Origin of the sequence: Gordonia oryzae (genome assembly GCF_003797185.1) — a bacterium.
GTDB lineage: Bacteria > Actinomycetota > Actinomycetes > Mycobacteriales > Mycobacteriaceae > Gordonia > Gordonia oryzae.
Map to the genome: position 1 here is coordinate 57672 of NZ_RKMH01000001.1, position 57271 is coordinate 114942.

Consider the following 57271-nt stretch of genomic DNA (forward strand, 5'->3'; position numbering starts at 1 on the left):
ACGGGAGCGGTAGTCCATCAGCTCATCGGTGTCGAAGGTCGCCACCAGATCGGACTCCAGGCTGTTGCGCAGATGAGCTGCGGCCAGTGCGACCGCGTGGCCTGCGTCGGCAAACCCGTCGAGCGCGTGGATCAGCACCGGGCCCGTGTCATGGCGTCCCATGGCGGGCGCGGGAAAGGCCAGCTCGTACAGCGCGCCGTCACCGCGCGAGGCATCGTCACGTGAGCCGTCGTCGGCGCTCCGCTCGTCCATGTCAGTCCTCCTCGATGTGGCCCGTCGCCCCAGGTGAACGTGGGCGTGAACCACGATTGTCTCGCATCTACGCCGCTGTAGACCAATTTCGCAGCTCGGCGCCGTATCGCACACGGTTCTCGCGTCTCCGCCACTACAACCGTCCTCTTCGGGCGACGATTCCCAGCCGGCGGGTGCGCCACGCGTGAGCCACGAGTGGCACAGTGATTCCATGACGGCGATTCCGATGACGACCTATCGCGGGAACCCATGACACCTCAGCGCCGAGCGCGCCGTGGGCACATCCGTGTGGTCGGTGTTCTGCCTCGGCTCGTGGGTATGTCGGTCTGTGCGGGCGTGTTGTTCACCGGTTGTACGACAGACGGGCAGGCGGTGGGCAATTCGGCCGCGGACCTCTCCGATCGTGCGGTGCTACCGGCCGATTTCCCTGTCTCGGGGGCGACTCGGGTTCCTGGGATGGCGGTGCCTTTCGCCCTGGCCGGAGTGAGCGGTAATGATCCGGCGGTGGCCTATCCCGTCGATTGCGCGCCCCGGGCTCCGTCGTCCGCCGGTGCCGTCGTCACCTCGGTGATCGTGGCCGGGGGAGCCTCGTCGTATACCTCCGCGATTGCACGCGCGCCCGATGGGCTCGCCGAGGTGCTTGCCCAAGCCGGTCGGTGTCCGGAAACCCGTACCGGTGGGCAGCGGGCCGGCAGCATCGTTGCGACCCGAATACAACCGGCTCCGCCCTCACCGGCCGGGGTTGCCACCGCCGCGCTGCAGCGCACCGCGTTCACCGGCGACACCTCCCACTCCGCGGCCACGAGCAGTCTGACGTTGCTCGGACAACGCGGTGACATCCGCGTGTACGCGCAGTACCGATGGGCTGGTGACGGCGGCATCGACCCGGCGGCCGTCCGCAATCTCGACGCGCTGTTCGCCAAAGCGGTGGCTGCTGCCCTCTGACCTCGGTGTGTGCCGACGGTTGTGGACGAGCGGAGGTCGGGGGATCACCGGTCCGGAGCGGTCTCGACCGGCGGGGACCGGACAGCGCCGAGGATCACGATCACAGCATGACGACGCCACAGACACCGCCCTCACCCATCGATGCGACCACCGTGCTCAGTGCCGTTCCCGCGCTGCTCGGATTCATCCCGAGACACTCGCTGATCGTCGTCGTTCTCCAGACCCCGAACAGCGTTCGGGTTGCCATGCGCTACGACCTGTCGCTGACGGCCGACGGGTACGCCGCCGACGATCTGCTCGTCGTCGCCGAGAGCCTCGGCCACATCGTCCGCCGACACGACAGCGGACCGGTCCTCGCGGTGATCGCTGACGATCGGTATTCGCCCGACGACGACCGCTACCGTCAGGTGTTCTCTCTGGCAGATGACTGCCTCGCCGATTCCGGTGGTCTCGCACAGGGTTTCGTCGTCACCGCCTTCGAGCAGCATGCGCCCTGGCAACTGATCTGGAGACGCGGTGCCGGTCCCACGGGAGCCGGGGTGGGCGGCCGACCGGTCGGCGGTACTATGGCCGATCCCTACACCTCACCGACCGCCGTCGCCGAGGCGGTGTTGACAGGTCGACGGATATTGCGCGATCGCGGCGAGATGGCCGCGATGCTGACTTCGTTGCCGCACTGCGACTCCCCGAACTGCGGATTCCCGAGCAGTGATTCCCCAACTCGAGCAGAACACGTTGCAGGTCAATCGATTTCGGCGCGAACCGAGATGCGGTTGGCGCCACGGCGAGGGGAGCGGTCGACCCGTCCGGCTCGGGCTGGTGGTGAACCCTACGGTGGTATCGAACCCCACGAAGGGCGAAACGCCGAGCTGTTGCGCGCCGTTCTGTGCGCGATGCAGGCGCCGGGCGTCCCCGACTGCGCGACGATGACGGTGCTGCACCGCGCGATCACCACACTCCCGGTGCGCGACGCCGCACTGGCCTGCGCGGTCACCGACCTGAGGGCAGGCGCGGAACACTTATGGCGCACACTCACGCGCCGATTGCGAGGTACCGGACGTGCCAGTGCCGCAACACTTCTCGCGCACCTGCACTACATCGGCGGGGAGGGGGCGTTCGCGGGTGTCGCGCTCGACTGCGCGTTGGCGGCCGACCCTGGGTGGAAATTGGCGAACCTGCTCGACCAGGCGTTGCGCGGCGGCGCGGCACCCTCACTACTCTGGGGCATGATCGATGAGTCGTACGGCATCGCCACTGATCTCGGGGTGGTGATCCCCCGCGCAACACTGCGTGCCGTCGGCTAACCGGCCGGGCCGTCGAATCGTGGGACCAACCAGCGTGGCCCGAGCAGCGCTGTGTGCGCGTCGCCGGGGGTCAGGCAATCGCGGTCAGACCTTCTCGACGAAGATCGAATGCGCCATCTCCGCAGAGAGGACCAAACCCTCGTGACCCGGGGTGTCGACCTCGACGCGCTGCGGGGTGCAGGTCACCGTCACCCGGGCGTTCGGGACGACCCCGGCCTCACGCAAGTCGGAGATCAACTCGCGATCGGACTGGGCGTGCTCGGCAACGCGGCGCACGATCACCGCGACCGGGTCGCCCTGCGGGATATCGGAGAGTCGGGTCGCGGTGTCGATGGCGGTCGCGGCCTCGGCGCCGAGTGCCTCGAGGCCGGGAATCGGGTTTCCATAGGGTGAGGTGGTGGGGTTGTCGAGTACCGCCAGCAGGCGTCGTTCGACGTTCTCGCTCATCACGTGCTCCCAGCGACAGGCCTCGTCGTGCACCTGGTCCCATGGCATTCCAATGACGTCGACGAGCAGTCGTTCGGCCAGCCGGTGCTTACGCATGACCGCGATCGCGAGACTGCGACCCTTGCCGGTGAGTTCGAGGTGACGGTCGCCCGCGACCCGCAACAGCCCGTCGCGTTCCATGCGCGCCACCGTCTGTGACACCGTCGGTCCGCTTTGGTCGAGACGCTCGGCGATACGAGCACGCAGCGGAACGATCCCCTCTTCTTCGAGGTCGTAGATCGTCCGCAGGTACATCTCGGTGGTGTCAACAAGATCGTTCACTGTCCGCAGTCCCTTCGTCGTCACCAAGGGTACCTTGAGCAGCACGGGCATCGGCGATGTCGTCGAGGGCCCGGAACATCCCCGTGGCGCCGTCGGCTGTGGGTGTGAGTGTCCTGGGTGTGAGCGTCGTCGCCCCCGTGCCGATCCGCATCGGGCAGGCCTCGGACCCACTAGCCTGACATTCGTGCCGAGTCTGTGGAGTTCTCGATGAGTGCAGCGGTGATCTGGAGTGAGGACTTCCTGGCCTACCGGTGGGCGCACTCCCATCCGATGAACCCCGTGCGTCTGGCGTTGACGATGTCGTTGGCGCGCAGTCTGGGGGTGCTTGACGACGTCGAGCTCGCCGATCCGTTGCAGATCGACGATGACGCACTGATCCCGGTGCACTCCCGCGACTACCTCAATGCGGTGCGGGCCGTCGGATCGGGCACCGCGTCGTTGTCCGGGCCGTTGCTGGCGCGACTGTTCGGACTCGGCGACGCCGACAATCCCGTCTTCGGCGGGATGCACGAAGCCGCCCGGCTGCTCGTCGGCGGAACGCTCGCCGCCGCGCAGGCCGTCGCATCGGGATCGGTGCGACGGGCGGTCAACATCGGCGGCGGCATGCACCATGCCCTGCGATCGCGGGCTGCGGGGTTCTGTATCTACAACGATTGTTCGGTCGCCATCCGATGGTTGCTCGACCACGGCTACGACCGCATCGCCTACGTCGACATCGACGCCCATCACGGTGACGGGGTGCAGGCCGAGTTCGTCGCAGACCCGCGTGTCATGACCATCTCGCTGCATCAGCATCCGGCCACCCTGTGGCCCGGTTCCGGTTGGCCGACCGAGATCGGGGAGGGGGACGCACACGGCACCGCGGTGAATCTCCCGTTCATGCCGAATACTCCGGATCGGTTGTGGCTGAGAGGATTTCATGCGGTGGTGCCCTCAATGATCGCCGAGTTCGCACCACAGATCCTGATCAGCCAATGTGGCGCGGACAGTCACCGCGCCGACCCGCTGACCGATCTGTCACTGACCGTCGACGGACAACGCGCGGCGATGATCGCCATGCGTGACCTCGCCGAAAAGTACTGTGAGGGAAGGTGGATCGCGGTCGGTGGCGGGGGCTACGGCGTGGTCAATGTGGTACCCCGCAGTTGGACACACCTGCTCGGCGTGGTCCTCGACCGCGACATCCCCGTCGAGACCACGATCGGTGAGCAGTGGTGTCAGACCGCCACTGAGGTCGCAGACACCATCTACCCGGAGTATTCGGCGGCACCGGTCGGCACCATGAGCGACGACGGCGACGTCGGCTACGTCGCCTGGGACGGTGATACCGGCCAGCAAGCACCGCCCGGTATCGACGAGTCGGCGTTGCGACAGACCGATCGCGCCATCATGGCCACCCGCAAGGCGGTATTCCCGCTGCACGGACTCGACCCGGAGGATCCGCGTGACTGAGAAACCTGCCTCGGACGGCTCAGGACAGGTGGACGTCGATGCCGACATCACCACCGGCGCGCGCACGGTGGAGGGGGCGGTCGCGCGCGGGCCCTGGGATTACCCGCGTCACTGGATCGCCGACGTCCTGGCCTCCGATGGTGGTGTGGTTCATCTGCGGCCGATCGTCCCCGACGACGCCGATCGCGTCGTCCGGTTCCATGCCGGGCTCAGCGAACGCACCCGCTACATGCGGTACTTCGGCCCCACCCCGACGCTGCCGCCGCGCGAGGTGGTGCGGACGACCACCGTCGACCACCAGCAACGGGTGGCGCTGGTCGCGGTGCTCGGTGGTGAATTCATCGCGATCGGCATCTACGAGGGCCTCGCCGCCGACGGCAAACCCGAATCGGCCGAGGTCGCCTTCGTCGTCGCCGACGCGCATCAGGGACGTGGGTTGGGGCCGATCCTTCTCGAACACCTCGCCGGCGCCGCAGCCGAGAACGGATTCACCCGATTCGAGGCGGAAGTGCTCAGCGAGAACCCGAACATGGTCGCGGTGTTCCGCGATGCGGGATACCAGATCTCGCGCGCCTTCGACGGTGCGACGGTGCACGTCGAGTTCACCATCGACCCGACCGAGGCGTTGCTGTCGGTGCGCAACGCCCGCGAACGTGCGTCCGAGGCGCGCAGCGTCGCCAATCTGCTGCGACCCATGTCGGTGGCGGTGATCGGTGCATCGGCCGACCCGAAGAAGGTCGGCAACGCCCTGTTGGCCAACATCATCGCCGGCGGATTCGCCGGACCGGTGTTCCCGGTCAATGGGCCCGGCCACCGCGGTGATGACACCGGCGAGCAGGCACACGGCGGAGCCGCGGCCGGTCACCACGCGGTGGGACGTCGGGTGGCGCATGGCAATCCGCGACTGAGAGACCGCCAGCGGCCGCCGTCGGTGCGGGGTATCCGTGCCTACGAGACGGTGCGCGACATCCCGGATCCCGTGGATCTCGCGGTCGTGGCCGTGCCCGCCGCAGTCGTCGGCGACGTCCTCGATGACTGCCTCGTCAAGGGCGTACGCACTCTGGTCATCGTGTCGTCGGGGTTCGGTGAGGCCGGTGAGGAAGGTTTGGCGAGTGAGCGCCGCCTGCTGGAGCAGGTTCGCGAACACGGCATGCGTCTGGTCGGACCCAACGCTCTCGGCGTCGCCAACAACGACCCACAAGTCGCACTCAACGCGACATTGGCACCCCGTATCCCCGCGGCCGGCCGGGTCGGCTTCTTCTGTCAGTCCGGTGCGCTGGGTATCGCCATCCTCGACACCGCCGCGCGCCGTCAGATCGGTTTGTCGACCTTCGTCTCGGCGGGTAACCGCGCCGACGTCTCCGGCAACGATCTGTTGCAGTACTGGGACACCGACAGCGCGACCGATGTGGTACTGCTCTATCTGGAGAGTTTCGGTAACCCGCGGAAGTTCTCGCGCATCGCGCGCCGCGTCTCGCGAACGAAGCCGATCGTGGCGGTCAAATCCGGCAAGGGGGCGCTGACCGCGGTGCGTGCCGCCCGATCGGCCGCAGCCACCCTCGACGACCGCATCGCGCAGATGGTGCTCGAGCAGGCCGGCGTGATCCAGGTCGATACCATCCCGGAGTTGTTCGACTGCGCAACGATATTCGCCTATCAGCCGCTGCCGCGCGGGCCGCGCACCCGGATCATCGGCAACTCCTCGGTACTCGGCAGCCTCGCCGCGGACACCGCCCGCAACGGTGGTCTGGACGTGATCGGCACCGTCGACATCGGGGCCGGTGCCTCAGAGGAGGAGTTCGAGTCGGCGGTGGCCGCGGCGATGGCCGACGAGCAGGTCGACGCGATCATCGTGGTGTTCGTGCCGCCGGTGGCGGTCGACGCCGACTGGCACGCGCGCGCACTGATGGCCGCGGCCAACACGCCCGACGCCGATGCGGCCAAGCCCATCGTGACGACGTTCCTGGCGGTCGAGGGCATTCCGCCCGGACTCATGCGTCCCGGCCCGAACGGCCTGCCGGAGCGGGGGTCGATACCGTCCTACGGCAGCCCCGAACGCGCGGCGTCCGCGCTCGCCAATGCGTGGCAGTACGCCCGCTGGCGCGCCCGGCCCGAGTCGACCGTCATCCGGCCTGCCGACGTCGATCCCGAAGCCGCCCGCATGTTCGTCCGGGAGGAAATGGCGGGCCTCGAGGCCACCGATGGGGAACGCACCTCACCTGACGAAGACACCCCCGATGCCGAGCCGACCGGTCGACTGCTGAACGAGGTGGCCGCGGCCCGGCTGCTGACCTGGTACGGCATCGATGTCGTGGCATTCGGTGAGGTACGGACGATGCACGAGGCCAGTGCGGCCGCCCGCGAGCTGGGTTTTCCGGTGGCGGTCAAGGCCACCTCGCCGGGTTGGCGGGGTCGTCTCGACCGCGAGGGTGTGCGGCTGGATCTGCCCGATCCCACCGCGGTGGTGACGGCGTTCGCCGAACTGACCGAACTCACCGGCGATCGCGTCCTGCACGTGCAGAAGATGGCGCCCAAGGGGGTGGGGACCGTCATCGCCATGCGCGATGACCCGTCATTCGGGCCGCTGATCTCCTTCGGCTTGTCCGGCAGCACCTTTGAACTCCTGGGTGATCGTGCGTACCGGGCGGTGCCGCTGTCGGATCGAGACGCTGCCGATCTCATCGATGCGCCTCGCTCGGCGCCGCTGCTCGACGGATTTCGCGGTGAGCGCCCCGCGGACAAATCCGCTCTCGTCGACATCCTGCAACGCATCTCGACCCTCGTCGAGGACATCCCGGAGATCCGCGAGGTCACCTGTGATCCGATCCTGGTCTCACCCGACGGCGCCGCGATTCTCAATGCCCGGATACGCATCGGTCCGGTGCCCTCGAGGAGGGACACCGGACCGAGGAGGCTCAGCTAGGCCAAATGAAGTGGGGGCAGCCCCGGGTCAGCTGGCGTAGGCGCGCAGGCGTTCGGCGCGATCGCCCTGACGCAGCTTGCCCATCACCTCGCGCTCGATCTGCCGGACACGCTCGCGGGAGAGTCCGAACATACGGCCGATCTGGTCGAGCGTACGCGGTTGACCGTCGTCGAGGCCGTAGCGCATGCGGATGACCTGCTGTTCACGCTCGTCGAGCGTAGCGAGAACGGCGCGCACGTCCGAATGCAACAGGCCCGCGATGACTGCGTTCTCGGCTGAGGTGGCCTCGGCATCCTCGATGAAGTCGCCCAACGGGGCCTCTTCGTCGCTGCCGACCGGCATGTCCAGACTCACCGGATCGCGGCTGTGGTCGAGGAGGTCGGCGATCTTGTCGGCGGGAATGCCCGACTCGTTGGCCAGCTCGTCGTCGGTCGCCTCGCGGCCGAGCTGCTGATGCAGCTCGCGCTTGATGCGGGCGATCTTGTTGACCTGCTCCACGAGATGGACGGGCAGCCGGATGGTGCGGCTCTGATCGGCCATACCGCGGGTGATGGCCTGACGAATCCACCAGGTGGCATACGTCGAGAACTTGAATCCCTTGGCGTAGTCGAACTTCTCCATGGCGCGGATCAGTCCGAGGTTGCCCTCTTGGATGAGGTCGAGCAGCGGCATACCACGACCGGTGTAGCGCTTGGCGAGCGAGACCACCAGACGCAGGTTGGCCTCCAGGAGATGGGCACGCGCTGCCTCCCCCTCGCGGATGACGGTGTTGAGGTCGCGCTTCTTGACGGCACTCAAACGCTTACGGGTCGCCAGGACATGCTTGGCGTATAGGCCCGCCTCGATCTTCTTGGCGAGCTCGACTTCTTGTTCGGCATTGAGCAACGCTGTGCGGCCGATGCCGTTGAGATAGACCCGGACGAGGTCGGCGGCCGGCGATTGGGCGTCGAGATCCTGCTCTGTCATGGCAGGACGAGTGGAGGTGGTGGGCTCGGCGGAGAAATCGGTGGTGGGGGTGGTGGAGCGAGCAACGGTGGAGCGTGACATTCCGGCCTCCTGACTTGAGTGCATTCTGCAAAGGTCCAACGCCGCTGCGACGCCGATAGTTCCCGCCGCCGGACTTCCTTACCTTTCGGTCACCACGCTGACCTGCTGATATCCCTATCTCGCCGGCCGTGGTTCTGAGAAGTTGCTGAGATCAGTGAATCCGTGGAAGACGATTCAGGTCTGGGGCGGTGTCTCCGAGGAGGTCGAATCGATCGTCCGGGCAGTGGTTCCGAGGGGAGCCGGGCCGACGACTGAGTGATCGGACCCGTGCAGGTACTGCGGAACCTCCCCGCGTTTGCGCGGCGGCCGGTCGTTGGCGATCAGCACCGCCACCCACGGCAGCGGGATCGATGCGGCGATGATGGCCAGTGCCCACCAGCCCGAACCGGTCGACGAGTACACGATGCCCGCGATGATCAGAGCCGGGACACGGAACGCCATCAGTGTCAGGTATTTGCGGACACGGGCGCGATGCTGCTCGTCATACGGTGTCGGGGCGCCGGTGATGAGGAACGCATCTGCCTTCGATCGATCCGTCCCGGACCGCTCGCCGTTGTCGTTCCGTTCACCCATCACCCCACTGTCCCACTTTCCCCGAACGGTCGCACTGTCGGCTATGTCCGGGTATCCGGTTCTGATGCGTTCCCGAGTGTCTTTGCCTGGCAGGGGTGACCCGGTCCAGCCCGGGTGGCGCACAATGGTGGGTATGCCCACCGAAACCATTGAGCGGCCCGACATCGACGAACGCATCGACACCGATGTGCGGACCGACACCACCACCGAGGAACGGTCCGATACCGACGCCACCGATCGCGGTGACGACGACCGGCCGAAGTTCTTTCACTACGTGAAGAAGGACAAGATTGCCGAGAGCGCGGTCATGGGTACGCATGTCGTGGCCCTCTGCGGGGAGACCTTCCCGGTGACGCGATCGGCCAAGCCGGGCTCACCGGTCTGCCCGAAGTGCAAGAAGATCTACAAGCGGATGCGCAAGGAGTGATCGCCGACGGCGACGATGTACCGAAATTTCAGAGATCGGGCGTGATCTCACGAATCGTCGGGTGAATGACCGCGTGGCCGGCTGCGTCGACTGATCGGGCCGGTCGACAGGCGCTCGGGCAGCGTTTTGAGCTGCCCGGTGACCTCGGCGGTCTGGTGCTGAACCCAGTCGCGGACCTGAGCGGTCACCGCCGGCCTCGCAGGCCACAGGGACTGGACCGCGGCGTTGAACTCGGCGCCGACCACGATCGCGAACCCGAGGAAGAACGTGAAAAGCAGGAACGCGATCGGGGTGGCCAGAGCGCCGTAGGTGTAACCGGCCCGGGTGATCGCCGCCAGGTAGAGCCGCAGGAAGTAGCTGGCCACCCAGAACACGATGCCCGCGACGATCGCGCCACCCACCAGGCGATGCCAGGGCAGCGGATTGGGCAGTGCCAGGTGATACAGCGTGGTCAGCACCAGCATCAGCAGCAACGCCACGAACGGGAAGTACCCGAAATCGATCGCATTGGTGACGATGGGATCCCAGGATTCGGGGACGATCTCCCGGAGATAGTTGGGACCCAGGGCGACCAGGGGGAGTAGTGGGACCGCAACGGTGAGAAAGCCGAGATAAAGCAGCAGGGCGAAGATGCGCTGCCACACCGGGTTTCGGACCTCGTGCTGGTCGTGGGCGCGCACGATCGAGGCGACGAAGCACGACACCGCCGACGAGCCGGCCCACAACGACAGGATGAAGCCGACCGAGATGACCCCGACCCGTCCGCGGCCCAGGACATTGTCGACGGTCGGCTTGATCAGGTCGGTGACCACATTGGGTGAGAAGGTGCGGTTCGCGAACGCCAGGATGCGTTCGGAGATCACATCGACGGTGTCGGGACCGAACCAGCCCGAGAGATAGCCGACGCTGCCGAGGAGTCCGAGGAGTAGGGGAGGTAGCGACAGCGCCTGCCAGAATGCGGCTTGCGCGGCCCAGCCCACGATCCCGTCGTCCCAGGACTTCACGATCGTCCGCCAGATCAGGGTCGGGATGTCGCGTACCACCCGACGTCGCGGCCGCTCTGGCGGTTCGACCGTCGGGTCGTCGCGCCCGAGCTCCTGGTCCGTCCGCGTGCCGGCGTCCGGTGGGCGTGAGCCGCGGCGGGTGGTCCCGGGGAGCCCGGAGTCCGCGATCGCCCGATGGTTGGGGTCGGGTGCGTCGAGTTCGACCGAGGCCGGTGCCGGGCGGCGCTCCGCGTGCAGCGGTGCGGTAAGGAACTCACCGCGGTCGGGGTGTGGTGCGCGAGGGGGTCGGGGGAGAGTGTCGGTTGCCTCATCTCCGCACGATCGCCCGGCCGACTCGGGGACCGGGTCACGACGTGCTCCCGACGACGTGACGTCGTCGGGAGTCATCGGAGCGGGGTTGCGTCGTCGGGTGCTGATGGTTACAGCATCCACGATCGGCGAAGGTGATGCGCGCCACCATCGCCCCGAGGTGCCCAGTGCAACGTGTTCGCGCGTGGACTCCTCGGCGTGTTCGGCGCACCCCGGACGCAGCGGAGCCGCGCATCGACACCGCAATCTAGCTCGCGCCTCGACGCCCACGTGTGCCCCACACCGTGTCGCCCACGCGTCGGAATCGCTCGGTAGCATGGGCCCGTCCGTGCGGTGTGCCGGCCGATCGCCCGGCATACTGTGTCGCCCGGGTTCGACCGGGAACACCGACGGATTCCCCGTCCACCGACCCCCGGAGTCAGCTGCCCGTGACCGCTGCCGAAGACATTGCCGCCGCCATTTCGGGCCCCCCGCTCCGCGCCTGGCAGCGGCGTGCGCTGACCCGATACCTCGCGCGAGGACCGAAGGACTTCCTGGCGGTGGCCACCCCGGGTGCGGGTAAGACCACCTTCGGTCTGCGCGTGGCGCGGGAACTCCTCGACGACCGGACGGTGGAGCAGATCACCGTGGTCACGCCGACCGAGCACCTCAAACATCAGTGGGCCCAGGCCGCCGCTCGTGTGGGCATCGCGCTCGACTCCCGGTTTCGCAATGCGACCGGTCAGACCAGCTCCGACTTTCACGGTGTTGCGTTGACCTATGCGCAGGTCGCCGCGCACCCGTCCCGCCACCGGGTGCGCACCGAGAACCGGCGCACGCTGGTGATTCTCGATGAGATCCACCACGGCGGCGATGCGAAGTCGTGGGGTGAGGCGATCCGCGAGGCTTTCGACGACGCCGAGCGTCGACTGGCGCTGACGGGTACGCCGTTCCGATCCGACGACTCGCCGATCCCGTTCGTCACCTATGAACCCGAAGAGGGTGGGGTGCTGCGCTCCCGCGCCGACCACACCTACGGCTACTCCGACGCCCTCGCCGACGGCGTCGTGCGACCGGTGGTGTTCCTGGCCTATTCGGGTCAGGCGAGTTGGCGCACGAGTGCGGGCGAGGAATTCACCGCACGGTTGGGCGAGCCGCTGTCGGCTGAGCACACCGCACGCGCGTGGCGGACGGCCCTGGATCCGCACGGGGACTGGATTCCCTCGGTGCTGCAGGCGGCCCACACCCGGCTGGGACAGATTCGCGCGGGCGGCATGCCCGATGCTGGTGGCCTGGTCATCGCCACCGATCAGACCGTTGCCCGCGACTACGCCGAACTGTTGCAGGCGATCACCGGAAGGATGCCGTCGGTTGTGCTCTCCGACGACCCGAAGGCGTCGTCGCGGATCGCGGAATTCGCCGAGTCCGACGACGAGTGGATGGTGGCGGTCCGGATGGTCTCCGAGGGAGTGGACGTTCCGCGGCTGGCCGTCGGCGTCTATGCGACGAGTTCGTCGACGCCGTTGTTCTTCGCCCAGGCCATCGGCCGATTCGTCCGGTCCCGGCGCCCAGGTGAGACCGCGAGCGTGTTCCTGCCGTCGGTGCCGGTGTTGCTGAATCTCGCCAGCCAGATGGAGGCCGAGCGCGATCACGTGCTCGGCAAGCCGCATCGGGACAGCGATGGCCTCGACGACGCCCTGCTGACCGACGCCAACAAGCAGAAGGACGAGCCGGGCGAGGAGGAGAAGGGTTTTCAATCCCTCCACGCCGACGCCGAACTCGATCAAGTGATCTTCGACGGCTCCTCATTCGGCACGGCGACTTTCTCCGGCAGCGATGAGGAGTCGGACTACCTGGGTCTACCCGGCCTGCTCGACGCCGATCAGGTGCGCGCGCTCCTGCGTCAGCGGCAGGCCGAGCAGGTCCAGACGCGTTCGGTCGCCCCGGCCGCCGACGCGGTCAAGCCCGCCGGCGCGAATTTGCACGCCTTGCGCAAGGAACTGAACACGCTCGTCGCGATGCACCACCATCGCACCGGGAAACCGCACGGGGTCGTGCACAGCGAACTGCGCAGCAAACTCGGCGGACCACCGACCGCGATGGCCTCGGCGGATCAACTGCGCGAGCGGATCGCCGCCCTGCGTGAATGGCGCTGATCTCCCGCAGATGACGAGAGGGGCCCGGCAGGAACATTCCCGCCGGGCCCTCTCGTGGTGTGGGTCGATCAGACGAGCTCGGCGGCCGACTGATCCACGGTGGCCTGCATTTCCACGAGGCGAGCCTCGTGCTCGTTGAAGTGGTGCCGGCAGAAGAGGAGTTCGCCGCCGTTGGGGAGTACGGCGCGCACCTTGGCTGCGGCGCCACAGCGATCGCAGCGATCCGATGCGGTCAGTGGCAGGAAGATCGGGGGTGTGGTCGCGATGTCTGGCATTGTTTCCTCCGTCCCGGTCCGGCACCTCTCGTGCCATTCCTTCGTGAGCCGGCACATCCGGGCGATGCGCCAACCTCACTGTGTCAGACGTTTTCGGCTTTCGTATTGTTCCGAAGCCCCGGCGAGTTGTGTCGTCACTCACCCGTTACACCGGTGGCGGCGCCCGCAACATGGGATCCACAGACTGTTACCCGCAGTGCGACGCGGCTCACATCGTGGAGCAGGTGCGGACCCAGAGCCCCGGTATCGGCCTGCCGGAGTCGCCGCCGGCCCCCTCACGAGTCGCGTTCGGCATTCCTCGCGCAGGGAGCTGACGGCATCGGCGGACTCCACCTCGGCGTCGCGTAGCGTGTAGACGAACGCCGCGACCCGCGCGAAGCTGATGCCCCGCGATCCCAGACCGACCAGGGAACCGAGGCTCGCAGCGACGAGGAGTAAGCGGTGCCCAGCGGCTGGCCAAGGTGCTGCCGGGGAATGCCACTGACGGTGAACCGCACGCGCCTGGTGTATCTGGAATTGCGATGTGACGCACCACCTTTGAGTCGGCATTGCCAAATCGCCAAGGAGGGATGCCCAAGACCAGGGTGGTCTCGAGTCGGGGCAGAATCAGGGTCGCTGCTCTATCAGATCTGCGTCGCATCAGGCGGCGGCGATCCCGACCGGACACTGCATCGACGCGCCCCGCACAGGTCGATGACACGGCGTCGCATCGGGGGTGTTCGGGGTATATCGCGCGAAAGAGGCGTGTCCGACATCGTAGGGGCGCTGCCCCTCCCAGCCGCGAATCCGTCCGATTGGCGGTCTCACAGCCCTTGACAGAGCTGGGGAATCGGCTCGCATACGCCGATTGCCCCGGCTAGCGTGCCGGGACAATCGGGTGGATCAAGAGGGGGCCGGTCAGTCCAGGTAGTCGCGCAGGACCTGGGAGCGGCTGGGGTGGCGCAGTTTCGACATCGTCTTCGACTCGATCTGGCGGATGCGTTCGCGTGTGACGCCGTACACCTGGCCGATCTCATCGAGAGTGCGCGGCTGGCCGTCGGTCAATCCGAAACGCAGGCGCACCACGCCGGCCTCGCGCTCCGAGAGCGTCTCGAGGACCGATTGCAGCTGGTCCTGCAACAGGGTGAAGCTCACCGCATCGACGGCGACGACGGCCTCGGAGTCCTCGATGAAGTCGCCGAGCTGTGAGTCACCTTCATCGCCGATGGTCTGATCCAGCGAGATCGGCTCACGCGCGTACTGCTGGATCTCCAGAACCTTCTCCGGCGTGATGTCCATTTCCTTGGCGAGTTCCTCCGGCGTGGGCTCACGGCCAAGGTCCTGGAGTAACTCTCGCTGGATGCGACCGAGTTTGTTGATGACCTCGACCATGTGCACCGGGATGCGGATGGTGCGGGCCTGATCGGCCATGGCTCGGGTGATCGCCTGACGGATCCACCAGGTGGCGTAGGTCGAGAACTTGTAACCCTTGGTGTAGTCGAACTTCTCGACGGCACGGATGAGGCCCAGGTTGCCTTCCTGGATCAGGTCGAGGAAGGCCATGCCGCGACCGGTGTAGCGCTTGGCCAGTGACACGACCAGACGCAAGTTCGCCTCGAGGAGGTGATTCTTCGCGCGGTTGCCGTCGCGGGAGATCCAGTTGAGATCGCGCTTCTGCGCGGTGCTGATCTTCTCGCCGGACTCCATGACCCGGCGCAGTCGCTCGGTCGCGAACAGGCCGGCCTCGATGCGCTTGGCGAGTTCGACCTCCTCCTCGGCGTTGAGTAGGGCGACCTTGCCGATCTGCTTGAGGTAGGCGCGCACCGAGTCGGCGGACGCGGTAAGTTCGGCGTCCTTGCGGGCCTGGCGCAGGGCCTCGGATTCCTCCTCATCCCAGACGAAGTCGCCGGCGGTCTTGCTGTCGTCGGAGGACTTGGCGGCCGCGGCGGTGGCTGGAGTGCCCGCCGCAGGAGCGGCGGGGGTGTCTTCGGACTCCTCGTCGTCCTCGTCGTCCTCGGCGTCGGTGGAGCCCTCGGTGTCGTCTTCGTCGTCGGTGAGATCGTTGTCGTCGATCTCGACGTCGTCGAGTACGGCGTCGGGGCCATCGAGCTCCTCGATCGAGGTGGGCTCGGTATCGGTGTCGTCGGGGGAGTCCGCGTCACCGGCCGCCTTCGGCGGGGCGACCTTCTTCGCGGCGGTCTTACGGGCCGGAGCCTTCTTGGCGGTCTTGCGAGCGGTGGCCTTCTTGACCGCCTTCTTGGCGGTCTTCTTCGCGGGCGCCTTGTCAGCCGATAGAGCGGTCGACGTCGTCGGGTCGGAGACCGTGGTCGGGTCGGAGACCTCCGCGTCGTTCTGGCGGGTCTGGGTGGCTGCCACGTACAACCTTTCGGATGCGAATCTTTACTGTCCTCGCGGCAGCGTCGGCCGTCGCGGATGAGGGCTTGGTGCGGCGCACATGGCACCGATGCGGACCATTGTAACGACACCACCCCCACCGATGTGACAAAGGCCAGGTCAACGTCGGTGTTGGAAGGTCACGAACTACACGCGGAGGCCCTGATCGACGGCCATGGCCGCCCCGACGATGCCCGCCGTGTTGAGCAGGGCCGCGGCCTCGACGGGGGTGGAGTTGGTCAGCAGCGGAATCCATTTGGCCGACTTGCGACTGATCCCCCCGCCGACGATGAACAGTCGCGGCCAGAACAGCGCCTCATAGGTCTTGAGGACCTCGGAGACCTTCTCGGTCCACTTCTCATACGACCATCCCTTGTCTTCCTTGACCTTCGACGACGCCTGGTGCTCGGCTTCTTTCTTACCCACCTGGAGGTGGCCGAGTTCGGTGTTGGGCACTAGTTTTCCGTCGTTGAGGATCGCCGATCCGATACCCGTTCCGAAGGTCAGCAGCATCACGACGCCATCGACGCCCCTGCCCGCCCCATAGGCGTCTTCGGCCATACCGGCGGCGTCGGCGTCGTTGAGGACCGAGACCTTCCGGCCGTCGAGACGTTTGCTGAACAGTTCATAGACGTCGGTGCCGATCCAGCCCTTGTCGATGTTGGCCGCGGTGCGCATGATGCCGCCGGTGATGACCCCCGGCAGGGTGATGCCGACCGGTCCGTGCCAGTCGAAGTGCGCGACGACCTCGGCGACCCCGCCGGCGACCGCGTCGGGGGTCGCCGGTTGCGGGGTGAGCACCTTGTACCGTTCACCTATCAGGGCACCCGTGTCGAGATCGACGATGCCGCCCTTGATGCCGGAGCCGCCGACGTCCACGCCGAAGGCGAGATTGGTTGCCGCTGAGATCTTTTCGTCCGTGTTCCGCTCTCCTTCGGGTGCGGAGACGGTGGGGGAGCCGGGCGTGCCAGACTCGGTCATGGCGGGTCCTCTCGGTACGGATCGATGCTGATCGGGTATCACGCGTCTTTAGGCTATCCAGGCGAGCATCGTGGTGCAGCGAGGATGGGCAATCCATCACGGGACGTGTCGGGCGTCCGGTGAGCCCCGTCTCACCGGACGCCCGAACGTCCGCTCCCGGCGCCGGATGTGCTCACATGGACAGGTGGAGCAACGAGGCAGTGATCCTGTCGGCCGGAACGTCGCATCCGATGACGTGCCGTTGGCGAATGTGACAGTCGAGAGTCCTGCCGCACTGGCCGAGCTCGCCGTCGACATCGCGGAGGCCGCGGCCGACCATGTTCGTCACCGACGTCGGGAACTCTTCGGCGGGCCGGGTCGACGGGCCGCCGCCGACATCATTGACGCGGTGACCACCAAGTCGACGCCGACCGACCCGGTCACCTTGGCGGACACCGAAACCGAGCAACTGATCCGGGATCGTCTCCGCGCGGCCCGGCCGGCCGACGAGATCCTGGGCGAGGAGTCCGGCGGCGCCGTCGATGTGCCGACCGGGGTACGCTGGGTCGTCGATCCCATCGACGGGACCGTCAACTTCATGTACGGCATCCCGGCCTATGCGGTGTCGGTGGCCGCGCAGGTCGACGGTCGTTCGGTAGCGGGCGCGGTGGTCGACGTCGCGCGGGCGGTTACCTATCACGCGGCTGAGGGCGGCGGCGCGTTCTTGCGCGCCGGTGGTCACACGGTGCCGTTGCGCTGCAACGACATCGAGCGAGTCGAGCTCGCCCTCGTCGCCACCGGATTCGGATACGACGCGGAGCGCCGGTGGGAGCAGGGGGCGATCGTGGCGCAATTGCTGCCCCGGGTACGCGACCTCCGTCGCATCGGCGCGGCGGCACTCGATCTGTGCATGGTGGCCAGTGGGGCGGTCGATGCCCACATCGAACACGGGCTGAGTCCCTGGGATTGGGCGGCCGGCGGATTGATCGCCGCTGAGGCCGGAGCGGTCGTTCATTTGCCACCGGCCGATTCGCGGTCCAGCGACGGCCACGCGACGATCGCGGTGGCTCCCGGGATCGCCAATGCCTTTGTTGCGCTGCTCGACGATCTCGGTGCGCGACGGGCGCTTCCGGCTCGCGACTGACGCTTCCCGCGGACCGCGGGCGTCGCTCAGCAGGGTTGGGCGTGAACCGCTTTCACCAGACCCGGATCGACTCCGGCCTGCGGGTTCTTGGGGTCGGCCGAACGCAGCGCCTCGAGTGCGGCTTGCGCGTCCTGTGACTGCTCGCGCGGCTTGTAATACTCACCGAGTGCCACGTCGACGTCGGTACCTCGACGGCCGTCGTTGATCAGTTGGGCGCACGGGATCGCCAGCCACACCGACGCGGCGGCGGCCTGTCCGGCGGGTCCGAACCGGATCTGGGCGACGCAGTCCAGATCGTGATTCGGGTAGATCGGGTCGTCGCCGAATGCGGTGTCGCTGGCCGGGGTGAATCCCTGGGCGGTGAGGTCGTTGGACACCGATTGGGCCTGGCCACGTTGGGTGGATGCGTTGAGGACGCGCACCTGGAAGGTCGACAGCGCGGCCGGTGCAACCGACAGCATCTGATCCCGGTTCGATACGGTGCGGGATGGGGTTGCGCCCGTGGGCGCGGGGGGCTGTGCGGCGGCGGTGGTGGTCGCCGAGGCCGAAGTACTCGCGGGCGACGGCTCGTTGCAGGCGGTGGGGGTGGTATCGGAACCCGAACCGGCCAGGGCGACCGACCACGCGATGATGCCGAGAATCACCAGGACGGCCAAGAGGATGAGGATCGCGCGCGCGTTCCGACGCTTGTAGGGCCGACCGTTGTGGTCGGTGGGATAGCCGGTCGTAATCTGCGAGACCACCGTGAACTGCGCTCCTTCACCAGGGAAGGGTCGAGCGCGCCGGCGATGAATGCCGGGCTCGACCGCCGATTCTGGCCCAACTGTAGAGGGTGGCCGCCGCGACGGAGCGCAGGCTGCGCCGAGGAGGGGATGGTCGTCGGCGACGCTTCATGCGCCGGTGTCATTCGGGTGCACACACTGTTGACTCTGAGGTGGTCATGCACTAGGCTTCGGGCGCCCGCACTCCAGAGTCCGCTGGAGTTCTGGCAAGGATTTGTGATCAACATCACAACTGTCTGGTCGATGATCGGCAACGAATCGCACCGGTCATGACGTTGTAGTGACGCCGGCAAGACAATCCCGGCGACTTAGCGCCCCAGCGGTCCAGGTCACGAGCCGACGACCCAAAGGTCGCGCTCCTTCAACCAGGTAAGGCACACAATGGCTACTGATTACGACGCCCCACGGCGCACGGAGTCCGAGGACCTGAACGAGGACTCGCTCGAGGAGCTGAAGGCACGGCGCAGTGAGGCGCAGTCGGCTGCTGTCGACGTCGACGAAAGCGATACCGCCGAGTCTTTCGAACTGCCCGGCGCTGACCTCTCCGGAGAAGAGCTCTCGGTTCGGGTCATCCCGAAGCAGGCTGACGAATTCACGTGCACCAGCTGTTTCCTCGTCTACCACCGCAGTCGTCTGGCCCGTGAGAGCGGCGCGAGCATGATCTGCGTGGACTGCGCCTGATCGACCCCACCGCGCGGATCCGCCCTCAGGGCGGATCGTGGTGGGGCCCAGGCGTCACCACGTCACCGGCGGTTGCTCGTCGGATGTTCACCCGTTGTCGGCGGCCGCGTCGGCAACACCCAACGCGCTCAACAGCTCGGTCGGCCTTCGCGTCGAGACCAACCAGTACGGAGTCGGATCGTCCGGGTCGTCCAGCACGAGCAACACCATCGTCTTCACCCATGCGTGATGGATGAGGAATGCCGCGGGGTCGAGCTGCCGGCCCAGGGCGGCACTCTTCGCAGATGCCGGCACCGATGCCCCGCGTGCGATGACCGACCGTGGCAGTCGCGCCTTCCCGGCGTGCAGCTCACCGTCTGCGGTCACCCGAATTCGGGTGTGTCCCAGCGACACCAGAACCAACGCACACACGATCGCCGCGCCGAGGTAACCGAGCAGACCCCACGGCGAATCATGCGCCGACAGCTGGATCTCATGACCCACCACGCCTGTCACCACCACGGCGGCCAGCCACCACCACCACGGCACCGATAACCGCTCGGTGTACCGATCGCCGTCACCGTTGCTGCCGTCACCGCGAGGATCGGTCCCCGACACCGAGTTCGTCGAGACCACGGAGTGGGACTCATCGACAGCCTCCGTGTGGGAGACGTCCGTGCGGGGTTCGTGGCTGCTGGGGTCGGTGGCGCTGCGGGATTCGGTGGCGCTGCGGGATTCGGTGGCACTGCGGGGTTCCGGGTCGCTCACACCCCCAGCGTAGTCTTCCCCCGTGGCCTCAGAATTCCCCCCTGTGACCGGGTCCGACCCGTCCGATGTGATCCCACCGGTCCGGATTCGACGACTCGACCCCGACATCGCACTGCCCGCGCGCGCCCATCCCGGTGATGCTGGGGTCGATCTGTGTTCCACCATCGATCTCGAACTCGGGGCCGGGCGTCGGCATCTCGTGGGCACGGGCATCGCGATCGCACTGCCATACGGCACCGTCGGCCTGGTCCATCCCAGGTCCGGACTCGCCGCGCGCGCCGGGCTGTCGATCGTCAATGCACCCGGCACGATCGACGCCGGGTACCGCGGTGAGATCAAGGTGTGTCTGATCAACCTCGATCCGACCGAGACCATCCACATCTCGCGCGGTGACCGCATCGCGCAGTTGGTGATCCAACGAGTCGAACTTCCCGGGTTCATCGAGGTCGCCGAACTCGACGCGACGAGCCGTGGTTCGGGCGGATACGGGTCCAGCGGCGGTCACGCAATCCTGTGAGGCGTGCGCCCGGTCCTGGACTACCCTGCAGTGGCGAGGGTGACGCGGTGCCAACCGTGAAAACGGCGAGGGGAGATACCAACTGATGGCTAACGAGGAGCGGGGGGCAGGGGACTCGCGCGACGGGGAGTTGCGGGTCGGCCAGGCCCGCGGGCCGTACGACATCGAACTGCTTGACACCCCGCCCGAGGAACTGGCCAATTCGCACCTGGATCTCGGGTCGGTGCTGGTCCCGGTCGTCGAGGGCGGACAGGTCACCGTCGAGATGTCGGCCAACCACCAACCCGAAGCCGTGTATCTGGTGACCCCGCACGGCCGCATCAGCGTGACCGCCTTCGCCGCGCCGCGCTCTCCGGGATTGTGGCGCGAAGTCGTCCGGGAACTCGCAGCGTCTCTGCGGGACGAAGGTGCGACCACCAGCGTCGAGGACGGGCACTGGGGACGCGAGGTACTCGCCGAGGTACCCGGTGGAGCACACCGATTCATCGGGGTCGACGGTTCACGATGGATGGTGCGATGTGTCGCCAGTGGCCCGGCTGAATCCGCGGGTCCACTCGCGCAACTTGCGCGTGCCGTCCTCGCCGAGTCGGTGGTTCGGCGCGGCAAGGATCCATTGCCGCCCCGAGAAATGCTGCCGATCGTCCTGCCACCCGTCCTCGCCGAGCAGGTCGCCGCCGCCCAGCAGCAGATGTTCGCCGACGACTCGGCTGCCGGGGTACCGAACGATTCCGGCGGCAACTCCGACGACAACCTCGTCGCCCCGAACGCCCCGAACGCGACGAGCGAAACCACCGCCCCCGCACAGCTCCCCGAGCAGCCGACCGCCGAGACCGAACACATCTCCGGCGGTGCGCTCGACCAGATCGAGCAGGCGACCGTCATCCGCGAGGTGCCGACCGCAGTCGACAGTGGGGCACGGGAGGGCGCACCCGACGCCGACGACGCGCCCCCGCCGTCGGCGGGTTCGGCGATGCAACGCTTCCGCCGTCGCCGCGGCAAGCGCTGACCACCGGCTCGCCCCGTACCGAGCGTGCTCACTGTTCTGTTGGTGCGGCATCCTCATCGAGAAGGTACTGCCATCCGGTCGCGCACGCGCGCCCCAACACCGCCGGATCGGTACCCCACTGCGCCAGGCCAACCCGCTGTAGTCGCGCCCGTGGTGCTGCGCGGCACCACGACTGCGCGACGGCCCACGGATGGAGCGGATCGTCGTCGGCGGCCACCACCGCCAGCGGCACGGACAGCGTGGCGATCCGGTCGAGGTCGGGGGCGCGATATGCCGCCGCCCGTTCGAGCTGGGTAACGAGTCCGGGATATAGGGCCCGCCACGACCGGGCGAGCTCATTGGCCAACCATGTCGGACTCGTCGACGACATCGCATCGATCGTCGCGTCCAGGCCGTCGGTACGTAGGGCTGTCGCGGTCATCGCCGCGCCGGTCGCGGCAAGTGCAGTACTCGGCTCTCCACTCCACGCCGGCATCGCCGCCCACACCCCGACGCAACGATGCCCGCCCGGACCGAGTGCCCACTCCAGCGCCAGGGCGGCACCGATGGAGAACCCGCCCACCAACACCCGGGCGTGGTCGGCAGTGAACCGCCGCAGCGCGTCGCGGTGTCCGCCGATGAGATTGTCGGTCGGCTCCAGGGCGATCAGGTCGACGCCGATTTCGCGGGCCGCGGGACCGAACGCTCGGCGGACGAAGTCGGCGTCCGAACCCGTCCCCGGCATCACGATGAGGATGTCCGCCGGAAAAGATTCGGCCGGCTCGCTATCGCTCCCGGCGCCGGTACATTCGGCCCGCTCGCCATCGCTCCCGGCGCCGGTACATTCGGCCCGCTCGCCATCGCTCCCGGCGCCGCGACATTCGGCCCGCTCGCCATCGCTCCCGGCGCCGGTACATTCGGCCGGCTCGCCATCGCTCCCGGCGCCGGTCAACCTGCGGGTGTGGATCCGGTAGTCATTCGCGGGCATGCACAGATCATGCCGCGCGTTGTACGCGATGAGGACATGGGTCTACGCTGAGTCGAAAGTACCCGCGTCGGAAGAGACGAGAAGGCCGAGAACCACAGCCCAGCAGGCTCGTGCCCTCCGCGCGGAAACGAAGTCTCTTCTGGAGGTTGTGATGCCGACGGCCGGTTATCTCAAGCGGCTGACCAAACGGTTGACCGAAGATCTCGGCAATGCTGATGCCGAGCAGATCGCCGCCGAGTCCGAGGCAACGGGAGCACAGCGCGCCGTCGAATGTAGTCGCGGCGACGAGGTCACCATGCACGGCGAGTTGCGTGCGGTGGAGACGTGCTCGCGTGCCGCCAAGAGTGGAGTCAAGGCCGAGTTCTTCGACGGGACCGACACGGTCATCCTGAAGTGGCTGGGACGCAACCGCATTCCCGGCATCGAGCCGGGCCGCAAACTCACCGTGCGTGGCCGCCTTGCCGAGCACGATGGATTCAAGGTGGTCTACAACCCATACTACGAGCTGTACGGCTCGGACGAAGGGTAGCTCCTCCACTCCGATCCGCCCGCCGCAGCGGTCACTGCGGGACCCGCATCGCCTCGTGTAATGCCGGTTCGATTTCGGCAGGCGCGATGAACACCAGTTCGTCGCCACCTTCGATCGGATCGTCACGCTCGGGCACGATCACCCGACCACCCCGCAGGATAGCCACCAGAGCAGCATCGCGCGGCAGGCTCAGCTTGTGGACTGGCCGGCCGGCCAGCGGTGTGTTGGCGGGCAGCGTCAACTCCACGAGATTTGCCTGACCCTGCCGGAATGTCATGAGCCGCACCAGATCTCCGACCGACACGGCCTCCTCGACGAGAGACGCGAGCAGTCGTGGCGTCGAGACGGCGACGTCGACACCCCATTCCTCGCCGAACAGCCATTCGTTGCGGGGGTCATTCACCCGTGCGACCACACGATTGACCGCGAACTCGGTCTTCGCGAGCAAACTGACGACGAGATTGGCCTTGTCGTCGCCGGTGGCAGCGATCATGACGTCGAAGGACTGCAGCTCCGCCGACTCGAGGTTCGACAACTCGCACGCGTCGGCGAGCAGCCACTGCGCACCGGGCACCGCGTTGGTGTCGATGTGCTCGGCCTTGCGCTCGAAGAGAGTGACCTCGTGGGAGTTGACGAGGAGTTCGCGGGCGATGGAACGGCCGACTGCACCGGCCCCGGCGATGGCGACTTTCATTCTTGATACTCCTCAGTCGGCGTCGATCGGCGACGCGGCAATCGTACGGGTGACGGCGAGGCGCTCGAGCAGCACTGCGGCGAACACCACGTCGTCCTGCTGCAAGACCGTCTTCGCTTCAGGCAGAACAGGATTGCCGACCCGATTGATGAATGAGATGCGTGCTCCGGTGAGTTCCTGGAACTTCACCACGGTCGTCCCGATCCACGACTCGTCGATCTCGAGTTGGGCGATCGCGAGCGTGCCCGACGGGTCGCGCCACTCGGTCGTGGTGGAAACCTCGCCGAGCGCGGAGACGAACCGCTCAGTCGTCCACGGCACGGTGGCCACCGTCGGAATGCCCAGCCGCTCATAGACCGCGGCACGTTTCGCGTCGTAGATGCGCGCGACCACTCGCCCCACGTCGAAGGTCTCCCGGGCCACGCGCGCGGCGATGATGTTGGAGTTGTCGCCGGAAGACACCGCGGCGAAGGCGTCGGCCTGCTCGATCCCGGCCTTGATCAACACATCACGATCGAATCCGACCCCGACGATGCACTGACCGGTGAACTCGTCGCCGAGTCGGGTGAACGCCGAGGGGTTGCGGTCGATGATCGCGACCTCGTGGCCGCGTTTGACCATCGCGCGAGCCAACGACGAGCCCACGCGGCCGCAGCCCATGATGACTACCCGCAAGAAAATCGATCCTTCCTTCCCTGCGCATGCCGCCGGGAGACGACGCGTCGCCGGAGAGCCGGCACTGGACCGGTGTCGGTCCGCGCAAAGATGAACCTACCCGTAGCAGGCGTGTCGTGACGCGGGTCCTGGTGGCCTTCGTTTGACCCAGGTCTTAATGTTGCGTGGTGCCCACCGTGTCAAAGGTGTCCGTTGCGACAAAGCGACTGCTTCTGGGACGACCGTTTCGCAGCGACAGTCTCGGCCACACGCTGTTACCCAAACGCATCGCGCTCCCCGTATTCGCCTCCGACGCGATGTCCTCGGTCGCCTACGCGCCGCAGGAGATATTTCTGGTGCTCTCCGTTGCCGGGCTCTCGGCGTTGGCCTACACCCCATGGATCGCGATTGCAGTCGCGATCGTCATGGCGGTGGTCGTCGCCAGCTACCGGCAGAATGTGCACGCCTATCCCTCCGGCGGCGGCGACTACGAGGTCGCCACGGTCAACCTCGGGCCCACGGCGGGGCTGACCGTCGGTAGTGCGCTGCTGGTCGACTACGTGCTGACCGTCGCAGTGTCGATCTCGTCGGCAGCAGAGAACATCGGATCGGCGATCCCGTTCGTGTCCGAACATCGCGTGTCGTTCTGTGTGGCCGCCATCATCATCCTGGCCGCAGTAAACCTGCGTGGACTCAAGGAATCGGGCAGCGTACTGGCCATTCCGACCTATGCGTTCATCGTCGGTGTGCTCGGCATGCTGATCTGGGGATTCACCGAGATCTTCATCCTCGGACGAGAGATTCGTTCGGAGACCGCGGGATTCGAGATCCGGGCCGAACACACCCACCTGATGGGCATTGCCTTCGTCTTCCTGATCGCGCGGGCCTTCTCCTCGGGATGCGCGGCACTGACCGGGGTCGAAGCCATCAGCAACGGTGTGCCTGCGTTTCGGAAGCCCAAGTCCCGAAACGCGGCGACCACTCTGCTGCTGCTCGGGTTGATCGCGGTTGTCTTGCTGTTGGGCATCGTCTTCCTTGCAGAGCGGATCGGCGCCAAATACGTGATGAACCCGGCGGAGGACCTCATCGGGGCGCCCCCGGGCTACCAGCAGAAGGCAATGATCGCCCAACTCGCCCACGCAGTGTTCGACACTTTCCCGGCCGGGTTCTACTTCGTCGCGACCGTCACTGCACTGATCCTGATGCTGGCCGCCAACACTGCGTTCAACGGATTCCCGGTGCTCGGTTCGGTACTCGCCCAGGATCGCTACCTGCCCCGGCAGCTGCACACCCGTGGCGACCGGCTGGCGTTCAGCAACGGCATCCTGTTCCTGGCAGTCGCCGCGATCGCATTCGTGGTCGCCTTCGGCGGTGAGGTGACCTCACTGATCCAGCTCTACATCGTGGGCGTGTTCGTGTCGTTCACGCTGAGCCAGACCGGCATGGTGCGTCACTGGACCCGATTGTTGCGTACCGAGACCGACCCGAAGGCGCGCCGCCGGATGATGCAGTCGCGGGTCATCAATACCGTCGGCCTGGTGATGACGGCAACCGTGCTGGTGGTTGTGCTCATCACCAAGTTCACCGCCGGTGCCTGGATCGCCATCCTGGCGATGGTCATCCTGTTCGTGCTGATGAAGGCGATCCACCACCACTACGCGAGCGTGCAGCGCGAACTCGAGCGCACCCCCGCCGACGACGAGGCAGTGCTCCCGAGCCGTACCCACTCGATCGTGTTGGTCTCGACGCTGCACCTGGCCACCAAACGCGCGTTGCTGTTCGCGCGGGCCACCCGACCCGATGTACTCGAGGCGGTCACGGTGAATGTCGACGACCGTGACACCCGCCGACTGGTCTCGGAATGGGAAGACAGCGATCTGCGGGTGCCGCTCAAGGTGATCGCGTCGCCCTACCGCGAGATCACGCGCCCGATCATCGACTACGTGCGGCGTGTCCGCCGAGAATCGCCGCGCGACGTGATCACCGTGTTCATTCCCGAATACGTGGTGGGTCACTGGTGGGAACAGATCCTGCACAACCAGTCGGCGTTGCGGTTGAAGACACGTCTGCTGTTCGAACCCGGCGTGATGGTGACCTCGGTGCCCTGGCAGCTCACGTCGTCCGATCGCCGCAAGGCCGACCTCGACTACCACGCCCCTGGTGACACCCGCCGGGCACTGGGTGGCGGGCCCACGTGACGAGTGCTCCCTCCTTTGGCGCGCTGACGCTGCGGGTACGCCGACCCGCCAACGGTGGGTCGGCCATCGCGCATGCCGACGACGGCCGGGTCGTTTTCGTGCGCGGCGCGATCCCGGGTGAGCTGGTCACCGCGACCGTCGTCGAGGACAGGTCCGGATTCCTCGTCGCCGAGGTGACCGAGGTACTTGAGCCGTCGACACATCGACGCGACCCGCTCTGCTCGGCCGCCGCGCACGGCGCCGGCTGCTGTGATCTCGCGTATGTCGCCGTCGAGCACGCCCGCACCCTGAAGAGCGAGATCCTCACCGACGTCCTGCGGCGGATCGGCGGGTTCACCGACGACGCCCTGGCCGCACTCGATGGCGGGCCGCCGACGGTTGCCGCGCTCGATGACGCCGGAACCGGCTGGCGAATTCGGACACGCATGGGCGTCGACGCACACGGCCGCGCCGGTCTGCACCGGCGCGGCGCTGCCGGCCTCGTCGTCGGCCACCCCTGCGCCCAACCCGATTCGCGCCTGACCGACCTCACGGCGTTCGACGGCCGGTTCACCCCGGACGCCGACCTCGCGCTCGTACTCGACGACGACGGCGCGCGGCACCTCATAGAGATCGCGCCCGCCGACGACGCGGCCAAGGAGGGTCGCGGCGGTCGTCGATCCGATGGCGGTCGTCGTGCCGCACAGCGGCGTCGTCGGCGCCACGAGCGGGCGCGCAGGACACGAGTGGTCGAGGGACTTCCCGCTGCGCGCCACCAGGTGGGCAAGCGGACCTGGGACATCCCGGTGACCGGATTCTGGCAGGGCCACCGGGCCGCCGCGGGCGTGTATGCGCAGACCGTTGCCGACCTCGTCGCGCGCCACACCGACTCAATAGGGACGTGCTGGGACCTCTACGGCGGCGCCGGGATCTTCGCCGCCACCCTGACCGACACCCTGCATGCGCAGGCGGTGCACATCGTCGATTCCGACGCCGGGGCACTGGCCGCCGCCGAGGCGACCTTCGCAGACGACGACGGCATCGAGGTGCACCGAGAAGAGGTCGCCGCCGCCATCGGCGGACTCCCCGCCGCTGGGGTCGTCGTACTCGATCCTCCGCGGACGGGGGCCGGTGCACAGGTGATCGGACAACTCGCCGCGGCCGGTCCGGACGTGGTGGTGCACGTCGGTTGCGATGTCGCGAGATTCGCCCGCGACCTCGCATTGCTTGCCGAGAACGGGTATCAGACCCGCGAGATCCGCGGGTTCGACGCATTTCCGCTGACCCATCACATCGAGGCGATCGCCGTGCTCGTGCGGTCGAATTCACGCCCGTCGTCGCGCTCGGCGGACCGGGGTGCGTCACCGGCGACCGTAGACTGACACACATGCTCCCGCATGCACCTATCGGTCTGGGTAGCACGCCGGGTACGTACCACGTCGCCTGGGAGCGAGACGATCAGTGATGGAGGATCAGATGGGCCTGCTGGAGCGCATCAACTCACCAGCCGACCTGCGGGTGCTGTCAGCCGCAGAGGTTACCGCGCTGGCGGGCGAGATCCGTGAGTTCCTGATCGAGAAGGTGTCGGCGGTAGGCGGTCACCTCGGGCCCAATCTCGGTGTCGTCGAGCTGACGCTGGCCATTCATCGTGTGTTTGATTCACCGATCGATCCAGTGATCTTCGACACAGGCCACCAGTGTTATGTCCATAAGATCGTCACCGGGCGACGCGAGGGCTTCGATACGCTCCGGCAGCGCGGCGGATTGACTGGCTATCAGGAGCGGTCCGAGAGCCCGCACGACTGGGTGGAGTCCTCACACGCCTCGGCGGCACTGTCCTACGCCGACGGGCTTGCGAAATCGTTCGCGCTGACCGGTCAGGACGACCGGACGGTCGTCGCGGTGGTCGGCGACGGGGCGTTGACCGGCGGAATGTGCTGGGAGGCGATCAACAACATCGCCGCCGCGGATCGTCGCGTGGTGATCGTGGTCAACGACAACGGCCGGTCCTATGCGCCGACGATCGGCGGGCTGGCCCGGCACCTGTCCGGGCTGCGGCTGCAACCCGGTTACGAGCGGGTCCTCGACGAAGGTCGGCGCGTGGTCAAACGATTGCCGGTGGTCGGCAACCCGGCCTACGCCGTACTGCACGGGGTCAAGAGCGGTCTGAAAGACCTTCTCGCGCCGCAGGAGATGTTCACCGACCTCGGGCTCAAGTACGTCGGCCCGGTTGACGGCCACGACGTCGAGGCGCTCGAATCGGCGTTCACGCAGGCACGCTCGTTCGGTGGGCCGGTCATCGTGCACACCGTCACGCGCAAGGGCATGGGCTACGCGCACGCCGAGAACCATGAGGCCGACCAGATGCATTCCACCGGCGTCATAGATCCGGTGACCGGCCGGGCGAAGTCCGTGGCACCGCAGGACTGGACGTCGGTGTTCTCCGCGGCACTCGTCGAGGCGGGGGCCGCCCGCGAGGATGTCGTGGCGATTACCGCCGCGATGCCCGGTCCAACAGGACTGACACCGTTCGCTGACAAGTATCCCGACCGGATGTTCGACGTCGGGATCGCCGAGCAACATGCCATGACCTCGGCGGCCGGGCTGGCGCTCGGCGGTCTGCATCCGGTGCTCGCGATCTACTCGACGTTCCTCAACCGTGCATTCGATCAGCTACTCATGGACATCGCGCTGCTCGAACTCCCGGTCACACTGGTCCTCGACCGATCGGGGATCACCGGTCCCGATGGGCCGAGTCATCACGGGATGTGGGATCTCTCGCTGCTCGCGATGGTCCCGGGGATGCGGGTTGCATCCCCCCGCGACGCGGTGCGGCTCCGCGAAGAACTCGACGAGGCGCTCGCCGTCGACGATGGGCCCACTGCACTGCGATTCTCCAAAGGTGCTGTACCCGAAGATATCCGCGCTGTAGTGCGTCTGGAAGACGGGGTCGATGTGTTGCGTCGGGGCACCCCGTCGGCCGAACCGATCGGAGGGGACGTACTCATCGTCGCGGTCGGGGCGTTCTGCTCGCTGGCCCTCGATACCGCCGAACGGCTGCGTAGTCAGGGCATCGAGGCCACCGTCGTTGATCCGCGGTGGGTGCTCCCGATTCCGGCGTCGATCACTGAGATCGCCGGCCGGCACCGGTTGGTGGTCACCCTCGAGGACAGTGGTGTCCACGGAGGGGTGGGGTCGGCGGTGACGACGGCGCTCGGTATCGCCGAGGTTGGCGTTCCGGTGCAGAACCGCGGTATCCCACAGCGATTCATCGCACACGCCTCACGCGCGGAGATCCTCGCCGAGTTGGGATTGACCGCGCAGGATCTGGCGCGCTCGATCACCGCGACCGTCTCGGGGATGCACGTGACCCCGGGGCTCGACCGTCACGAGTTCGTCGACACCGGACTCGACGCGTCGCCTGCGGATCGTTCGCCGCGTGAGGTCGACGGCCCCGACCCGGAGTAGACGGCACCGGAGTCATTCGACCAGCGGTGGTTCGGGACCGCCTGCGCTGCGGAGACAAGCACTGTCGCGTGGTTTCTTTCGGCGCGAAATAGTCTCGGGTGATCAGCCCGGGTCGGGCGACGGCGAGGTACTCGACGTGGCCTCGTTCAGCGCTGCGGTGATCGGACCGACCGTGAGTGCACGCTGCCACTCGCGGGCGCCGCCGGCCGCCAGTCGGGCGTCGACAGCCTCCTCGGTGATCGGGAGATCGATTCCCTCCCAACACAATTGGCGCACCAGGTCGGGTGCCAGCAGGTTTTCCGGCGGTAGTGTGTGTTTCTCGGCGATGTGTTTGGCCAGCGGCCGGACCATGCTCGCGCGTGCCGCGGCCTCCGGGTTGCGTTGATCCCATCGGCTGATCGGTGGGGGGCCGGTGGCCGGAGTCTTGCGTGGCGGGAGTTCGGCATCGGGCAGATCGCGTGCGCGCAGCAGGGCCGAGAGCCAGATTCCGGCCTGTCGGCGTTGTCGTGGCCCGCCGAAGACCGGCAGGCGGGTGAGCTCGTCGGTGGTCGACGGTGCCGCGGCGGCGGCGGTGATAATCGCCGAGTCCGGCAGCACCCGCCCGGGAGCGACGTCACGTCGCTGCGCGATCTCCTCACGCGCCGACCACAATTCACGGACCGCGGCCAGGCCCCGGGCGGTCTTGACGGTGTGGATGTTGGTGGTGCGTCGCCAGCGATCCGTGCGCGGCGGCGGCGGCCGACGGCGTAGCACATACGCGAATTCCTCGGCCGCCCAGTCGCTTTTGCCCGCGTCGCGCAGTGCCGCATCCATCGCGTCGCGCAACTCGATGAGTACCTCGACGTCGAGTGCGGCGTAGTTGAGCCAATCCGCGGGCAGTGGTCGCTTCGACCAGTCGGCGGCCCCGTGAGCCTTCTGTAACCCGAGTCCGAGGAACTGCTCGACCATTGCGGCAAGATTGACCTTGGTCAGCCCGAGCAGTCGGCCGGCGAGTTCGGTGTCGAAGAGAGTGGTGGCATCGAATCCGAGTTCGCGAAGGCAGGGTAGATCCTGGTCGGCGGCATGCAGAATCCATTCGGGTGCGGCGAGCGCGTCGATCACCGGCCGTAGTGCCTCGGGTTCTTCGATCGGGTCGAGCAAGAAGCTGCCCGCACCGGTGCGACGGATCTGGATCAGATAGGCGCGTTGCGAGTAGCGGTAGCCCGATGCCCGCTCGGTGTCGAGCGCGACCGGGCCGGTGCCCGCCGCCAGTCGTTGTGCCGCATCGGCGAAGTGGGCGGCCGACGACAGGATCGGCGGCACCCCCTCACGCGGAGTCAACAGGGGGGTGACGGGCGGGGAGGCCGACTCGGGCTCGCCGGCGGCCCCGGACGGGTCTGCGTCGCTCACGTTGAGCCGAGTTCGGTGACCCCGACCGGCGGCAGACCCGCGGCCGACGACAACACCTCGCAGAACCCTTCGAGGTGACCGCCGAGTCCGTCGGAGGTCGGCGCGGTCCAGGAGGCGCGCAACTCAAGTTGATGAGCACGTGGGGGGCCGGCGATGTCGCCGTAGCGGACCGATGACGTCGAGGTGACGGTGCCGCCCAGCGCGGTCACCTCCACCCGGCCGCCGGAACTCGCGAGCACACTGCCGTCCGAGGCGGTCTGGCCGACCGGGACGCCGAGCGCATCGGACAACCAGCTCCACGCGACCTCGGGAAGTAACGGGTCCATCGCGAGCGCCGCCTCGACCTCGGCCTGGATGTAGGCGACGAGTCGCATCGTCCCGTTCCAGGCGTCCTGGCCGTCGGGATCGTAGAGCAGGATCAGCCGTCCGAAGGCGCTGCCCTGGCCATCGGCGTCGATGTCGAGGTCGGGAGAGTCCGGTGTGCGCACCTCGGCGCCGACGGCGTAGCTGTAGGGGGCGAGACGCTGCGGCGGACGGATCGGCCCGACCTCGATCTCGCGCCGGATGCGCGCGGAATGCAGCGACTCGACCGCGGTGCGGAAGTCAGCAGGCTCCATCGGAGCTCCGGAGGAGGTCACGCCACCGACGGTATGACGGAGACCACGGTGGGCGTCGGAGGCGCGCCGTGGTGATGGTGACCACCGGGCGCCCGGCGAGCACGCCCGACCGGGCGATGCCGATAGGCCCCCGCATGGCAGAGTGAGCGGTGATGTCGCACGCACCTGGTACCCGCCGCAATCACTCCCGTATGCCGCTCGTCGCCGCCGCACGCGGGCAGTCGCCCGCCCGACGGCCGGTGTGGTTCATGCGGCAGGCCGGGCGATCGCTGCCCGAGTACCGGGCGATCCGCGCCGAGATCGGAATGCTCGAGTCGTGCTTCGACGCCGATCTCGTCTGCGAGATCACCCTGCAGCCGGTCCGCCGCCATGACGTCGACGCGGCGATCCTGTTCTCCGACATCGTGGTGCCGCTGAAGGCGGCGGGGGTCGATCTCGACATCGTCGCCGGTACCGGCCCGGTCATCGCAGCGCCGATCCGCAGCACCGCCGACGTCGAGGCGTTGCCGCGTCTGGATCCATCCGCGGTGGGTGCGGTCGCGCGCGCGGTCACGAAGATCCTCGATCAGCTCGACGAGGCCACCGCGCTGATCGGTTTTGCCGGTGCCCCGTTCACCCTGGCCTCCTACCTCATCGAGGGTGGTCCGAGTCGCAATTACGTCCACACCAAGGCGCTCATGCGCTCCGATCCCGACACCTGGCATGCGCTGATGGCCCGGCTCGCCGACATCACGATCACCTTCCTGCAGGTGCAACTCGACGCCGGGGTCGACGCCGTCCAGGTCTTCGACTCGTGGGCCGGTGCGCTCTCGGAGGCCGACTACCGCACCTTGGTGGCGCCGCACGTCGATCGTGTCTTCGCCGAGCTCGCCGAATATGGGGTGCCCCGAATCCACTTCGGTGTCGGTACCGGTGAGTTGCTCGCGGCGATGGCCGAGCCCGCCGATGTCATCGGTGTCGACTGGCGGGTTCCGTTGGAGGAGGCGGTACACCGCGTCGGGCCGGGTAAGGCGGTGCAGGGCAATCTCGATCCCACCGTGCTGTTCGCCGGCCCCGCCGTCGTCGAACAGGAAATCCGACGCGTACTCGACGACGGCCGTCGGGCCGTGGCGGCCGGCGCGACCGGCCACATCGTGAACCTCGGTCACGGTGTGCTCCCCGACACCGATCCCGACGTGCTCACCCGCGCCGTCGAGTTGATCCACACCCTCTGATGCCGGTGCGGGTCGCGATCGTCGGCGGGGGAGTCTCCGGCCTGGTCGCGGCCTATCGGTTGCGTCGCGCACTCGGCGACGACGCCACGATCGACCTGTATGAGCGGCGCGAACGGCTCGGTGGCGTGCTGCACACCGTCGACGTCGCCGGGCAGGCCACCGACGTCGGAGCGGAAGCGTTCCTCGTGCGCCGGCCGGAGGCTGTTGCGCTGGTTGACGAGCTCGGTCTGGCCGATCGGCTCGTCTCGCCGACGTCGCGCCGCCCGGCGATCTGGTCCGGCGGGCGGCTGCATCCGATGCCCGCCCCCGCCCTGATGGGTATCCCGGCCACGACAGAGGTGATGGCGGGTCTGGCCGTTCCCGCCGACCTCGCTCGCATCGCCGCCGAACCCGACCGTGCCCTGACCTGGCGGCCCGGCGACGACGTGGCTGTTGGTGATCTGGTGGCCGACCGGTTTGGCGCATCGGTCGTCGCGCGCAGCGTCGATCCCATGCTCGGTGGCGTGTACTCGTCTCTGGCCGCCGACATCGGTGTGCGCGAAGCGATCCCGGCGCTGGCCGCGCGACTCGACGCGGGCGCGCCGAATCTGTCGGCGGCCGTCGGTGGGCTAGTCAATCCGGTCGGTACCGGTGGCCCGGTGTTCGGAACACTCGTCGGTGGCTATCGGGTGCTCGTCGACGCGCTCACCGCTGCCGCGCGGCCGGCCTCGCGCACCGATCGACAGGTCGTCGCCGTCCACACCGACGGCGATCGGTGGCGGGTGGGCACCGAGTCCGGAACCGATGCAGACTACGACGGTCTGGTTCTCGCTGTGCCCGCATGGACGGCGGCCCGACTCCTCGCCGGGATCGGCGATGAGTTCGTCGCGACCCTGGCGGCGGTCGAGTCGGCATCGTCGGTGGTGGTCTCGATCGCGTTGGCGCCGGGCACGACGCTGCCCGACCACTCCGGCGTGTTGGTGGCGACCGGAGAAGATCTGCGGCCCAAGGCATTCACGTTGTCCTCCCAGAAGTGGCCGCACGTGGGCGGTGATGGTGCGCCGGTGTCGGTGCGCGCCTCCTTCGGTCGCTACGGCGACCCGGTGGCCGACCCCGCCGACGATCCCCATATCGATGAGTCCCTGCGGTCGTGGGCGCTGACCGATCTGGATCGGATCTGTGCCGACGCCGGGGTGGCCGCCCCCTCGGCGCACGTGCTCGAGGTCCGCGTCCAGCGATGGGACGGCGGGCTGCCCCGTTACGCGCCCGGACATCTGGCCCGGATGGCCGGGGTGCTCGACGCACTGCCGCCGCGACTGGCGCTGGCCGGCTCCTCGTATGCCGGGGTCGGCGTGCCGGCGTGTATCGCGACGGCCGGTCGAGCCGCCGAGGTGATCCTCGCCGCTGTCGACTGAGGGCCCGGATGGGCCTTCCGGCCTGGGTGTCGACGGTCCGGCCTGCGGTGGCACCATGGGGTGCATGAGCCGCTTGGACTATGCCGCACTGAATTCGACGATCCGCTATCTGATGTTCTCGGTGTTCGCCGTGCGCGCGGGTGAGCTCGGCGACGACCGCGACTCGATCAAGTCCGAGGTGACCGGCTTCTTCAAGTCTCTCGACGACTCCGGCGTCGTTGTGCGCGGTATGTACGACGTGTCGGGGATGCGCGCCGACGCCGACTACATGATCTGGTGGCACGCGGAGAAGCTCGAGGAGCTGCAGGCCGCCTACAACCGATTCCGACGCGACACGCCGCTGGGCCGGGCGAGTGATCCGGTGTGGAGCAATGTCGCATTGCACCGCCCGGCCGAGTTCAACAAGAGTCACGTCCCGGCCTTCCTGGCCGGTGAGGAACCGGGCAACTACATCTGCGTCTACCCGTTCGTCCGGTCCTACGAGTGGTATCTGCTGCCCGACGAGGAACGCCGCAAGATGCTCGCCGACCACGGCATGGCCGCCCGCGGCTACAAGGATGTTCGCGCCAACACCGTCGCGTCGTTCGCGCTCGGCGACTACGAATGGCTGCTCGCCTTCGAGGCACCGGAGTTGCACCGCATCGTCGACTTGATGCGCGATCTGCGCGCCACCGAGGCCCGCATGCACGTGCGTGAGGAGACGCCGTTCTTCACCGGGCCCCGCGTCGAGCCGGGAGCCCTCGTCGACGCGCTGCCCTGAGCGCGAACGCACCGCGCCGAGGGGGTAGTCCGGGGTAGTCCCGGTTTCGCGTTCGCCGACGAGCAGATCGCCGAGATTCTCGACGCTGCGCGGACTGGCCCAGCTCGTGTCGGTGGGTGCCTCCGGTCTCGTCGTGACGCCGCTGCCGCTGATCTACGACCGGCCCAACGCCCGACTGCTCGGGTAAATCGCCAAGGCCGACCCGCATTGGCGTGGGGCGACCACACAGACAGAGTCTGTGGCGATCGTCCCGACCTCCGACGGCTACTTCTCACCGTCGCCGTATGCCACCAAGGCCGAGACCGGCCGGGTGGTGCGGACCTGGATCAGAGACCGTGCATGTGCGCGGACGGCTCCGATTCCACACCGAGCACGACTGGCTGCATCCGTTAAGCCCCGCTGTCCTCCGGTTCGAGGGTCAGGCTGATGGAGTTGATGCAGTAACGCAGGTCGGTGGGGGTGTCATAGCCTTCGCCGGCGAACACGTGGCCGAGGTGGCTGCCGCAATTGGCGCAGAGCACCTCGGTGCGGCGCATGCCCAGCGAGTCGTCGGGACGTTCGATGATCGCGTCACCGGCCAGCGGTGAGAAGAATGACGGCCAGCCGCAGTGTGACTCGAATTTCTGCTCGCTGCGGAACAATTCGTGTCCGCAGGCGCGGCAGCGGTAGACCCCGATGCTCGTGGTGTCGGTGTATTCGCCGGCGAACGGCGCCTCGGTACCTGCCTGGCGCAGCACCCGGTACTCGGCGGGGCTGAGGCGTTCGCGCCACTGGTCATCGGTGAGATCGGCCAGTTCGGCCGGGTCCTGCACATGCTTGCGGGCGGGGGTGTCGGTCATCATTCCACCGTACGAGCTGTGACCATCGCCCGCCAGCACGGTCGGCTGGATGGTCTATCGGGTCGCTGATGGGGTCGGGTTACCGACCGGTTCGCGCTGATCGTCGGCAGGCGGCTGCGGCGCCGAGAAGTCTCGCCAGCTACCGGCCACGCCGTCGCGACGCATGTCCAGATATCGGAAGAGCAGCGAGCAGAACACCGCGATCATCAGAAGCGACCACCCCCAGGTGACCTTGTTGTATTCGATCTGCCTGCCGAAGGCATCCCAGCGCACCGAATAGAACGCGTCGAAGGTGAAGCAGCCGTATACACCGAGCCACGCCGGCCAGTTGCGCATCGGTGAGCCAGGGATGAACACGGTCATCAGCAGCGGGAACAACAGCATCGAGTAGTAGCCCTGCCCGAGTGAGCTCACCAGAAAGGTGGTGCACAGCAACACCCCGGAAGAGGTGGCGAGCCACAGTAACTCGTTGGTGCGACGGTAGTAGCGGTAGAGGAACCACAACGCGAACACGGCCATCACCGTGAATGCGATGCGCAGGAGCAGCACGAGCCAATCGGCGACACCGAAGTACGCGCCGTTTCCGCCGATCGAACTGTTGTAATAGTCGCGGGTCTCGCCGAGGTACGGCACCGTGCGCGTGAGGAACGACGTGGGATCGGCCGACACCGGCCACGCCACCAGATTCAGCACCACCGGAATCCCGATGGCGGTCACCAGAATTCGCCATCGACCCACCACTAGTGGCAGCAACAGCAGAGGAGCGAGTACCGGTTTGACCGCCAGTGTCAGCCCGATGGGTACGCCGGCCCACCAGTCTTGTCGGCGCAACATCAGCATCAGGAAGCCGAGGAGGCCCAGCAGGACGAAGGCGTTGAAGTTGGTGAAGATCAGCGTGTGCGCCACGGTTTCGGTGCTGAAGAAGAACAACATCACGGTGGGCATCACCCACGTGCGGGCGCCGAAGCCGAACAGTCGGGTGATGAGGTAGGCGCACACGATCAGCACGACAACGCTGACCGCGATGAACAGCCACCGTGAGCGTTCCGGGTCGATGACCGCCAGCGGGGACATGAGTAGGGTGCCCGACGGCGGATATAGGTAGTGCGGACTGACCGTGTCGAGGTTCTCGCCGTAGACCGCCCGGCGGTTCAGAAATGCCAGGGCGGCGTTGTAGACCGGCTTGAAGTCGTCTGTGCGGTCACCGTTGACCCCGAGGATCACCGACCGCTGGACGATCATCATCAGGGAGATCGGCCACAGCACCATCGGGATGATGCGCTGAGCCGGCATCTGCGGGTAGAGATACCTGTCGAGAATGGCCACCCGCGAACCGTACTACGTGCATGGTGCTGGTCTCGACCGGCCGGTGGTGGTGTCGGTTCCGCCGCGTGCGGGCCGACGGCCGCATCAGCTCGGGCAACCCCGTTCCGCCGGGCCGCCCAGTGTCGCTGAGGCGACGTAGTCGGCAACGGTGTCGGCGACGCAGCTGCTGCGGGCGAGTGCGGAATAGCCCAAACCGTTCCAACTGACCTTGACCGGTGAGGCGGATGCACGAGTGAACAGTGCGCCGAGGGCGTCGGCGCCGGTTCCTCCGTTGATCGGGTCGCCGGGATTGTCGATGATCAGCGGTGAGACCGGGAAACTGCTCGGCGGGGTCACCGCCTCGCCGGCGGACCAGCCGCTACAGCGCATGAGCGACAGCGCGGCGTCGGTTCCGGTGAGCGGATTGTCTTTGGACCAGGTGGTGATCAGGCTGCCGATCTCGTTCCGGCTGACCGGTCCGGTCACATCGTTGCAGCCGCCGACGATCTGGCCGTCGGTCAGGCGCAGCGACTGTGCCTGACCGACGAGGTTGGACAGTGCGCCGGTATCGCCGCGATCAGCGGCGGCGATCGCCGAGGCAACGCCGCCGATGCCGTCGGGTGAATTCGCGGCGAGTGCGAGGCCGGTGGTGATCCCGGCGAGCGCCTGGGTGTCCGAGAGCGTCCCGAGATCGCCGTTGCGTCCCTTGTTCAGGACGTCGGCGATGGTCGAGACCCCGCCCGAGCCCAGGGCGCACGCGCTGCCCAGAGCGGCGCAGCGTTGGGTGAAGGTGGCGAGCGCGGCCTGGACGCCGGTCGCGGCGGCGGCGGCGGCGTCGCGGGCGTTGGCGCCGAACGGGGTGGGGGTGTCGAGAACGATGCGCCCCGACCGGCCGCCGTAGAGCGAGGTGTAGCCGATGACGACGTCGGAGCCCTCGCCGATCCCGATCAGACCGAGCTGGGGAACGCCCCATCGCTTGCGCAGGGTTTCCAGGTCGGAGGCGGCCGCCCCGACACCGAACGCCAGTTGGTTGGGGGCCAGGGTCTCGGTGCACGAGTCGGCGGCGTCGGAGGCCGCAGACGCGAGCTCGCCGATGCGCCGATCGTCGGACGCTCCCCGAATCAGGCCGTTGTCGGCGTAGGTGGCGCGGGCGGCGCGGGTCAGACAGTCCAATGGTGTGCTCTGCGGGATTCCGCGCCGGTCCACGGCCACCACCGGATGTGTGTCGAGCAGGCTGCGTCCGGCGCCGGAGGCCAGCAGCAGCAGTGCACGCGAGGAGGGCATGTCGGTCCCGGAGGTGAGGACCAGGGGTGCCGCGTCGGCGGGCGTCGTGGGCGAGGTGATGCGGGTCAGGGCGAGCGAGAGCGTCGTCTGCGACCGGTCCGCGTCGACCGGGGAGGCCAGCGTGGCGCATTGCACGGCCAGCCCGGTCGGTGGGCGTGTGCCGTACTCGTCGGAGACCTTGGCCGCACAGTCCTGCCACGGCAGGTCGGTGGCCGGGGCACGCAGCTCCGGTGCCTTCGTCGGGGCACTCGACGACGCGGGCGCGGTCTGACCACCGCTGCCGCCACCGCCCGGCACGAGGGCCGGACCGGGATCGGGGCCGATGGCGCACGCGGAGATGCCGAGGGCTACCGCGGCCAGGAGAGCCGCGACGGAGACGCCGTACCGTCGCCAGGCCCGGCCGCAGCGTCCCGTTCGCGCTCGCGCCGGTGCGGTGTGCGACCGTCCCCGGAACACCGGGCCACGTCTTGCCAAGGCCATGTCGGCGAGCGTAGCCAATCGCTCAGCTCGCGCGGGTCCAGCGGGTGTAGACGTACCCGTCGTCGTCGGAGAGGAGATGGCCTGGGCGCATCTGCGCCAGCTCGGGCAGCGCAGCGGCAGTCACGATGCGCGCGGTATTGCCGGCGACGATCGTCGGACTCGTCGTCAGGCATAGTTCGTCGAGCAAGTTCTCGGCGACGACCGCCCCGAGGAGGCTGGGTCCGCCCTCACAGAGCACGCGCGGCAGCCCGAGCGCGGCAAGGTGATCGAGCACCCGACCGATGCGGACGGCTTCGCTACCACAGTCGACCACCGTCGCCCCGCGATCGGTCAATGCGCGACGGCGCTGCTCCGGCGCGTCGGAGCAGGTGAGCACCACGGTCGCGGGATCGGCCAACGGCGGATAGTCGGGGTCGATCGACAGTGAAGTGCTGATCAGGGCCAGCGTCGGGGCGGGCGGTTGGCCCCGGTCAGCGCGCATCGCGCCGAACGCCTCATCACGCCTGGGTTGCCGATAGCCCTCGGTCAGCGCGGTGCGGGCGCCGACCACCACGACGTCGGCGAGCCCGCGCAGGAGGCGGAAGATTGCGCGGTCGCCCGGGCCGCCCAGGCCGCCCGAACGGCCCTGCACCGAGGAGGCGCCGTCGACGGAGGCGACCATGTTGGCCCGCACGAACGGACGGTCGAGCGTGTCGGGGTAGGGGTAGAAGCGCGCGAGTTCGCGCAGATTCTGGGTCTCGTCGGGCGCTCCGGATGTGACCTGAGTCGCTTTATGCTGGTAGAGCATCATTCCTCATGGTCGGCAGTGACTAGGCTGCCCACCATGGTGGCACGTCTATCCGACCGGAATCCGGTGGTCTCTCCCGAGCAGCTGATCGAGGAGATGGTCCCGCCGTCCACCTTCGACTCCGTGAGCTTCGATTCCTACATTCCCGACCCCAATGAACCGTCGCAGGCCGAGGCGGTTGCCAGGGCCCGTGACTTCGTCGAGCGAGCCAAGAAGTCGCGCAGCGGCAAGAAGGGGTTGTTCTCCCGCAAGCAGACCTCGCAAGGGGTGGGCCTCTACCTCGACGGTGGGTTCGGCGTCGGCAAGACCCACCTGCTGGCGTCGATTTATCACGCCATGCCCGCTCCGAAATCGTTCGCCACGTTCGTCGAACTCACCCACCTCGTCGGAGCCCTGGGCTTCATGAATGCCGTCGAGCGACTCTCGGAGCAGAACGTCTTGTGCATCGACGAGTTCGAGCTCGACGATCCCGGCGACACGATGATCGTCTCGCGGCTGCTCACCGAACTCACCGCCAAGGGCGTCTCGATCGCCGCGACGTCGAACACGTTGCCGGGTCAGCTCGGCGAGGGCAGGTTCGCAGCGCAGGACTTCCTGCGCGAGATCAAGAAGCTGTCCGCGATCTTCGAGACCATCCGCGTCGACGGCCCCGATTACCGCCATCGTGACCTGCCGCCGGCACCGGAGCCACGCTCTAGCGAGGATGTTGCCGCACTCGCCGAAGCCACCGAGGGGGCGACCTTCGACGATTTCGATGAGCTCTGCGCGCACCTGGCCAAGCTGCATCCGTCGAAGTACAAGGAACTCGTCGACGGCGTCTCGCTGGTGTGTATCAGCGGGGTGCATCCGGCCAAGGATCAGTCGGTGGCGTTGCGGATCGTGGTGCTCGCTGACCGCCTTTACGATGCGAACATCCCGGTGACGGTGTCCGGCGCCAAGCTCGACGAGATCTTCACCGACGAAATGCTGGCCGGTGGTTACCGCAAGAAGTACCTGCGGGCGACGTCACGTCTGTTGGCGCTGTCGCGATTCGCCGAGTCGGCGGTGTGACATAAGCGGTTGACACAGGCCGTAAGGGGAATCAGATCGGAACATTTCTCCGGAATTGTTCCAGTGTGTCGTTGACCACACCCCGTCGACGTGGCTAGCATGGCATCAGCCTGGGTCCACCGACGGGGAAGAGGTCGAAGGCGTTGCAGAACAAGGATTTCGAGCACGCCGAGGCCGTAGAAGCCGTGACCGGTGGCTCGTCAGTGGCAGCGTTGTCCGCTGACGACTTCTACGACCTGCCCACCATGACCGAGCTCCTCGAGTCGGTGCGGGAGTTTTTGCACGGACAGGTGATGGCCGAAACCTCCGGTAGTACCCGCTTCCATGCTCGTGTCGCCGGCAATGTTGTGGCCATCGTCGAACGTCAACTCGCGGCCGGTGCCGGGCCGGCGCAGCGCTTTCACGCCGACCTCGCCACCTTCGGCTGTGCCGACGCCACCGAACTCGTCGCAGGGTTACGCGAAGGACGATTCGCACCCGAGGATGCGAGGATTTCCGCAGTGCTGCGCGCGGCGGTAAAAGCCAAACTGCGCGTGGACAATCCCTCTCTGATCGGAGATGCATGACCTTCGAAGTGCCCGCGCGCGTGCGGCCGCTGCGCGATGCGGTGTACGAGTTCATGGTCGAACTCGTCGAGCCGCGCGAGCCCGAACTCGACGCCGGCGGCCCCGATGCCGACGCGATCATGGCCGAGCTCCGTGCCGAGGCCACACGCCGAAACCTCTGGGCGCTGGGGCATCCGGCCGAGATCGGTGGTGGTGGTCTACCGTTCCTCGACTACGTTTACGTCAACGAGGTCCAAGGCCGCAGCGAGTACGGGCAACTGGCGCTGGGGACCTGGACCCTGCAGGACTCGATCATGCTCAACCGCCACGCGTCCGCCCGGTGGCGTGATTGCTACCTCGAACCGCTTGTGCGGGGCGAGATCTCGCCGAGCTTCGGGATGACCGAACCCGACGTCGCCGGATCGGACCCGACCGGACTGCGCACCACCGCGGTCCTCGACGGCGACGAATGGGTCATCAACGGCCGCAAGTGGTTCACCACCGGCGCCGCCCAGGCCGCCTACACCACCGTGATGTGCCGTACCGAGCCCGACGCCCCCGGCCATCGGGCGTTCTCCATGATCATCGTCCCCACCGATCACCCGCGATACCGGATCGTGCGTGACACACCGGTTCTCGGTTTCGCCGGGCACCACTTCGAGGTCGACTACGACGACGTGCGGGTGCCCGCGGAGAATCTGCTCGGCGAGCGTGGTAATGGTTTCGTCATCGCGCAGGAAAGGCTTGGGCCGGGACGCATTTTCCATGCGATGCGCTGGCTCGGTCAGGCACAACGGGCCTTCGACCTCATGTGCCACAGGCTGATCGGACGCAGCGCCTTCGGCGAACCACTCGCCGACAAACAACTGATGCAGAAGCATGTGTTCGACTCCTACACCGAGATCCAGGCCAGCCGTTTGCTGACGCTCAAGGCGGCCGAGCAGATCGATCGCGGGGAGCAGGCACGCGTGGACATCGGGGCGGTCAAGGTGTTCGGTGCGCACATGCTGCACAACGTGATCGACCGCGCAGTGCAGGTGTACGGGGCCGCGGGCGTCACCGACGACACCCCGCTGGGCAAGATGTATCGCAACGCCCGCTTCGCGCGGATCTACGACGGCGCCGACGAGGTGCACATCTCCACCGTGGGGCGGCGCATCCTCGCCGAGTACCGCAACGGCGGGAATTGGGAGTTCGGGCTGCGTTGAGGGGACTTGCCTTTCGCCTCATCCGATGAGCGACAACAGTTCCCACTCGTTCTCCGACACCCGGCGGCCGATAGCGGCCAGTTCTACCGAGCGGCTGGTGCCCGTGCGGTGCCGTTGGGTCTGGTGCAGGCAGATGATGCCCCAGCGCAGCGTGCCGTAGACCTGCCACCAGAACAGCGCGTCCCGGTCGACGAGGGCTCCGCCGGCGGCCTCGTAGGCGCCGATGAACTCGTCGAGCCCGCCGAGCCCGCCGACCATCCCGGCGCCGCCGAATCGCCAGGCTTTCACGCACATCCAGGCGAGGTCCTCGAGCGGGTCTCCGATGTGGGCGAGTTCCCAATCCAGCACCGCGGCAAGTCCATTGCGGTCGACGATCACATTGCCGATACGGAAGTCGCCATGGGTGACGGTGCGTCCGGCGGTCGGGGGTCGGTGGCGTTCGAGCCAGGACAGTGCGAACTCGAAGGTTGGGAAGACCCGGTCGGCGGCGTCGAGTTCGGGACGCCAGGAGGCCAGTGGATCGTCCTCGGGCAGCCCGCGAACCGCGTCGATGTCGATCGAGTGCACGGCCGCCAGCGCTGCCCCGAGCTGGCCGGTGAGCGCGGCGCGTGCATCAGAAAATTCGTAGTCGCGCAGGATCTTTCGTGGAATGGTTGCGCCGTCGATGTGATTCATGATGACAAAATCACCGCCGATGTCGGCGTGGTCGGTGCCCTCGGCGATCACCGTGGGCGATGGCACCCCGACGGCACCCGCAGCGCGCATGAGCCCAGCCTCGCGCGGCAGCGACGACGCCTCGCGTCTCCCCGGCGGATCCAGCCGCAGGACCAGCGCCCGTGATTTGCCGTCGATCGTCGCGACGAACGACCACGTCTGCCGGGAGGCCCCGGCCGGAATGCGCACGAGATCACCGATCTCGATCGATTCCGCGCCGGTGGTCTCCCGCAGAACGTCGGCCAGGCCCGCGGCGACCCGGTCATCGGCGTGACCCGGTCCGGGGTCGGGAGTCGTTGCGGCAGAGGAGGACATTGGTTGATTCTAGAGTCCGGTGCGGCCCTGACGGCGGTTATCGGGGGATCAGTGCGTTGGCCTTGTTCGGCTCATCTGTCCAGCAGTCGGCTCCGCACGGGTCGGCTCAGCACGTAATCGAGTTCGACGCTGCCGTTGAGGTCAAAGGTCTTCACCCCGACACGGGTGAATCCCATCTTGGTGTAGAACCGTTGCGCCCGAGCGTTTTCCTGATTGACGCCCAGCCAGATCGACGCCGCGCCGCGAGCCCGGGCACGTTCGACCGCCGTCTCCATCAACAACCTCGACGGCGACTGCGTGCGTCCACGCGCATGATGATCGGGCAGCACATAGATCTTGGAGACCTCCGAGGATGGTCGGTCGGTGATGACTGCGGCGACGTCGGCGTCGGTGGGTTCGCGGTGATGCACAAGGGCATAGCCGACCGGAATGTCGTCGTCGGTTCGCGTGAGCAGCACGTCGGACTCGGGCGCGTCGATGTACCTGGCGAAGTCGGCGGGGGCGAGGTTGTCTCGGATGAATGCGTCGATGTTCGCCGGCGCTGAGTGCGGGGGACAGGCCAGGGGAAAGGTCGCGGCAGCGACGGCTGCCACCTCGGCGGCGAACCGTGGATCGGTGATCACCTGAACGGTCACCATCATGGGCTCAGGTTGGGCAGACACCGGCTAACCACTCCTTTCGGGCGCCACGATGGACTGTACGCGACCGGGTCCGGGCAACGGGCAACCCCTTGCGCGGGTTCTCCGCGCAAGGGTCGACTTGCTCAGGCTACTTCGTTCCGCAGGTGCAGTTCTCGCCGCACTTGCAGTCCGGGCCGCAGGTGCAATCGGGGTTGTCGCAGGCGGGGGCGCTTATATTGCTCATCATGCATACAACTCTAGACCGCGGTACGACCTGAGACTAGCGGACCTAGGTCGGGCGGAACGGCCACCACGAGGTGTACCTCCGGAAACCGGTGTCCGGGCCCTGGGCGGGAAACGGTGCGCCACAACTCGACGAAACCGGCGGCGACGAGGATGCCGGCCAGTGTGTCGGGGTGCCAGCGCCAGGCTCGTGCCACCGCGTGGTCGAACTCGTGTGTTCCTTGCTCATCGGAGCTTTGCGCCGCGACCAGGACGAGTGCGTCCGGTGGGAGTCGACGTCGCCAGGAGGCGAGGACCTCACCGACCTCGTCGGGGGAGAGGTGGATCAGGCTGAAACGCGCTACCAGTGCGTCGACCTGCGATAGGTCGATGTCGGCGAGGAGTGCATCACCCTGCCAGAAGTCGATGTGCGGGTGGATCTCCCGAGCGATCTGAAGCATCGCCGAACTGGGGTCGACGGCGCTGACCACACAACCTGAGGCTGCGAGATATGCTGCCACGTGGCCGATTCCACATCCGACGTCGATGACCCCCGGATACTCGGCGCGGGTGCGCGCGGTGTGGATGAAGGCGTCGGCGACCTGCTTTTCCAGTGCAGTGGTGAAGGCCGTGGGGAACGCCGTCGCATACAGCGATGCCAGTGCGTCGTAGCCGGGTTGTGCGGTCACTGTGCGGTTCAGTTCTTGACGAGCGCGCCGTCGACGATCGGGTTCTGCCCGGTCACCGCACGTGTCCATGGTGAGCGGAAGAAGAGCACCGCGTCGGCGAACTCGCGAGGTGTGGTCACCGACCGCCGCGGAGTGGAAGCGACGATCGCGTCGGTGGTGCACAGCAGGCCGCCGGGGACCATGGTGACCGAGATGCCGGCGGCGGCGGAGAGCGTGCGCGTGAGGGCAGGCAGTGCCGCCTTGGCGGCGGTGTAATCGTGGTAGGGGACCACCGGGTTCTGCACCAGATTGGTTCCGATGGTCACGATGCGACCCGCCCCGCACGCACGCAACCCGGGTAGAGAGGCTTGCACGGTGGTGAGCGCGCCGCCGACGATGCCGCACAACTGTGCATCGAGCTCGGCCACGGTGAGGTCGTCGGCGTGGGATCGCGCGTCGCCGTTGAACGAGTAGTCGGGCAGCGCGTTGGTGACCACCGCCGTGATCGGATGATCGAAATGGTCTGTGGCCGAATCGATCATGGAGTCGACGGCAGCTCTGTCGGTGATGTCGGCGGCGATCACCACCGCCTGGTCACCGATCTCGTCTGCCAGGGTCCGCGCGGCGTCGGCGCTGTTGCGGTAACCGATGACGACCCGTGTGACCTGGCCGGCGGCCGCGCGGACCATCTCGGCACTGAGACCGCGAGCACCGCCGGTCACCACGACCACGTGATCGGAGATCAGAAGTGCGCCAGACATGACCATCCCTTCGCCAGTGCGAACTAGAGCAGGTTCGACGGGTCTGATCTCAGCCGGCGGGGCTGTCGGCGCCGGTGTCCGAGAGCCATCGGAGCGAATGTGCGATCGTAGGGCAAGAATCGGGGCCGTCGACGGCCCGCGGCGGGTGGACATCAAACGACCAGCTGTGCAGCGGGTCGTTCCGGCGGGCTTTGCGTGGTGCGCGATACAAGGATTGAACTTGTGACCTCTTCCGTGTCAGGGAAGCGCTCTCCCACTGAGCTAATCGCGCGGGATATGAAATTGGTGGTGGAGGTGGCGACGGGAATCGAACCCGTGTGCACGGCTTTGCAGGCCGTTGCCTCACCACTCGGCCACGCCACCCTATGCGAGTTGCCCCGCGCCGAGCGGATGACGGGATTCGAACCCGCGACCCTCACCTTGGCAAGGTGATGCGCTACCAGCTGCGCTACATCCGCACGCTCGTCGCAGTGGACCAGGCCACTCGCAACGTGCTGCGCAACCATATTCGATCGTTCACCGATACACCAAATGCGCAGGCAAAAAGAGTCGCGACGAACAAAAAGCCCGCCGGGGTTCCGGCGGGTTTCTCGTGGTGCGCGATACAAGGATTGAACTTGTGACCTCTTCCGTGTCAGGGAAGCGCTCTCCCACTGAGCTAATCGCGCGGGATATGAAATTGGTGGTGGAGGTGGCGACGGGAATCGAACCCGTGTGCACGGCTTTGCAGGCCGTTGCCTCACCACTCGGCCACGCCACCAGAGGCGAGTCGGCTCGCGCCGAGCGGATGACGGGATTCGAACCCGCGACCCTCACCTTGGCAAGGTGATGCGCTACCAGCTGCGCTACATCCGCATGCTTCGCGAGCGATCTTGTGGACCGTTGTGCTCGCGATGCGGGACAGAACACTATCCGAACGTTACGGAGTTACCAAATCGCCTGGTCGGGGGGATCTGTGGGTGTCGTCGTCGCCAGACGCGGGGTGGGGGATCGGTCCGGTGAGCGAGGATGACACGAGTGCACTGTGCGATTTTGGCAACGGGGTGACCGGCGTGTAATCTTCTGCCTCGTGCACCGGCGTCCCGAGCGCCGGAAACACGGTCCCGTGGCTCAGTGGAAGAGCGTCCCGTTCACACCGGGGAGGTCGCTGGTTCGATCCCAGCCGGGACCACCAGGTCACAGCGTTACCTCGCCAGGCCCGGGCCGTAGTCGGCACTCTCGAGGTCGGGTTGCCCCGTGCATACCGCTTCACACTTGCGGTGTAGATGCGCGAGTGGACACTTGGCTCTGGGCGACTCCGATGGCCGCCGCTTCGAGCTGTTCCCAGCCTTCTACGCATGTGACCTCGTCAGCAGCATAGTTCATAGCGTCGACTCGATTGTGGGCTTACCTCTCGGATTCCGGTCTCTGCGTCGCCGTAAGGATATTGCGCGTGGACTCGATCGCTGCGATCCGCAGCAGGTTCTGTTCACCGAGCCTGTTGCCCGATATGTGTGGTTTGCGGTCCGGTGAGTCAATGATGGTGGTCGGTTTCCGGCGCGTCATCCGACATTTCCGGGTACGCGACATAAGCCCTCAGAGCCGAACGGGTGTTCAGACCGGGGTCGGCGCGATGCGTGGAGGGCGATCATCGGTTGTATGGACATCTCCGTCGTCCACACCGAAAGGATAAGGTCAGCGCATGCTCATCAGTGAAAACCTGTGGCAGGATCTGCCCAACGAGGTGGCTGCGGCGGTGTTCGCGCCGTGGCCGAATGTTGTTAGCCGGGGGCGTCGTCGGGCTCAAGAAGCCGATGAGCCCGCAACCATCGACGAAGGCTGGGACCGGTTCGCCTACATCGTCACGTGTCTCGCCCAGGGCAGCCGGTCCATGAGCGCGAACATCCGAGTTGACGGTGGATGGACGCGCCCCGATGTCGAACTACCGCAGGTCGTCGACGATGTCATCGACGAGGCACACGCAGGCATCGACGCGGAGAACTTCCCGGCCGCGATTATCGTGTGCGCGGACAGGACGACAGGAACCGCTCGCCGCACCGTCGTGACTGGACCCGCCGTCTGGCGATGGTCTGTCGGGATGCGTGGTGAACTCGACGCGTACCTGGCGGATCTGTTCGGAGAGGTTGTTGCGCAACCTGATTCCGAGTGGGAGCCATTGAGCGTCGAGCACGTGGTGCGGCCCGGTGTGCTGGCGCGATTGCGTGCGTCCGCGCTGACCGCGGAGGGAATCGAGGTCACGGTTCCCTCGAGCGTCACACCGTGGGGTGACAACCGGTACCTGATTCTTGACGACGGTCCGGGTGTCGCCGGCGACATCCGGATCTGGCCCGAAGGGGCCAGCAACGACGTCCAACCGGTACGTGTGCGCGTCGAGTGTCTGGAAGCGCAGGATGTGTATCCGCCTTCGCGCAGCACTGGCAAGTCGACGCAGGATCTTGTCGGTGGATGGCGCCTGCAAACCGTCGAGGCACTCGAACTCGACTGGAGCGAGGACCTTGCCGAGGACGCGAACGATCGATGGCTCGACGGACAACCCGATCTCGCGGGCGCGGTGCGCAGTTCCACAGCTCCCATCGAGGCGCCGTTCGCCGTCGAGCTGACGATTCGGCCCGACGGTTCGTTTTACGAACTCGCCGACGACACCGACGACGAGATCCCCTTCTGGTCCGGAGAGGCGGCACTCGAAGGACTGGGCTACACCTTCAATGGCTTCCTCGGAACGCAAGATGGCCGCGACTACGTGTTGGACTACGAAGAACTCGGGTACCCGCCGACGGTCCGCCGATGCGATGACATCGAGATCGTCGAAGAACTTGTTCGCGAGGGCACCACTTTGAACCGCATCCAGAACGTGATCGTCGATGGCATATATCGGTATCGGGTGATCTTGCGGTACTTACTTGCTTCGTGACGGTTATCTGCGGCCGGTGTGGAACTCAGCGCCGAGGATGCCGACTGTATCCGTATAGCGCTGCGCGATAACCACGTTCGTAGCTTTGGGTGATCTGAGGGATCTCGCCGTCGGCCAATGCTGCCGACGCGTGGTTGGCGGCCCAAGCCCGCGGCAAGGACGCGAGGTAGTCCGATGCCTCGTCGTATCCGCGCTGGAATTCCGCCTCGTCGAGAGTCGGGTCGCTGATCGCCGATTCCGGCGGAATGGCGGTCGGGAAGGCGAGTACGCGGGAGTTGCTGGTGGTCATCTGGTGGTCCTCTTCTCGGCGAGAGTTCGGTACAGGGTGGCGCGGCTGACCCCGAGGGTCGTGGCAATCATCGGAACGGGATTCCCGTTGTCCCGCATGCGTTGTGCAAGTTCGACCTGGTCGTCGGTCAGCACCCGGGGGCGTCCGAGCGGGGAGCTGCCGCTGTGTCCGGACGGCCGGGGTGGGGTCCGTTGGCGGGTCCGGGCGGCCTCGTCGTTCACCACGGCCAGCGAGGCGAGGACGCCGACGAGCGTCGCTCCGACGTCGTCGTCGGTACGCAATCGCTCGCGAATCGAGCGGACACCGATACCGCGGTCGTCGAGTGTGCGCACGGTCGCGAGTAATTCGGCAGTGCTGCGTCCGAGTCGGTCCATCCCGACAACCACGATGGTGTCACCGGGGCGGGCGTAGCCGAGCAGCGCGTCGAGCCCCGGGCGGTGTGCGGTGGGGGAGTCGTGGCGCGAATGGTCGGAGTACACGCGCTCCGGACTGACGCCGTTGTCGATGAGCAGATCGATCTGCTCATCGAGTGCAGGGGAGTCCGAACTCTCCCGCGCGTAACCGAGGAGCATCCCGGGGTGCGCTCCCGGATCGGTGGTGGGCATGCCGACGAGGGTATCTCAAAAGTATTGCTACTGAGATGAGGCGCGCGGTGAGATATGAGACTGCCTCAGCCGATGGCAGCTGTCTGTTGGACAAATTTCGTCCAAACGAAGGATTTCGAGGTCACGGGACCGTGCCGAAGGCCCAACCGGTTATGAGACGAGCAAGATTCGAGACGCAGATTTATGAGACGGGCGCGACGGAGATTGTCTGCCACATGGAGTGGGTGGCACCAGCGTCAATCTGGATGACATCAGGACCGGCATTGGCTATCTCGACACACACGAACTCGCGCCAGTGTGGACCGACGTCGGCCATGCCCTGGGCGACCTCCGCGCCGGGATTCCAGACGACCGCCGTGCGCGCCTGGCGTCCCTGGATCTCGATCACCCGATCGAAGCCGGGGTCGATGATCCGGTAGGTGCCGCCCGCGCCCGGGTACAGTCGGTCGCTGCGTGCGGGGGAATCCGGCAACGTCCATTCGCCGTGCTGCGGATGGATCGCGCCGCCGTCGAACTTGTCGGCATAGGTCAGCCCGGCCAACCCCTCGACGCGGACATCAGCGACGTCGGAGACGCGAAAGTAGTTGTGCAGCGCCTCGGTGAGCCGCGCAGTCGTCGCACCCGGGTTGTGGGTGTGGATGCCCTGCTCCAACGTTGCGCCGACCCGCACGGTCATCGACAGGCGCAGGCCGAGGTGATCGAGTCCTTCGGGCGCCAGCGAGACCTCGACCTCGCCGGTCTCGGCGACCACGGATCCGGTGATCGCCCATCGTGCGGTGCGCGCGTAACCGTGCGAGGGAACGTCGCCGGTCTGGCCCTCGCGTGCGAAATACGGCCAGCAGACCGGGATTCCGCCGCGGATGGGCGTCGGCAGATCGGCCAACACCGGGGACACCCACACCACGTCGTGGCCCGTTCCGACGGGGCGGAACGACAGCACCTGCCCGCCGAACACCGAAATCGCCGCCCGCGCGTTCGGCGTCTCAATGAGGTGGGCGTCGAGCCCGTGAACAGTGCCCGGACGGATCTGCCGGGAACGGTGGGAGGAACTCTCGCCCGATTCGGTCACCGGACCAGCGTGACACATCGTGACGATCCATCGACCGATGTGGCCGACGCCGGCCTACCGGGCACTGTCACACCGGAGGGCTGCGCGCTGCCGGTGACCGGTCGTCGTTCTGAACCAGCAGACGACGTGGCCGTCGGCGCCGCGCATGACGGCTTTGCCAGTTCACTCCAGGGTTGGTTGCTGGCGGGTCGATCACTCGATCGCCTTGCGTGTTCCACGCTGCCACGGTGGCGTGGAGGTCGTCGATCGCGAAGGTGATCGCTGCCGCAGTCATCACCACGCTCCACCGGATCCTGGTGCAGCATCACCGGGAGAGTCCCCGGGAGTGGAGGACGCGACGAAGTCGGTGGTGCCGGTGGAGGACGCGACGAAGTCGGTGGTGCCGGTCATCGACCGCCCGCAACGTGTCGCGGTAGAAACGCAGGGCATGGACGAACTTGGTGGTGGACACCACTATGCAACCCATCTGGCAAGGGCTGGACGCCGGTGATGTTGCCGCTACGGAGAGGACACTTCAGGTGATTGCCGCGCGGAGCAGGGCGCTCCTGGACTGACCGGCACTTGCCGAGATCCGGAGGGCTCCCCGCGATGTCCGCCGATTTCACGGGTCACGGCGTAGCGTCGGCGGGTATGACCCGCGTTGATGTTCACGCCCCCGTCGTCTCGATCGCCGGCGGCGCAGTCTCCGGCAGCACTACCGATGGGATCTCGGCATTCCTCGGAATCCCTTACGCCGCACCTCCGGTCGGGCCCGATGCGTTTGCCGCACCCAAGCCTCCGCCATCGTGGGACGGCGTTCGGGACGCCACCGCCTACGGCCCGACCGCACCGCAGGCGCCGTATCCCGCACCGATCGCTGCACTTCTCGACAACGTCATCGTCGACGGCGAGGACTACCTGAATCTCAACGTCTGGACCCCGGACCCGGGCGGCGCCGGACTGCCGGTGATGGTGTGGATCCACGGGGGCGCATTCACCCGTGGTTCTAATCGGATCACGATGTACGCCGGGGACACCTTCGCCCGCGACGGCGTCGTCTGCGTCGGAATCAACTACCGGCTCGGCACACCGGGATTCGCCTCGGTCGCCGGCGCTCCGGAGAACCGCGGACTGCTCGATCAGATCGCCGCATTGCGGTGGGTACGCGAGAACATCTCCGCTTTCGGCGGCGACCCCGACACCATCACCGTCTTCGGCGAGTCCGCCGGTGCCATGAGTGTCGCCTCGCTTCTGTCCTCGCCGCGGGCGGACGGATTGTTCGGGCGGGCGATCATGGAGAGCGGCAACGGCAATGCGGTCGCCGATCCCGCCGATGCGCGTAAGGTCACCGACCGACTTGCGGCGCTGCTGCGCGTGGATGCCACTGCCGATGCGCTCGGTCAGGTCTCCGGCGACGAACTATTGAAAGCGCAGACCAGGGTCGCACTCGAACTCATGCTGGCCCCCGATCCGCAGGTCTGGGGTGAGTCGACCGTGAAGGTTGGCCTCGGCATCATGTCGCAGTTCCCGGTGATCGACGGCGACGTGGTCACCGCCCGGCCGGTCGACGCCATCGCGGCGGGCGCCGGAGCCTCGGTACCGCTGCTCGCCGGCTGGAATGCCGACGAGTTCCGATTCTTCATGGTGGCCACCGGTGGGGCGTCGGCGGTCACGGAGGAGGGGGCGGCGGTGATGCTCGGCTCGACCGACGGTGGCGCCGAGTTCCTGCGGAGCCGCCTCGATGCGGGCGTCAGCCCCGGCGACGCGTTGAGTGAGGCCCTGAGCCGCGCCGCGTTCTCGGGCCCGACCACCACTCTCGCCGAGGTGCGTAGCGGTGCTCGGGGAGAGCCCGCCTCCACCCATCTTTACGAGTTCGGATACGAGAGCCCGCAGGGCGACATCCGCGCCGGGCATGCGGTCGAGATCCCATTCGTCTTCGACCACCTCGACCAGGCGCACGCACTCGTGGGACCCGAACCCGACCAGCGGATCGCCGACGACATGCACGCCGCGTGGGTACGGTTCGCCACCTCGGGCGATCCCGGATGGTCCCCGTACGCCGAGGGCGACGAGATCCGTCGATTCGACTGACCACGTAACCCGCCGACGTCGGCGTGTCCGGGCCCGCAGTCCTCTGATCGGCCCAGGATCGTCGTACGGTGTTAACCATGCCGAGCAGCACGACCCTCGTCGGGCGGCAACCCCGCACCGTCGGGTGGGGACTGGTTGGTCTTGCCGCGATTGCGGCCATTACGGTGTTCGCCTGGCAGATCACCGTCATCCCGATGCACAACCCGTTCTATGGCTTGTTACACAACGGCGTGGACCTGCGGGTCTATCGCGCCGGCGGCCACACCGTCCTCACCGCGGCGCCGCTGTATCACCACTCGCTGATCGCCGATCTGGACTTCACCTATCCACCGTTTGCCGCGGTGCTCTTCGCCCCACTGTCCCTCGTTGGATTCGCTGGAGCAGCACTGTTGTGGTGGGCGGCAATTGGCGTCGTGCTGGTGATCACCGTACTCCTGGGATTCCGCAGTCTCGGCTACCGTGCCGACGCGCGACTGTGGACGTTGTCGGTGCTGTTGGCTATCGCGGTCACCGCACTCGAGCCGGTCCGCACGACGATCTGGCTCGGCCAGATCAACGTGTTCTTGATGTTCCTGATCCTCGCCGACCTCGTCTTCTGTGACCTGAACCGGCCGCACTTTCGCGTCCGGGGCTTTTGGGTCGGCATCGCCGCGGGGATCAAGCTCACCCCCGGATTCTTCGTTCTCTACCTGCTCGCTCTGCGTCGCTGGCGCGCCGCGATCGGGGTGGTCGCGGGCTTCGCGGTGACCGTCGCGGTTGCCTTCGTGGTCATTCCGGGCGACTCCGGCGACTACTGGACCACCTACCTCGGATCGGCCGACCGAGTCGGTCGCGTCGATTCACCGGCCAACCAGTCGATCAACGGCCTCATCTCGCAGTTGCTCGCCTACTTCGGTGCGACGCACTTCCGTCACCCTTATATCGACGGCGGAACCGTGTTCGAAGCACCCACGTGGGTGTGGGTCCCGGTCGCCGCGATCGTCGTGGTGGCCGGGCTGTGCGCAGCGGTCATCGCCTATCGCCGCGGCTGGCGGTTGTTGTCGGTGACCATCACTGGCATGACCGCGGCGGCGGCATCGCCGTTCTCGTGGGGCCACCACTGGGTGTGGTTCGTACCGTTGCTGATCGTCGCGATCGACGTGGCCTACCGCGGCACGCTCGCCGACCGCCGACGCCTGTGGTGGTGGGTTCTGCCGGTCGCGCTGGTACTCGCCACGTTCGCCTGGTCGTACAACTGGTGGACCAGCGGGCGCTATCAGAGTTCCGATCACGCCATCGCGATCGGCGTGTTCATGATGCCGCGCTGGCCGAATGCGCACTGGTATGACGGTGCGGCCGTCGTCTTCTACTCCGGTGCGTACGTCGCGGTGCTACTCGTCACCATTGCGGTGACGCTTGTCGTCGGGTGCTCCCGACGCTCGGTATCCGATGAACCCGACGTCGATGGGTATTCTGGCGGCACGCCGGACGACGAATCCGGCGATCACGCGGATCGAACCGACAACCGGGATCGACCACAGCAGGACGGGGGTGGACAGTGCGGGCGTGGGAACGACTTCGCATCTGGGGACGGCAGCGCCGCTACCTCGTCCGGCGCGACCCCCGATTGAATCTGACCTACCGGATCGGTGTCGGCGTTCTCGGTGCGATCGTTCTGGCCGGTGGCATCCTCGCGATCCCGTACCCCGGACCCGGTTGGCTCATCGTCTTCCTCGGTCTGGGCATCCTCGCATCGGAGTTCGAGTGGGCGCACCGGCTGCTGCGCTTCGCCCGCGCGCGTTACGACGCGTGGCTGGAGTGGATGAAACGCCGGCACTGGTCGGTGCAGGCGATGTTCGGGCTGGCCACCTGTGTGGTGGTGCTGGCCTCACTGTGGTTACTCGGCGTGTTCGGAACGGTCGCGGGATGGTTCGACGTCCACGCCGACTGGGTCCAGAGCCCGATCCTGTGACGCGGGCCCATCCTCCGGCATGTCCGAGTACCCGGCGCGGATACGATCGACCACGAAATCGAAAATTCGGCGGCACCGGTGACCGGTGCCGCCACATGTGTGAGGAGCGTTCGCCGTGCCCGACGATCTCAAGGTGAGTCACCCAGCCACGATCCGTGTGCCTGCTGGGACCACCGCGGGCACCGCACTGCGTGAGCACGATCTGCCCAACAAGGGGCCGCAGGCGATCGTCGTCGTCCGCGACGGGGCCGGCGGACTGCGCGATCTGTCCTGGACCCCGGAAATCGACACCGACGTCGAGCCCGTCGCCGCCGACACCGAGGCCGGGCGCAGCGTGATCCGGCACTCGACCGCCCACGTCCTCGCCCAGGCCGTCCAGGAATTGTTCCCCGACGCCAAGCTCGGCATCGGCCCGCCCATCAAGGACGGGTTCTACTACGACTTCGATGTCGCCGAGCCGTTTACCCCCGAGGATCTCGCCGCGCTCGAGAAGAAGATGAAGCAGATCATCAAGTCGGGCCAACGATTTTCGCGTCGGGTCTATGCCTCCACGGACGAGGCCCGGGGCGAACTGGCGAACGAGCCGTTCAAGCTCGAACTCATCGACGACAAGGGCGCGGCGGCAGACAGTGAGGTGATGGAGGTCGGCGGAGCCGAACTCACCGCCTACGACAACCTCAATCCCCGTACCGGAGAACGCATCTGGTGCGACCTGTGCCGTGGTCCGCACGTGCCGACCACCAAGTACATCGCGGCGTTCAAGCTCACCCGCAGCTCGGCGGCCTACTGGCGCGGCGATCAGGACAACGCCGACCTGCAGCGCATCTACGGCACTGCCTGGGAATCGACGGAGGCGCAGGACGCGTACCTGGAGTTGCTCGCGGAGGCCGAGAAGCGCGATCACCGCAAACTCGGCGCCGAACTCGACCTGTTCAGCTTCCCCGACGAACTCGGTTCCGGGCTGCCCGTCTTCCACCCCAAGGGTGGGATCATCCGCAAGGAACTTGAGGACTACTCACGCAAGCGCCACACCGAAGAGGGCTACGAGTTCGTCAACACCCCGCACATCACCAAATCCCATCTCTATGAGGTGTCCGGACACCTCGAGTGGTATGCCGACGGCATGTTTCCGCCGATGCAACTCGACGCGGAGTTCAACGACGACGGCACGGTGCGCAAACCGGCGCAGGACTACTACCTCAAGCCGATGAACTGCCCGATGCACAACCTGATCTTCCGGTCCCGGGGCCGGTCCTACCGTGAATTGCCGTTGCGGCTCTTCGAATTCGGCTCGGTCTACCGATACGAGAAGTCCGGCGTCGTGCACGGACTCACCCGCGTGCGCGGTATGACGCAGGACGATGCGCACATCTACTGCACGCGTGAGCAGATGCGCGATGAACTACGGTCGCTGCTGACCTTCGTCCTGGACCTCTTGGCCGACTACGGGCTTGACGACTACTACCTCGAGCTCTCGACCAAGGACCCCAAGAAGTACGTGGGCGACGACGAATCCTGGGAGATCGCGACCAACACCCTCGCCGAGGTGGCGCGCGAGTCCGGCCTGGACCTCGTACCCGACCCGGGCGGCGCCGCGTTCTACGGCCCGAAGATCTCGGTACAGGTCAAGGACGCGCTGGGGCGCAACTGGCAGATGTCGACCATTCAGCTCGACTTCAACCAGCCCGCCCGGTTCGACCTCGAATTCACCGGCGGTGACGGCGCCAAACACCAGCCTGTGATGATCCACCGTGCGTTGTTCGGCTCGATCGAACGCTTCTTCGGCGTACTCACCGAGCACTACGCGGGTGCGTTCCCGGCGTGGTTGTCACCGGTACAGGTGGTCGGCATCCCGGTAGCCGAGACATTCGTCCCCCATCTCCAGGGCGTCGTCGACGCTCTCAAGAAACGCGGAATCCGCGCGGAGGTCGACTATTCTGACGACCGCATGCAGAAGAAGATCCGCACCCACACCACCGGAAAGGTGCCGTTCATGCTGCTCGCGGGCGAACGTGACGTCGCCGCAGGCGCGGTGAGCTTCCGCTTCCGCGACGGAACCCAGATCAACGGGGTACCTACGACACAGGCTGT

The 57271-nt window shown here is 67.0% G+C and carries 53 protein-coding genes and 7 tRNA genes (2 of these 60 only partly in view); 28 read left to right on the forward strand and 32 right to left on the reverse strand.

From position 1 onward, the window contains the following. Positions 1-252, reverse strand: partial view of a PAC2 family protein gene (locus EF294_RS00280; RefSeq protein ID WP_123925038.1) — the 5' portion only. It extends 801 nt beyond the left edge of the window; 252 of the gene's 1053 nt are visible here — the first part of the coding sequence; its start codon is at positions 250-252; its stop codon lies off the left edge, out of view. 456 nt (positions 253-708) lie between these two features. Between EF294_RS00280 and EF294_RS00285 the strand changes: the two genes are divergently transcribed. Then, entirely contained in the window at positions 709-1197 is a 489-nt protein-coding gene (locus tag EF294_RS00285; protein ID WP_246007585.1) for a hypothetical protein, read from the forward strand. Positions 1198-1304: 107 nt separating this feature from the next. Beyond that, a complete protein-coding gene (locus tag EF294_RS00290; RefSeq protein WP_123925039.1) occupies positions 1305-2501 on the forward strand; it encodes a DUF4192 domain-containing protein in 1197 nt (398 codons plus the stop codon). Positions 2502-2585: 84 nt separating this feature from the next. Here the strand turns inward: EF294_RS00290 and EF294_RS00295 are convergent, their stop codons facing one another. After that, entirely contained in the window at positions 2586-3269 is a 684-nt protein-coding gene (locus EF294_RS00295) for an iron-dependent transcriptional repressor DtxR (RefSeq protein ID WP_123925040.1), read from the reverse strand. Between the two features lie 207 nt (positions 3270-3476). On the opposite strand from EF294_RS00295, the gene EF294_RS00300 reads away from it, so the two are divergent. Together EF294_RS00300 and EF294_RS00305 are read left to right on the forward strand one after the other, a co-directional pair. After that, complete coding sequence (locus EF294_RS00300) at positions 3477-4721, forward strand: acetoin utilization protein AcuC (RefSeq protein ID WP_123925041.1); 1245 nt, start codon at positions 3477-3479, stop codon at positions 4719-4721. Continuing rightward, on the forward strand, positions 4714-7644 hold the full coding sequence (locus EF294_RS00305) for a bifunctional acetate--CoA ligase family protein/GNAT family N-acetyltransferase (protein WP_123925042.1): 2931 nt from the start codon (positions 4714-4716) through the stop codon (positions 7642-7644). The genes EF294_RS00300 and EF294_RS00305 overlap by 8 nt, the downstream gene beginning before the upstream one ends. Before the next feature lie 27 nt (positions 7645-7671). On the opposite strand, the gene EF294_RS00310 is transcribed toward EF294_RS00305, so the two are convergent. Both EF294_RS00310 and EF294_RS00315 read right to left on the reverse strand, forming a co-directional pair. Beyond that, entirely contained in the window at positions 7672-8610 is a 939-nt protein-coding gene (locus tag EF294_RS00310; protein ID WP_246007613.1) for a sigma-70 family RNA polymerase sigma factor, read from the reverse strand. Between the two features lie 255 nt (positions 8611-8865). Further along, positions 8866-9264 (reverse strand): DUF3099 domain-containing protein, encoded by a 399-nt coding sequence (locus EF294_RS00315; protein WP_123925044.1) that lies wholly within the window; start codon positions 9262-9264, stop codon positions 8866-8868. Positions 9265-9397: 133 nt separating this feature from the next. On the opposite strand from EF294_RS00315, the gene EF294_RS00320 reads away from it, so the two are divergent. Next, positions 9398-9691: a DUF3039 domain-containing protein gene (locus tag EF294_RS00320; protein ID WP_123925045.1), complete on the forward strand. Its 294-nt coding sequence runs from the start codon at positions 9398-9400 to the stop codon at positions 9689-9691. A 47-nt stretch (positions 9692-9738) separates the two neighbouring features. On the opposite strand, the gene EF294_RS00325 is transcribed toward EF294_RS00320, so the two are convergent. Continuing rightward, a complete protein-coding gene (locus EF294_RS00325; protein ID WP_123925312.1) occupies positions 9739-11082 on the reverse strand; it encodes a YihY/virulence factor BrkB family protein in 1344 nt (447 codons plus the stop codon). A gap of 350 nt (positions 11083-11432) precedes the next feature. On the opposite strand from EF294_RS00325, the gene EF294_RS00330 reads away from it, so the two are divergent. Continuing rightward, a complete protein-coding gene (locus EF294_RS00330; protein ID WP_123925046.1) occupies positions 11433-13139 on the forward strand; it encodes a DEAD/DEAH box helicase in 1707 nt (568 codons plus the stop codon). Positions 13140-13207: 68 nt separating this feature from the next. Here EF294_RS00330 and EF294_RS00335 read toward each other — a convergent pair whose 3' ends face one another. The 3 genes from EF294_RS00335 to ppgK all read right to left on the reverse strand — a co-directional run bounded on the left by EF294_RS00335 (position 13208) and on the right by ppgK (position 16768). Next, positions 13208-13414 (reverse strand): DUF7455 domain-containing protein, encoded by a 207-nt coding sequence (locus tag EF294_RS00335; RefSeq protein WP_123925047.1) that lies wholly within the window; start codon positions 13412-13414, stop codon positions 13208-13210. A gap of 897 nt (positions 13415-14311) precedes the next feature. Next, positions 14312-15769, reverse strand: coding sequence for an RNA polymerase sigma factor (locus EF294_RS00340; protein ID WP_123925048.1), 1458 nt, complete (start codon positions 15767-15769; stop codon positions 14312-14314). A gap of 165 nt (positions 15770-15934) precedes the next feature. Continuing rightward, a complete protein-coding gene (gene ppgK / locus EF294_RS00345) occupies positions 15935-16768 on the reverse strand; it encodes a polyphosphate--glucose phosphotransferase (protein ID WP_123925049.1) in 834 nt (277 codons plus the stop codon). Positions 16769-16952: 184 nt separating this feature from the next. Here ppgK and EF294_RS00350 point away from each other — a divergent pair, with 184 nt between their 5' ends. After that, a complete protein-coding gene (locus tag EF294_RS00350; protein WP_123925050.1) occupies positions 16953-17891 on the forward strand; it encodes an inositol monophosphatase family protein in 939 nt (312 codons plus the stop codon). 26 nt (positions 17892-17917) lie between these two features. Here EF294_RS00350 and cei read toward each other — a convergent pair whose 3' ends face one another. Continuing rightward, on the reverse strand, positions 17918-18634 hold the full coding sequence (cei, locus tag EF294_RS00355; RefSeq protein WP_123925051.1) for an envelope integrity protein Cei: 717 nt from the start codon (positions 18632-18634) through the stop codon (positions 17918-17920). Between the two features lie 420 nt (positions 18635-19054). Between cei and EF294_RS00360 the strand changes: the two genes are divergently transcribed. Further along, a complete protein-coding gene (locus EF294_RS00360) occupies positions 19055-19354 on the forward strand; it encodes a DUF4193 domain-containing protein (RefSeq protein WP_123925052.1) in 300 nt (99 codons plus the stop codon). Positions 19355-19441: 87 nt separating this feature from the next. Here EF294_RS00360 and EF294_RS00365 read toward each other — a convergent pair whose 3' ends face one another. Then, positions 19442-20101 (reverse strand): DUF3093 domain-containing protein, encoded by a 660-nt coding sequence (locus tag EF294_RS00365; RefSeq protein ID WP_425459379.1) that lies wholly within the window; start codon positions 20099-20101, stop codon positions 19442-19444. Positions 20102-20144: 43 nt separating this feature from the next. Between EF294_RS00365 and dut the strand changes: the two genes are divergently transcribed. Further along, entirely contained in the window at positions 20145-20618 is a 474-nt protein-coding gene (dut, locus tag EF294_RS00370) for a dUTP diphosphatase (protein WP_123925053.1), read from the forward strand. Positions 20619-20703: 85 nt separating this feature from the next. After that, positions 20704-21624 carry a DUF3710 domain-containing protein gene (locus tag EF294_RS00375; protein WP_123925054.1) on the forward strand — a complete coding sequence of 307 codons (921 nt, stop codon included), beginning with the start codon at positions 20704-20706 and terminating at the stop codon, positions 21622-21624. A gap of 28 nt (positions 21625-21652) precedes the next feature. Here EF294_RS00375 and EF294_RS00380 read toward each other — a convergent pair whose 3' ends face one another. After that, positions 21653-22348, reverse strand: coding sequence for an alpha/beta fold hydrolase (locus tag EF294_RS00380; RefSeq protein WP_123925314.1), 696 nt, complete (start codon positions 22346-22348; stop codon positions 21653-21655). A 394-nt stretch (positions 22349-22742) separates the two neighbouring features. On the opposite strand from EF294_RS00380, the gene EF294_RS00385 reads away from it, so the two are divergent. After that, positions 22743-23120 (forward strand): OB-fold nucleic acid binding domain-containing protein, encoded by a 378-nt coding sequence (locus tag EF294_RS00385; protein WP_123925055.1) that lies wholly within the window; start codon positions 22743-22745, stop codon positions 23118-23120. 31 nt (positions 23121-23151) lie between these two features. Here the strand turns inward: EF294_RS00385 and EF294_RS00390 are convergent, their stop codons facing one another. Both EF294_RS00390 and EF294_RS00395 read right to left on the reverse strand, forming a co-directional pair. Next, positions 23152-23814: a potassium channel family protein gene (locus EF294_RS00390; RefSeq protein WP_123925056.1), complete on the reverse strand. Its 663-nt coding sequence runs from the start codon at positions 23812-23814 to the stop codon at positions 23152-23154. Positions 23815-23826: 12 nt separating this feature from the next. Further along, the gene (locus tag EF294_RS00395; RefSeq protein WP_123925057.1) at positions 23827-24489 is read right to left on the reverse strand and encodes a potassium channel family protein; all 663 of its coding nucleotides are present in this window, start codon (positions 24487-24489) and stop codon (positions 23827-23829) included. A 167-nt stretch (positions 24490-24656) separates the two neighbouring features. On the opposite strand from EF294_RS00395, the gene EF294_RS00400 reads away from it, so the two are divergent. The 3 genes from EF294_RS00400 (at position 24657) to dxs (ending at position 30113) form a co-directional block, all read left to right on the forward strand. Continuing rightward, a complete protein-coding gene (locus tag EF294_RS00400; RefSeq protein ID WP_185090887.1) occupies positions 24657-26666 on the forward strand; it encodes an APC family permease in 2010 nt (669 codons plus the stop codon). Further along, positions 26663-28027 (forward strand): class I SAM-dependent RNA methyltransferase, encoded by a 1365-nt coding sequence (locus tag EF294_RS00405; RefSeq protein WP_123925059.1) that lies wholly within the window; start codon positions 26663-26665, stop codon positions 28025-28027. The genes EF294_RS00400 and EF294_RS00405 overlap by 4 nt, the downstream gene beginning before the upstream one ends. 94 nt (positions 28028-28121) lie before the next feature. Next, positions 28122-30113: a 1-deoxy-D-xylulose-5-phosphate synthase gene (gene dxs / locus EF294_RS00410; protein ID WP_123925315.1), complete on the forward strand. Its 1992-nt coding sequence runs from the start codon at positions 28122-28124 to the stop codon at positions 30111-30113. A 102-nt stretch (positions 30114-30215) separates the two neighbouring features. Here the strand turns inward: dxs and EF294_RS00415 are convergent, their stop codons facing one another. Together EF294_RS00415 and EF294_RS00420 are read right to left on the reverse strand one after the other, a co-directional pair. Further along, positions 30216-31502, reverse strand: coding sequence for an HRDC domain-containing protein (locus tag EF294_RS00415; RefSeq protein ID WP_123925060.1), 1287 nt, complete (start codon positions 31500-31502; stop codon positions 30216-30218). Further along, positions 31499-32140: a DUF3000 domain-containing protein gene (locus EF294_RS00420; RefSeq protein ID WP_123925061.1), complete on the reverse strand. Its 642-nt coding sequence runs from the start codon at positions 32138-32140 to the stop codon at positions 31499-31501. The genes EF294_RS00415 and EF294_RS00420 overlap by 4 nt, the downstream gene beginning before the upstream one ends. 131 nt (positions 32141-32271) lie before the next feature. Between EF294_RS00420 and hemE the strand changes: the two genes are divergently transcribed. The 4 genes from hemE (at position 32272) to EF294_RS21715 (ending at position 35914) form a co-directional block, all read left to right on the forward strand. After that, positions 32272-33333 (forward strand): uroporphyrinogen decarboxylase, encoded by a 1062-nt coding sequence (hemE, locus tag EF294_RS00425; protein ID WP_123925062.1) that lies wholly within the window; start codon positions 32272-32274, stop codon positions 33331-33333. Beyond that, entirely contained in the window at positions 33333-34727 is a 1395-nt protein-coding gene (locus EF294_RS00430) for a protoporphyrinogen oxidase (protein WP_123925063.1), read from the forward strand. The genes hemE and EF294_RS00430 overlap by 1 nt, the downstream gene beginning before the upstream one ends. A gap of 64 nt (positions 34728-34791) precedes the next feature. Next, positions 34792-35487: a hydrogen peroxide-dependent heme synthase gene (hemQ, locus tag EF294_RS00435; protein ID WP_123925064.1), complete on the forward strand. Its 696-nt coding sequence runs from the start codon at positions 34792-34794 to the stop codon at positions 35485-35487. 238 nt (positions 35488-35725) lie between these two features. After that, positions 35726-35914, forward strand: a complete 189-nt coding sequence (locus tag EF294_RS21715; protein WP_246007586.1) for a hypothetical protein — start codon at positions 35726-35728, stop codon at positions 35912-35914. Here EF294_RS21715 and msrB read toward each other — a convergent pair. From msrB to EF294_RS00460, 4 genes are all read right to left on the reverse strand, one after another. Then, positions 35877-36326 (reverse strand): peptide-methionine (R)-S-oxide reductase MsrB, encoded by a 450-nt coding sequence (gene msrB / locus EF294_RS00445; RefSeq protein ID WP_123925065.1) that lies wholly within the window; start codon positions 36324-36326, stop codon positions 35877-35879. The two genes, EF294_RS21715 and msrB, sit on opposite strands and share 38 nt — an antisense overlap. 54 nt (positions 36327-36380) lie before the next feature. Further along, positions 36381-37652, reverse strand: a complete 1272-nt coding sequence (locus EF294_RS00450; protein WP_123925066.1) for a glycosyltransferase family 87 protein — start codon at positions 37650-37652, stop codon at positions 36381-36383. A gap of 84 nt (positions 37653-37736) precedes the next feature. Continuing rightward, positions 37737-39395 (reverse strand): alpha/beta hydrolase, encoded by a 1659-nt coding sequence (locus tag EF294_RS00455; RefSeq protein WP_246007587.1) that lies wholly within the window; start codon positions 39393-39395, stop codon positions 37737-37739. 22 nt (positions 39396-39417) lie between these two features. Continuing rightward, positions 39418-40182, reverse strand: coding sequence for a pyrimidine reductase family protein (locus EF294_RS00460; RefSeq protein WP_123925067.1), 765 nt, complete (start codon positions 40180-40182; stop codon positions 39418-39420). 36 nt (positions 40183-40218) lie between these two features. Here EF294_RS00460 and zapE point away from each other — a divergent pair, with 36 nt between their 5' ends. The 3 genes from zapE to EF294_RS00475 all read left to right on the forward strand — a co-directional run bounded on the left by zapE (position 40219) and on the right by EF294_RS00475 (position 42985). Then, positions 40219-41232: a cell division protein ZapE gene (gene zapE / locus EF294_RS00465; RefSeq protein ID WP_123925068.1), complete on the forward strand. Its 1014-nt coding sequence runs from the start codon at positions 40219-40221 to the stop codon at positions 41230-41232. A 143-nt stretch (positions 41233-41375) separates the two neighbouring features. Continuing rightward, positions 41376-41798, forward strand: coding sequence for a DUF6285 domain-containing protein (locus tag EF294_RS00470; RefSeq protein ID WP_123925069.1), 423 nt, complete (start codon positions 41376-41378; stop codon positions 41796-41798). Next, positions 41795-42985, forward strand: coding sequence for an acyl-CoA dehydrogenase family protein (locus EF294_RS00475; RefSeq protein ID WP_123925070.1), 1191 nt, complete (start codon positions 41795-41797; stop codon positions 42983-42985). The genes EF294_RS00470 and EF294_RS00475 overlap by 4 nt, the downstream gene beginning before the upstream one ends. Positions 42986-43003: 18 nt before the next feature. Here the strand turns inward: EF294_RS00475 and EF294_RS00480 are convergent, their stop codons facing one another. The 7 genes from EF294_RS00480 to EF294_RS00510 all read right to left on the reverse strand — a co-directional run bounded on the left by EF294_RS00480 (position 43004) and on the right by EF294_RS00510 (position 46743). Continuing rightward, complete coding sequence (locus tag EF294_RS00480; protein ID WP_123925071.1) at positions 43004-44014, reverse strand: phosphotransferase family protein; 1011 nt, start codon at positions 44012-44014, stop codon at positions 43004-43006. Positions 44015-44085: 71 nt separating this feature from the next. After that, on the reverse strand, positions 44086-44655 hold the full coding sequence (locus EF294_RS00485) for a GNAT family N-acetyltransferase (protein WP_123925072.1): 570 nt from the start codon (positions 44653-44655) through the stop codon (positions 44086-44088). A 236-nt stretch (positions 44656-44891) separates the two neighbouring features. After that, a complete protein-coding gene (locus EF294_RS00490; protein ID WP_123925073.1) occupies positions 44892-45545 on the reverse strand; it encodes a class I SAM-dependent methyltransferase in 654 nt (217 codons plus the stop codon). An 8-nt stretch (positions 45546-45553) separates the two neighbouring features. Further along, positions 45554-46285, reverse strand: a complete 732-nt coding sequence (locus tag EF294_RS00495; RefSeq protein WP_185090888.1) for a 3-oxoacyl-ACP reductase — start codon at positions 46283-46285, stop codon at positions 45554-45556. Positions 46286-46481: 196 nt separating this feature from the next. Then, positions 46482-46556 (reverse strand) — tRNA-Val (locus tag EF294_RS00500). A gap of 18 nt (positions 46557-46574) precedes the next feature. Then, positions 46575-46648: transfer RNA gene (locus EF294_RS00505), tRNA-Cys, on the reverse strand. A 22-nt stretch (positions 46649-46670) separates the two neighbouring features. Beyond that, positions 46671-46743 (reverse strand) — tRNA-Gly (locus EF294_RS00510). Here EF294_RS00510 and EF294_RS00515 point away from each other — a divergent pair. Then, positions 46717-46908: a hypothetical protein gene (locus tag EF294_RS00515; RefSeq protein WP_123925075.1), complete on the forward strand. Its 192-nt coding sequence runs from the start codon at positions 46717-46719 to the stop codon at positions 46906-46908. The two genes, EF294_RS00510 and EF294_RS00515, sit on opposite strands and share 27 nt — an antisense overlap. Here the strand turns inward: EF294_RS00515 and EF294_RS00520 are convergent. The 3 genes from EF294_RS00520 to EF294_RS00530 form a co-directional block, all read right to left on the reverse strand. After that, positions 46879-46953: transfer RNA gene (locus EF294_RS00520), tRNA-Val, on the reverse strand. The genes EF294_RS00515 and EF294_RS00520 overlap by 30 nt on opposite strands. Before the next feature lie 18 nt (positions 46954-46971). After that, positions 46972-47045 (reverse strand) — tRNA-Cys (locus tag EF294_RS00525). Between the two features lie 22 nt (positions 47046-47067). Beyond that, positions 47068-47140: transfer RNA gene (locus tag EF294_RS00530), tRNA-Gly, on the reverse strand. A 244-nt stretch (positions 47141-47384) separates the two neighbouring features. Here EF294_RS00530 and EF294_RS00535 point away from each other — a divergent pair. Together EF294_RS00535 and EF294_RS00540 are read left to right on the forward strand one after the other, a co-directional pair. After that, a tRNA-Val gene (locus EF294_RS00535) sits at positions 47385-47459 on the forward strand. A gap of 507 nt (positions 47460-47966) precedes the next feature. Continuing rightward, positions 47967-49196, forward strand: a complete 1230-nt coding sequence (locus tag EF294_RS00540) for a hypothetical protein (protein ID WP_123925076.1) — start codon at positions 47967-47969, stop codon at positions 49194-49196. Between the two features lie 25 nt (positions 49197-49221). On the opposite strand, the gene EF294_RS00545 is transcribed toward EF294_RS00540, so the two are convergent. From EF294_RS00545 to EF294_RS00555, 3 genes are all read right to left on the reverse strand, one after another. Then, positions 49222-49485: a hypothetical protein gene (locus tag EF294_RS00545; RefSeq protein ID WP_123925077.1), complete on the reverse strand. Its 264-nt coding sequence runs from the start codon at positions 49483-49485 to the stop codon at positions 49222-49224. Then, the gene (locus tag EF294_RS00550) at positions 49482-50090 is read right to left on the reverse strand and encodes a recombinase family protein (protein ID WP_123925078.1); all 609 of its coding nucleotides are present in this window, start codon (positions 50088-50090) and stop codon (positions 49482-49484) included. The genes EF294_RS00545 and EF294_RS00550 overlap by 4 nt, the downstream gene beginning before the upstream one ends. A 181-nt stretch (positions 50091-50271) precedes the next feature. Next, positions 50272-51159, reverse strand: a complete 888-nt coding sequence (locus tag EF294_RS00555; RefSeq protein ID WP_246007588.1) for a D-hexose-6-phosphate mutarotase — start codon at positions 51157-51159, stop codon at positions 50272-50274. A gap of 630 nt (positions 51160-51789) precedes the next feature. Between EF294_RS00555 and EF294_RS00560 the strand changes: the two genes are divergently transcribed. The 4 genes from EF294_RS00560 to thrS form a co-directional block, all read left to right on the forward strand. Further along, positions 51790-53229 (forward strand): carboxylesterase/lipase family protein, encoded by a 1440-nt coding sequence (locus tag EF294_RS00560; RefSeq protein ID WP_123925080.1) that lies wholly within the window; start codon positions 51790-51792, stop codon positions 53227-53229. Between the two features lie 77 nt (positions 53230-53306). Then, on the forward strand, positions 53307-54839 hold the full coding sequence (locus EF294_RS00565) for a glycosyltransferase 87 family protein (protein WP_246007589.1): 1533 nt from the start codon (positions 53307-53309) through the stop codon (positions 54837-54839). Continuing rightward, positions 54767-55180 carry a TIGR02611 family protein gene (locus EF294_RS00570; RefSeq protein WP_123925082.1) on the forward strand — a complete coding sequence of 138 codons (414 nt, stop codon included), beginning with the start codon at positions 54767-54769 and terminating at the stop codon, positions 55178-55180. Before EF294_RS00565 ends, EF294_RS00570 begins: the two co-directional genes overlap by 73 nt. 115 nt (positions 55181-55295) lie before the next feature. Next, positions 55296-57271, forward strand: partial view of a threonine--tRNA ligase gene (gene thrS / locus EF294_RS00575; protein WP_123925083.1) — the 5' portion only. 94 nt of this gene lie beyond the right edge of the window; 1976 of the gene's 2070 nt are visible here — the first part of the coding sequence; it begins with the start codon at positions 55296-55298; its stop codon lies beyond the right edge, outside the window.

Excerpts from the sequence above, each read along its gene's own strand:
- hemE (WP_123925062.1), top strand. The coding sequence starts at position 32,272 with ATGTCGCACGCACCTGGTACCCGCCGCAATCACTCCCGTATGCCGCTC.
- EF294_RS00540 (WP_123925076.1), top strand. The coding sequence starts at position 47,967 with ATGCTCATCAGTGAAAACCTGTGGCAGGATCTGCCCAACGAGGTGGCT.
- EF294_RS00300 (WP_123925041.1), top strand. The coding sequence starts at position 3,477 with ATGAGTGCAGCGGTGATCTGGAGTGAGGACTTCCTGGCCTACCGGTGG.
- EF294_RS00290 (WP_123925039.1), top strand. The coding sequence starts at position 1,305 with ATGACGACGCCACAGACACCGCCCTCACCCATCGATGCGACCACCGTG.
- EF294_RS00310 (WP_246007613.1), bottom strand. The coding sequence starts at position 8,610 with ATGACAGAGCAGGATCTCGACGCCCAATCGCCGGCCGCCGACCTCGTC.
- EF294_RS00560 (WP_123925080.1), top strand. The coding sequence starts at position 51,790 with ATGACCCGCGTTGATGTTCACGCCCCCGTCGTCTCGATCGCCGGCGGC.
- EF294_RS00315 (WP_123925044.1), bottom strand. The coding sequence starts at position 9,264 with ATGGGTGAACGGAACGACAACGGCGAGCGGTCCGGGACGGATCGATCG.
- zapE (WP_123925068.1), top strand. The coding sequence starts at position 40,219 with ATGGTGGCACGTCTATCCGACCGGAATCCGGTGGTCTCTCCCGAGCAG.
- EF294_RS00515 (WP_123925075.1), top strand. The coding sequence starts at position 46,717 with ATGCGCTACCAGCTGCGCTACATCCGCACGCTCGTCGCAGTGGACCAG.
- hemQ (WP_123925064.1), top strand. The coding sequence starts at position 34,792 with ATGAGCCGCTTGGACTATGCCGCACTGAATTCGACGATCCGCTATCTG.
- EF294_RS00360 (WP_123925052.1), top strand. The coding sequence starts at position 19,055 with ATGGCTACTGATTACGACGCCCCACGGCGCACGGAGTCCGAGGACCTG.
- EF294_RS00565 (WP_246007589.1), top strand. The coding sequence starts at position 53,307 with ATGCCGAGCAGCACGACCCTCGTCGGGCGGCAACCCCGCACCGTCGGG.
- EF294_RS00550 (WP_123925078.1), bottom strand. The coding sequence starts at position 50,090 with ATGCCCACCACCGATCCGGGAGCGCACCCCGGGATGCTCCTCGGTTAC.
- EF294_RS00460 (WP_123925067.1), bottom strand. The coding sequence starts at position 40,182 with ATGCTCTACCAGCATAAAGCGACTCAGGTCACATCCGGAGCGCCCGAC.
- EF294_RS00455 (WP_246007587.1), bottom strand. The coding sequence starts at position 39,395 with ATGGCCTTGGCAAGACGTGGCCCGGTGTTCCGGGGACGGTCGCACACC.
- EF294_RS00485 (WP_123925072.1), bottom strand. The coding sequence starts at position 44,655 with ATGATGGTGACCGTTCAGGTGATCACCGATCCACGGTTCGCCGCCGAG.
- EF294_RS00380 (WP_123925314.1), bottom strand. The coding sequence starts at position 22,348 with ATGCCGGGGACGGGTTCGGACGCCGACTTCGTCCGCCGAGCGTTCGGT.
- msrB (WP_123925065.1), bottom strand. The coding sequence starts at position 36,326 with ATGACCGACACCCCCGCCCGCAAGCATGTGCAGGACCCGGCCGAACTG.
- EF294_RS00390 (WP_123925056.1), bottom strand. The coding sequence starts at position 23,814 with ATGAAAGTCGCCATCGCCGGGGCCGGTGCAGTCGGCCGTTCCATCGCC.
- EF294_RS00320 (WP_123925045.1), top strand. The coding sequence starts at position 9,398 with ATGCCCACCGAAACCATTGAGCGGCCCGACATCGACGAACGCATCGAC.
- EF294_RS00495 (WP_185090888.1), bottom strand. The coding sequence starts at position 46,285 with ATGTCTGGCGCACTTCTGATCTCCGATCACGTGGTCGTGGTGACCGGC.
- EF294_RS00545 (WP_123925077.1), bottom strand. The coding sequence starts at position 49,485 with ATGACCACCAGCAACTCCCGCGTACTCGCCTTCCCGACCGCCATTCCG.
- EF294_RS00430 (WP_123925063.1), top strand. The coding sequence starts at position 33,333 with ATGCCGGTGCGGGTCGCGATCGTCGGCGGGGGAGTCTCCGGCCTGGTC.
- EF294_RS00285 (WP_246007585.1), top strand. The coding sequence starts at position 709 with ATGGCGGTGCCTTTCGCCCTGGCCGGAGTGAGCGGTAATGATCCGGCG.
- ppgK (WP_123925049.1), bottom strand. The coding sequence starts at position 16,768 with ATGACCGAGTCTGGCACGCCCGGCTCCCCCACCGTCTCCGCACCCGAA.
- EF294_RS00480 (WP_123925071.1), bottom strand. The coding sequence starts at position 44,014 with ATGTCCTCCTCTGCCGCAACGACTCCCGACCCCGGACCGGGTCACGCC.
- EF294_RS00375 (WP_123925054.1), top strand. The coding sequence starts at position 20,704 with ATGGCTAACGAGGAGCGGGGGGCAGGGGACTCGCGCGACGGGGAGTTG.
- EF294_RS00475 (WP_123925070.1), top strand. The coding sequence starts at position 41,795 with ATGACCTTCGAAGTGCCCGCGCGCGTGCGGCCGCTGCGCGATGCGGTG.
- dxs (WP_123925315.1), top strand. The coding sequence starts at position 28,122 with ATGGGCCTGCTGGAGCGCATCAACTCACCAGCCGACCTGCGGGTGCTG.
- EF294_RS00325 (WP_123925312.1), bottom strand. The coding sequence starts at position 11,082 with ATGACTCCCGACGACGTCACGTCGTCGGGAGCACGTCGTGACCCGGTC.
- EF294_RS00335 (WP_123925047.1), bottom strand. The coding sequence starts at position 13,414 with ATGCCAGACATCGCGACCACACCCCCGATCTTCCTGCCACTGACCGCA.
- EF294_RS00385 (WP_123925055.1), top strand. The coding sequence starts at position 22,743 with ATGCCGACGGCCGGTTATCTCAAGCGGCTGACCAAACGGTTGACCGAA.